54 protein-coding genes (2 of these 54 cut by a window edge) are annotated in these 57,671 nt (G+C 52.5%); 18 read left to right on the forward strand and 36 right to left on the reverse strand.

The genetic code is table 11. The features are described 5' to 3' along the window. On the reverse strand, nt 1-231 hold the 5' end (the start) of the coding sequence (locus B5G10_RS07045; RefSeq protein WP_087424024.1) for a thymidine kinase. It extends 372 nt beyond the left edge of the window; the window shows 231 of its 603 coding nt (coding positions 1-231); it begins with the start codon at nt 229-231; its stop codon lies off the left edge, out of view. A 230-nt stretch (nt 232-461) separates the two neighbouring features. Between B5G10_RS07045 and dacB the strand changes: the two genes are divergently transcribed. The 5 genes from dacB (at nt 462) to B5G10_RS07070 (ending at nt 5,425) form a co-directional block, all read left to right on the forward strand. Then, nucleotides 462-1,889 (forward strand): D-alanyl-D-alanine carboxypeptidase/D-alanyl-D-alanine-endopeptidase, encoded by a 1,428-nt coding sequence (dacB, locus tag B5G10_RS07050; protein ID WP_143241087.1) that lies wholly within the window; start codon nt 462-464, stop codon nt 1,887-1,889. Nucleotides 1,890-2,075: 186 nt separating this feature from the next. Beyond that, nucleotides 2,076-3,050 (forward strand): hypothetical protein, encoded by a 975-nt coding sequence (locus tag B5G10_RS07055; RefSeq protein WP_087424026.1) that lies wholly within the window; start codon nt 2,076-2,078, stop codon nt 3,048-3,050. A gap of 12 nt (nt 3,051-3,062) precedes the next feature. Then, nucleotides 3,063-3,788, forward strand: a complete 726-nt coding sequence (rsmI, locus tag B5G10_RS07060) for a 16S rRNA (cytidine(1402)-2'-O)-methyltransferase (protein ID WP_087424027.1) — start codon at nt 3,063-3,065, stop codon at nt 3,786-3,788. 18 nt (nt 3,789-3,806) lie between these two features. Continuing rightward, nucleotides 3,807-4,682 (forward strand): hypothetical protein, encoded by an 876-nt coding sequence (locus B5G10_RS07065; protein WP_087424028.1) that lies wholly within the window; start codon nt 3,807-3,809, stop codon nt 4,680-4,682. A gap of 95 nt (nt 4,683-4,777) precedes the next feature. Beyond that, nucleotides 4,778-5,425 (forward strand): hypothetical protein, encoded by a 648-nt coding sequence (locus tag B5G10_RS07070; RefSeq protein ID WP_087424029.1) that lies wholly within the window; start codon nt 4,778-4,780, stop codon nt 5,423-5,425. Between the two features lie 158 nt (nt 5,426-5,583). Here the strand turns inward: B5G10_RS07070 and B5G10_RS07075 are convergent, their stop codons facing one another. The 3 genes from B5G10_RS07075 to B5G10_RS07085 all read right to left on the reverse strand — a co-directional run bounded on the left by B5G10_RS07075 (nt 5,584) and on the right by B5G10_RS07085 (nt 9,250). Continuing rightward, nucleotides 5,584-6,804: a bifunctional 3,4-dihydroxy-2-butanone-4-phosphate synthase/GTP cyclohydrolase II gene (locus tag B5G10_RS07075; RefSeq protein ID WP_087424030.1), complete on the reverse strand. Its 1,221-nt coding sequence runs from the start codon at nt 6,802-6,804 to the stop codon at nt 5,584-5,586. Nucleotides 6,805-6,807: 3 nt separating this feature from the next. Then, the gene (locus tag B5G10_RS07080) at nt 6,808-8,754 is read right to left on the reverse strand and encodes an LptF/LptG family permease (protein WP_087424031.1); all 1,947 of its coding nucleotides are present in this window, start codon (nt 8,752-8,754) and stop codon (nt 6,808-6,810) included. Between the two features lie 112 nt (nt 8,755-8,866). Beyond that, nucleotides 8,867-9,250, reverse strand: a complete 384-nt coding sequence (locus B5G10_RS07085; protein WP_087424032.1) for an START-like domain-containing protein — start codon at nt 9,248-9,250, stop codon at nt 8,867-8,869. Between the two features lie 230 nt (nt 9,251-9,480). Here B5G10_RS07085 and pta point away from each other — a divergent pair, with 230 nt between their 5' ends. Both pta and B5G10_RS07095 read left to right on the forward strand, forming a co-directional pair. Continuing rightward, nucleotides 9,481-10,488 carry a phosphate acetyltransferase gene (gene pta / locus B5G10_RS07090; RefSeq protein ID WP_087424033.1) on the forward strand — a complete coding sequence of 336 codons (1,008 nt, stop codon included), beginning with the start codon at nt 9,481-9,483 and terminating at the stop codon, nt 10,486-10,488. Between the two features lie 19 nt (nt 10,489-10,507). Further along, nucleotides 10,508-11,716, forward strand: coding sequence for an acetate kinase (locus B5G10_RS07095; protein ID WP_087424034.1), 1,209 nt, complete (start codon nt 10,508-10,510; stop codon nt 11,714-11,716). Between the two features lie 149 nt (nt 11,717-11,865). Here the strand turns inward: B5G10_RS07095 and B5G10_RS07100 are convergent, their stop codons facing one another. The 3 genes from B5G10_RS07100 to B5G10_RS07110 are packed head-to-tail and all read right to left on the reverse strand — an operon-like array spanning nt 11,866 to nt 17,396. Then, nucleotides 11,866-13,182, reverse strand: coding sequence for a TolC family protein (locus tag B5G10_RS07100; RefSeq protein ID WP_087424035.1), 1,317 nt, complete (start codon nt 13,180-13,182; stop codon nt 11,866-11,868). A 12-nt stretch (nt 13,183-13,194) separates the two neighbouring features. After that, nucleotides 13,195-16,341, reverse strand: coding sequence for an efflux RND transporter permease subunit (locus B5G10_RS07105; protein ID WP_087424036.1), 3,147 nt, complete (start codon nt 16,339-16,341; stop codon nt 13,195-13,197). Next, a complete protein-coding gene (locus B5G10_RS07110; RefSeq protein ID WP_087424037.1) occupies nt 16,341-17,396 on the reverse strand; it encodes an efflux RND transporter periplasmic adaptor subunit in 1,056 nt (351 codons plus the stop codon). The genes B5G10_RS07105 and B5G10_RS07110 overlap by 1 nt, the downstream gene beginning before the upstream one ends. Nucleotides 17,397-17,575: 179 nt before the next feature. Here B5G10_RS07110 and B5G10_RS07115 point away from each other — a divergent pair, with 179 nt between their 5' ends. The 5 genes from B5G10_RS07115 (at nt 17,576) to ccsA (ending at nt 25,354) form a co-directional block, all read left to right on the forward strand. Beyond that, nucleotides 17,576-18,502: a helix-turn-helix domain-containing protein gene (locus tag B5G10_RS07115; protein ID WP_087424038.1), complete on the forward strand. Its 927-nt coding sequence runs from the start codon at nt 17,576-17,578 to the stop codon at nt 18,500-18,502. A gap of 206 nt (nt 18,503-18,708) precedes the next feature. After that, a complete protein-coding gene (locus B5G10_RS07120) occupies nt 18,709-20,163 on the forward strand; it encodes a hypothetical protein (protein WP_241147734.1) in 1,455 nt (484 codons plus the stop codon). Nucleotides 20,164-20,202: 39 nt separating this feature from the next. Further along, on the forward strand, nt 20,203-21,426 hold the full coding sequence (locus B5G10_RS07125) for an imelysin family protein (protein ID WP_087424039.1): 1,224 nt from the start codon (nt 20,203-20,205) through the stop codon (nt 21,424-21,426). 22 nt (nt 21,427-21,448) lie between these two features. After that, the gene (locus B5G10_RS07130) at nt 21,449-23,071 is read left to right on the forward strand and encodes a di-heme oxidoredictase family protein (RefSeq protein WP_087424040.1); all 1,623 of its coding nucleotides are present in this window, start codon (nt 21,449-21,451) and stop codon (nt 23,069-23,071) included. Nucleotides 23,072-23,170: 99 nt separating this feature from the next. Beyond that, on the forward strand, nt 23,171-25,354 hold the full coding sequence (ccsA, locus tag B5G10_RS12915; protein ID WP_087424041.1) for a cytochrome c biogenesis protein CcsA: 2,184 nt from the start codon (nt 23,171-23,173) through the stop codon (nt 25,352-25,354). Nucleotides 25,355-25,448: 94 nt separating this feature from the next. Here the strand turns inward: ccsA and B5G10_RS07140 are convergent, their stop codons facing one another. The 25 genes from B5G10_RS07140 to B5G10_RS07260 all read right to left on the reverse strand — a co-directional run bounded on the left by B5G10_RS07140 (nt 25,449) and on the right by B5G10_RS07260 (nt 48,617). Further along, nucleotides 25,449-26,882 carry an NADH-quinone oxidoreductase subunit N gene (locus tag B5G10_RS07140; protein ID WP_087424042.1) on the reverse strand — a complete coding sequence of 478 codons (1,434 nt, stop codon included), beginning with the start codon at nt 26,880-26,882 and terminating at the stop codon, nt 25,449-25,451. Nucleotides 26,883-26,893: 11 nt separating this feature from the next. Then, entirely contained in the window at nt 26,894-28,384 is a 1,491-nt protein-coding gene (locus B5G10_RS07145; RefSeq protein ID WP_087424043.1) for an NADH-quinone oxidoreductase subunit M, read from the reverse strand. A 34-nt stretch (nt 28,385-28,418) separates the two neighbouring features. Then, nucleotides 28,419-30,326, reverse strand: a complete 1,908-nt coding sequence (gene nuoL / locus B5G10_RS07150) for an NADH-quinone oxidoreductase subunit L (protein WP_087424089.1) — start codon at nt 30,324-30,326, stop codon at nt 28,419-28,421. Between the two features lie 5 nt (nt 30,327-30,331). After that, complete coding sequence (gene nuoK / locus B5G10_RS07155) at nt 30,332-30,643, reverse strand: NADH-quinone oxidoreductase subunit NuoK (RefSeq protein ID WP_025279057.1); 312 nt, start codon at nt 30,641-30,643, stop codon at nt 30,332-30,334. 5 nt (nt 30,644-30,648) lie between these two features. After that, nucleotides 30,649-31,167, reverse strand: a complete 519-nt coding sequence (locus B5G10_RS07160; RefSeq protein ID WP_087424044.1) for an NADH-quinone oxidoreductase subunit J — start codon at nt 31,165-31,167, stop codon at nt 30,649-30,651. 12 nt (nt 31,168-31,179) lie between these two features. Continuing rightward, nucleotides 31,180-31,644: an NADH-quinone oxidoreductase subunit I gene (locus tag B5G10_RS07165; RefSeq protein ID WP_087424045.1), complete on the reverse strand. Its 465-nt coding sequence runs from the start codon at nt 31,642-31,644 to the stop codon at nt 31,180-31,182. An 85-nt stretch (nt 31,645-31,729) separates the two neighbouring features. Further along, nucleotides 31,730-32,611 carry an ATP synthase F1 subunit gamma gene (atpG, locus tag B5G10_RS07170; RefSeq protein WP_241147735.1) on the reverse strand — a complete coding sequence of 294 codons (882 nt, stop codon included), beginning with the start codon at nt 32,609-32,611 and terminating at the stop codon, nt 31,730-31,732. Nucleotides 32,612-32,614: 3 nt separating this feature from the next. Then, nucleotides 32,615-34,192 carry a F0F1 ATP synthase subunit alpha gene (atpA, locus tag B5G10_RS07175; RefSeq protein ID WP_087424047.1) on the reverse strand — a complete coding sequence of 526 codons (1,578 nt, stop codon included), beginning with the start codon at nt 34,190-34,192 and terminating at the stop codon, nt 32,615-32,617. A gap of 1 nt (nt 34,193) precedes the next feature. Further along, nucleotides 34,194-34,736 (reverse strand): F0F1 ATP synthase subunit delta, encoded by a 543-nt coding sequence (locus B5G10_RS07180; protein WP_087424048.1) that lies wholly within the window; start codon nt 34,734-34,736, stop codon nt 34,194-34,196. A 6-nt stretch (nt 34,737-34,742) separates the two neighbouring features. After that, on the reverse strand, nt 34,743-35,240 hold the full coding sequence (gene atpF, locus B5G10_RS07185; RefSeq protein ID WP_087424049.1) for a F0F1 ATP synthase subunit B: 498 nt from the start codon (nt 35,238-35,240) through the stop codon (nt 34,743-34,745). Between the two features lie 9 nt (nt 35,241-35,249). After that, the gene (atpE, locus tag B5G10_RS07190; RefSeq protein ID WP_087408868.1) at nt 35,250-35,504 is read right to left on the reverse strand and encodes an ATP synthase F0 subunit C; all 255 of its coding nucleotides are present in this window, start codon (nt 35,502-35,504) and stop codon (nt 35,250-35,252) included. 32 nt (nt 35,505-35,536) lie between these two features. Beyond that, entirely contained in the window at nt 35,537-36,619 is a 1,083-nt protein-coding gene (atpB, locus tag B5G10_RS07195) for a F0F1 ATP synthase subunit A (protein WP_087424050.1), read from the reverse strand. A gap of 18 nt (nt 36,620-36,637) precedes the next feature. Beyond that, a complete protein-coding gene (gene atpC / locus B5G10_RS07200) occupies nt 36,638-36,871 on the reverse strand; it encodes an ATP synthase F1 subunit epsilon (protein ID WP_087424051.1) in 234 nt (77 codons plus the stop codon). Nucleotides 36,872-36,887: 16 nt separating this feature from the next. Continuing rightward, nucleotides 36,888-38,399 (reverse strand): F0F1 ATP synthase subunit beta, encoded by a 1,512-nt coding sequence (gene atpD, locus B5G10_RS07205; RefSeq protein WP_087424052.1) that lies wholly within the window; start codon nt 38,397-38,399, stop codon nt 36,888-36,890. Nucleotides 38,400-38,435: 36 nt separating this feature from the next. Beyond that, on the reverse strand, nt 38,436-39,512 hold the full coding sequence (nuoH, locus tag B5G10_RS07210) for an NADH-quinone oxidoreductase subunit NuoH (RefSeq protein WP_087424090.1): 1,077 nt from the start codon (nt 39,510-39,512) through the stop codon (nt 38,436-38,438). A gap of 35 nt (nt 39,513-39,547) precedes the next feature. Further along, nucleotides 39,548-41,170 carry an NADH-quinone oxidoreductase subunit C gene (locus B5G10_RS07215; RefSeq protein ID WP_087424053.1) on the reverse strand — a complete coding sequence of 541 codons (1,623 nt, stop codon included), beginning with the start codon at nt 41,168-41,170 and terminating at the stop codon, nt 39,548-39,550. Between the two features lie 14 nt (nt 41,171-41,184). Next, nucleotides 41,185-41,769 (reverse strand): NADH-quinone oxidoreductase subunit B, encoded by a 585-nt coding sequence (locus tag B5G10_RS07220; protein WP_206396552.1) that lies wholly within the window; start codon nt 41,767-41,769, stop codon nt 41,185-41,187. After that, nucleotides 41,760-42,110 carry an NADH-quinone oxidoreductase subunit A gene (locus B5G10_RS07225; RefSeq protein ID WP_087424054.1) on the reverse strand — a complete coding sequence of 117 codons (351 nt, stop codon included), beginning with the start codon at nt 42,108-42,110 and terminating at the stop codon, nt 41,760-41,762. Before B5G10_RS07225 ends, B5G10_RS07220 begins: the two co-directional genes overlap by 10 nt. A 479-nt stretch (nt 42,111-42,589) precedes the next feature. Beyond that, a complete protein-coding gene (locus B5G10_RS07230; RefSeq protein WP_087424055.1) occupies nt 42,590-44,260 on the reverse strand; it encodes a tetratricopeptide repeat protein in 1,671 nt (556 codons plus the stop codon). A 34-nt stretch (nt 44,261-44,294) separates the two neighbouring features. Further along, nucleotides 44,295-45,260 carry a substrate-binding domain-containing protein gene (locus B5G10_RS07235; RefSeq protein WP_087424056.1) on the reverse strand — a complete coding sequence of 322 codons (966 nt, stop codon included), beginning with the start codon at nt 45,258-45,260 and terminating at the stop codon, nt 44,295-44,297. Nucleotides 45,261-45,273: 13 nt separating this feature from the next. Further along, the gene (locus tag B5G10_RS07240; protein WP_087424057.1) at nt 45,274-45,513 is read right to left on the reverse strand and encodes a hypothetical protein; all 240 of its coding nucleotides are present in this window, start codon (nt 45,511-45,513) and stop codon (nt 45,274-45,276) included. 100 nt (nt 45,514-45,613) lie between these two features. Continuing rightward, nucleotides 45,614-46,432, reverse strand: a complete 819-nt coding sequence (locus B5G10_RS07245) for an energy transducer TonB (protein ID WP_087424058.1) — start codon at nt 46,430-46,432, stop codon at nt 45,614-45,616. 25 nt (nt 46,433-46,457) lie between these two features. Continuing rightward, nucleotides 46,458-47,141: a biopolymer transporter ExbD gene (locus B5G10_RS07250; RefSeq protein WP_087424059.1), complete on the reverse strand. Its 684-nt coding sequence runs from the start codon at nt 47,139-47,141 to the stop codon at nt 46,458-46,460. A 21-nt stretch (nt 47,142-47,162) separates the two neighbouring features. Beyond that, nucleotides 47,163-47,780 (reverse strand): biopolymer transporter ExbD, encoded by a 618-nt coding sequence (locus B5G10_RS07255; protein WP_087424060.1) that lies wholly within the window; start codon nt 47,778-47,780, stop codon nt 47,163-47,165. A 27-nt stretch (nt 47,781-47,807) separates the two neighbouring features. Beyond that, entirely contained in the window at nt 47,808-48,617 is an 810-nt protein-coding gene (locus B5G10_RS07260; protein WP_087424061.1) for a MotA/TolQ/ExbB proton channel family protein, read from the reverse strand. 610 nt (nt 48,618-49,227) lie between these two features. Here B5G10_RS07260 and B5G10_RS07265 point away from each other — a divergent pair. Genes B5G10_RS07265 through nqrF form a run of 6 tightly spaced genes read left to right on the forward strand, consistent with a single transcriptional unit; the run spans nt 49,228 to nt 55,117 of the window. Next, entirely contained in the window at nt 49,228-50,577 is a 1,350-nt protein-coding gene (locus tag B5G10_RS07265; protein ID WP_087424092.1) for a Na(+)-translocating NADH-quinone reductase subunit A, read from the forward strand. A 31-nt stretch (nt 50,578-50,608) separates the two neighbouring features. Continuing rightward, nucleotides 50,609-51,829 carry an NADH:ubiquinone reductase (Na(+)-transporting) subunit B gene (locus B5G10_RS07270; protein ID WP_087424062.1) on the forward strand — a complete coding sequence of 407 codons (1,221 nt, stop codon included), beginning with the start codon at nt 50,609-50,611 and terminating at the stop codon, nt 51,827-51,829. Nucleotides 51,830-51,839: 10 nt separating this feature from the next. Further along, on the forward strand, nt 51,840-52,550 hold the full coding sequence (gene nqrC, locus B5G10_RS07275) for an NADH:ubiquinone reductase (Na(+)-transporting) subunit C (protein ID WP_087424063.1): 711 nt from the start codon (nt 51,840-51,842) through the stop codon (nt 52,548-52,550). A gap of 3 nt (nt 52,551-52,553) precedes the next feature. Beyond that, nucleotides 52,554-53,174 (forward strand): NADH:ubiquinone reductase (Na(+)-transporting) subunit D, encoded by a 621-nt coding sequence (locus tag B5G10_RS07280; protein ID WP_087424064.1) that lies wholly within the window; start codon nt 52,554-52,556, stop codon nt 53,172-53,174. A gap of 25 nt (nt 53,175-53,199) precedes the next feature. Continuing rightward, nucleotides 53,200-53,814, forward strand: coding sequence for an NADH:ubiquinone reductase (Na(+)-transporting) subunit E (gene nqrE / locus B5G10_RS07285; protein WP_087424065.1), 615 nt, complete (start codon nt 53,200-53,202; stop codon nt 53,812-53,814). A 34-nt stretch (nt 53,815-53,848) separates the two neighbouring features. After that, nucleotides 53,849-55,117 (forward strand): NADH:ubiquinone reductase (Na(+)-transporting) subunit F, encoded by a 1,269-nt coding sequence (gene nqrF / locus B5G10_RS07290; RefSeq protein ID WP_087424066.1) that lies wholly within the window; start codon nt 53,849-53,851, stop codon nt 55,115-55,117. A gap of 155 nt (nt 55,118-55,272) precedes the next feature. Here the strand turns inward: nqrF and B5G10_RS07295 are convergent, their stop codons facing one another. The 4 genes from B5G10_RS07295 to B5G10_RS07310 all read right to left on the reverse strand — a co-directional run. Then, on the reverse strand, nt 55,273-55,782 hold the full coding sequence (locus B5G10_RS07295) for a phosphatase PAP2 family protein (RefSeq protein ID WP_087424093.1): 510 nt from the start codon (nt 55,780-55,782) through the stop codon (nt 55,273-55,275). A gap of 47 nt (nt 55,783-55,829) precedes the next feature. Then, nucleotides 55,830-56,210, reverse strand: a complete 381-nt coding sequence (locus B5G10_RS07300; protein ID WP_087424067.1) for a diacylglycerol kinase family protein — start codon at nt 56,208-56,210, stop codon at nt 55,830-55,832. A gap of 205 nt (nt 56,211-56,415) precedes the next feature. Further along, complete coding sequence (locus B5G10_RS07305; protein WP_008862566.1) at nt 56,416-56,667, reverse strand: type B 50S ribosomal protein L31; 252 nt, start codon at nt 56,665-56,667, stop codon at nt 56,416-56,418. Between the two features lie 175 nt (nt 56,668-56,842). Further along, on the reverse strand, nt 56,843-57,671 hold the 3' end of the coding sequence (locus B5G10_RS07310; protein WP_087424068.1) for a biotin/lipoyl-containing protein. 1,028 nt of this gene lie beyond the right edge of the window; only the last 829 of its 1,857 coding nucleotides appear in the window; the start codon falls outside the window, past its right edge; it ends in the stop codon at nt 56,843-56,845.

Here is a 57,671-nt window from a genome sequence, read left to right on the forward strand (position 1 = left end):
CGAGTTATCTACCGGGGTAGAGAGTATCGAAGTACTGTCGTGCGAAACGATATTCTCCTCGGAGTAGCGCACATCGATGGCCGGTTTGAAAATCTCGACCTTCTGGCGGGCAATCTTAGCCCGTTTCAGGCGGCGTATCAGCTCTTCGGTCTTACCCGAGAACATCGAGCCGCATATCACCTCGATGCTTCCACGGCGACTGGTTTCGTAATTACTTTCGGTCAAAACCATAGTTATATGTCTCTATTTCTCTTTCGGTTAATTAAATGATGCAACAAAAGTAAAAAGATAGTTCGATTTTGACAACCTTTACCCCGCCTATTTATCTCAAGAGCTGTCGGTAAAACTTGTCACGGCTCTCGCCTTTCGCCTGTCTTTGAAGAAGACAGGAAGCGGTTCAGTATAAAAAATTCAGGCAAGCTTGTTTTTTTCTGCTCTCACCTTTCTCTATCTTTGTAGGCGTGAAACCCAAACCATTCATCATGCGACAAGCCTCTGTTTTTGTACTGATTACCCTCTTTATACTCCTGCATGGCACAGCCCGGGCCCAAACACTCGAAGGCTTTCTTGCCGACCCGGCGTTCTCCCCTGCATCGATAGGCATCTGCATCACCGATGTCAACACGGGCGAGACCCTCGTCGCCCATAACGAGCGCCAGGCCATGATACCGGCATCGACCGCCAAGGTCATCACCACCGCTACGGCTCTGCGCCTGCTGGGTCCCGACTATCGCGCCACGACGTCCGTGGGATACACCGGCCGCATCGACGAGAGTGGACAACTGCATGGCAACCTGGTGATACACGGTGGAGGCGACCCCACCCTGGGGTCGGACTTCGGCAGCCGCCCTCCCCGCCACTTTACCGACCAGATTGTCGCCGCCCTCACGACTCACCACATCCGAGCCATCGAGGGGTCGATTGTCATCGACGAGTCGCTGTTCGACGGGCCCGCCGTATCGCCCAAATGGATGCTCGAAGATATCATCTGGGACTATGGCACAGGCTGTCACGCCCTCTCCTATCGCGACAACCGGGTGCAGATAGAGCTGCGGTACAGCGACCACCGGTACAACGTGACCCGCGTAACCCCAGCCAACTACTACACCATCGACACCCAACTCGTGCCCGGCGAGAAGGAGGATGTCACCGTAACCCAAACAGGCAACCATTTTACCGTTACCGGCACCATTCCCCGCAAACGGAACCGCTACCAACTCGACCTCTCGATCGAGCGCCCCGACAGTCTCTTTGCCCGGGAACTGACCGAACGGTTGCAACAGGCCGGCATCACCGTAGGTCCATCGCCCATCACAACAGCCCCAGGAGACGAAACCCTGCTGCTCGACTACCCCTCCGACTCGCTCGCTTATATTGTGCGCAGCCTCAACGTGCGCAGCGACAACCTCTATGCCGAGAGTCTGCTGCGACATATAGCCCTCACCTCGGCTCCCCGGGGTAGCGCCTCGAAAGGTATCGAGACCATACGACGCTACTGGCAACCCCTCGGTGCCGACTCGCTCGAGCTATTCCTCTACGACGGCTCGGGGCTGGCCCGCAACAACAAAGTATCGGCCCGATATCTGGCCCAAGTACTTGCCGCAACCGCCCGAGACCCACAGGTGGGCAAAACCTTCGTCCAGTCGCTGCCCCTCGCCGGGCGCGAAGGCTCGGTGGCCACTTTCATGCGCAACAGCTCTCTCCCGGGCGAGTTGAGACTGAAAAGCGGCAGCATGAGCGACGTGCACGCCTATGCCGGCTACTACACCACACCTGCCGGGAATCGCTATGCTATTGCTCTGATGTTCAACAACTACACCTGCAACCGCTCCCAGCTGAAGCAAAAAATTGCCGCTTGGCTCACCACGGCACTTTCTAAAAAAAAGTAACAGCCTCTAAAATTTTTTACTCTCCTGCTCGCATCTGTCATTTTATTACTACCTTTGGATAATTGGATAAACCGAAGATAGGATGCGGTTCGGCTAAGCCAAATGAGAAAACTTCGTTTTCCTTTGTCTTTGCGCTCACCTTTCGCTACCTTTGGATAACATAGTGAAACCTCTAAATTCGATTCCATGTCACGAGACAGTCGCATCGCATACATTATCAACCAGTTGGGCGAACTGCGTGAGCTCCTGCTCGTCATCGAGCAGGCCGGCCAAGATGCCCCCGGTATTCTACTGAAGTTGGCCCGTGAAAAAGCCGAATCTATCGACCGCTCTACCCGAGAGTTGCGGTCGTCACAGTTCTGGGCCGAATTGCAAAAGCACGATCCTTTTGACAGCGTTGCGCCCCAAAAGAGCGAAGCGCCCAATGACGACACCGACACGCCTGCCGATTATATTACTGCCGAGACCGAGGAGCACCACGAATCGCATCCCGCCGAAGAGGTGAATGATAGCTCCTTCGAAGACTCTTTCGACGAACCGTGGAATATGCCCGTAACCCCGACTCAAGAGGTAGAAATCGAAGAGCCCGTCCTGGCCACCACAATCGAAGAGGAGGCCGAACCTACACCCGAACCTGCACCTCATGCCAAGGAGCACGAAGTTCAACCTGCGCCCTCGGTTCACGAAGAGACTCCGCTCGATACACCGGCAGCCCCCTCGGCCGAAACTCCTGTCGAGAAAGAGGAGCCCCTCTACCCCTGGGAACAGATGAGCGACGAAGAGCTGTCGGCCGCCCAAGACGACCACAACGACTACGACGACGATACCGATGACACCGACTACGACGAGGCCGACTACGAGGATACTCCCACAGCCGACCTGCCGGCCGACGACACCTCGGCACCGGTCACCCTCGAAGAGGCCCTGCAACGCCAACAGGCCAAAGAGTTGCGCAAGGCATTGAGTCTGAACGACCGATTCCGGTTCCGTCGCGAACTTTTCGGTAACAGCGATATCCGCATGAACGAAACCCTGGCTCTCATCGACGCCATGAACTCCTACGAAGAGGCCGAGGACTACATCCTCAACGACCTCAACTGGGACATGGACAATCCCGAAGTCGCCGAGTTTATGAAAATCGTACAGAAACACTTTCTATAACCGCGCAGCACCATGTCGAAGCTCTATGTAGTCCCTACACCGGTAGGCAATCTCGAAGATATGACCTTCAGGGCCATTGCCGTGCTGCGGGAGGTCGATTGCATCCTGGCCGAAGATACCCGCACCAGCAGCGTCCTGCTCAAGCACTACGACATACACACCCGCATGCAGTCGCACCACAAGTTCAACGAGCACCAAACGGTCGAAGGCATCGTCGCCCGCATCGAGGGTGGTGAAACGATAGCCCTCATCTCCGACGCCGGTACACCGGCCATCTCCGACCCGGGATTCCTCCTGGTGCGGGAGTGCCGCCGCAGAGGCATCCCCGTCGAGTGTCTGCCCGGAGCCACCGCTTTCGTGCCGGCGCTGGTCGCCTCGGGACTGCCCAACGAGAAGTTCTGTTTCGAAGGATTCCTCCCCCAGAAGAAAGGACGTGCCACCCGGCTGGCCCAACTGGCCGACGAACCCCGCACGATCATCTTCTACGAGTCGCCCTTCCGCCTGCTCAAAACCCTGGTACAGTTCAAAGAGACCTTTGGCGGCGAGCGCGAAGCCTCGGTGAGCCGCGAGATCTCCAAGATTCACGAAGAGACGGTGCGAGGCACCCTCGACGAACTCATCGCCCACTTTACCGAGCACGAGCCCAAAGGCGAAATCGTCATTGTCGTGGCCGGTGCCCCCGAAAAACCCAAAGAGAAAAAAAGAGACAAATACGCCAAAAGCGATACACAACTATAAATTTAATTTTTAACCATTATGAAAAAGGCTATTACCGCTGCCATCGCAGCATCTGTTCTGATGATTGGCTGTACCAATCAATCGACCGAAGTGAAGAGACTGCAAGCCGAGAACGACTCGTTGCTCCAAGTCAATGCACAGACGACTGCCGACTTCAACGAAATGATTCAACTCATCAACGACGTAGAAGAGGGATTCCGTCAAATGAAAGAGGCCGAGAATTATCTGGTCACCCAAAAAGATGCCAACGGAGAAGTTTCGCTTACCACCCGGGAACAAATCAAAAACGATATGACACTGGTCGCCGAGACTCTGCAGAAAAACAAAGAGCGACTGGACAAACTGCAACAACAACTCAAGCAGAGCAAGAACCAGTCGGCATCTCTGCAAAAGACCATCGAGCGCCTGCAAGCAGAAATTACCGAAAAGACCGAACTGATTACCTCGCTGCAAGAGTCGCTCGCCAAACGCGATGTGCGCATTGCCGAGCTCGATGATGCCGTGAACAACCTCATCGGTCAAGTAGAGAACCTGGCTACCGAGAACCAGCAGCAAAAAGAGGTACTCCAAAGCCAGGACGAAGCGCTCAATACCGTTTATTATGCCTTGGGCACCAACAAAGAATTGAAGGAACAGAAGATTGTCGAGGGTGGCGGTCTCTTCTCGTCGAAAAAGGTGATGGAAAGCGACTTCAACAAAGACTACTTCACCACGGCCGACATGCGCAAACTGCACGAAATCCCCTTCGACAGCAAAAAGGCCAAGTTCCTCACCAAGCATCCCGAAGGCTCTTATGAACTGCAAAAAGACAACGAGGGGTACCTCACACTGGTAATCACCAACCCCGAGAACTTCTGGAGCTTGAGCCGCTACCTGGTGGTAGAGCTTAAATAACCGACCATTCACCCCATTTGGAGCGAGGCTGGAGACGGCATCTCCAGCCTCGTCTGTTTCTCTCTCTGCTACACACCTAAACCCTGCTTGAGTGTATGAACCGCTATACTGCCATTTTAGTGATACTCCTGCTGCTCGTCTCGTCGTGCGACAGTTTCTTCGAGAAAGAGTCGCCCCTGCCTCACAACCCCGAGCGGCCCGTGCTGCCCCCGGCTCGCGACCGACGCTTTGTCGTTGACAGTATCCGATACTACTTCGACTATTGGAGCAGCAAAAACACCCAACTGGCCGACGAGACCTGTGTCGTCATCATCTCAAACTCACTCGACAAAGAATGGCACGATACCCCCTCGCCCCCACAAGACCCGCTCTACAACTACTCCTATTTCTCCAGCGAAGACCCCTTGCTGGCCCAAATCTACACCGACACCCTGCGGGTGAGAACCCCTTGTTATGTCGATGACGACAACCGCATCGTATTGGGCGATTCGCTATATAGTTTTCAATCCTTCTCGGCAGAACTGACCCTGGCCGAAATCGACCGGACTATCGACGAGATATGCGTTCCCCCTCATACCGAAACTTACGTCTATGGCCAGTACAGCATCAGCTACTACCACATAGCCTACACCGCCTGGCTCACCGAAACAACCAGCAACACCCCCATCACCATCGAGGGCATGTGGGAGGGCAACATCATCAACGACGACTTTACGACACGCACTGAGTCGAAACCGTTATAACCCTGTCGGCCGGTATAGCCGCAATCCGGGGTATGCAACACGCCATAAACAATAATCCCCGCAAAAACTCTTTTACCAAGTTTTTGCGGGGATTATTTTATCGATTCTCATGTCGTCGGTTCCCGGTTTTCATTCGTGGACCCGGACGCCACTCGGTTCTACTCTTCATCGACATGCAGCGTATGCCCCATGCGTTTCTCTTTGGTGAGCAGATAGCGACGATTATAGGGATTGGGAGTCACCTCGATGGGTACATTCTCGACAATCTCCAGACCGTAAGCCTCGAGGCCGATACGCTTCACCGGATTGTTGGTCATCAGGCGCAGCTTGTGCACACCTATATCGCGCAGGATGCTGGCTCCCACACCATAGTCGCGCTCGTCGGCCTGGTGTCCCAGACACAGATTGGCATCGACCGTATCCATACCCTCCTCCTGAAGTTTATAGGCCTTCATCTTTTCCATCAGTCCTATTCCACGGCCTTCCTGATTCAGGTAGATAACAGCACCTTTCCCCTCTTTCTCGATCAGTTGCATGGCTTTGTGCAGTTGCTCCCCGCAATCGCAACGCATGGACCCGAATATGTCGCCCGTGGCACAGGACGAATGTACCCGCACCAATACCGGCTCATCCTTTTCAAACGAACCTTTGATCAAGGCAATATGCTCCAGCCCGTTGCTTTTCTGGCGGAAGGGAATCAGCCGGAAGTGGCCATACTCGGTAGGCATATCCACCTCGACCCCTCTCTCAATCAGCGACTCCTGTTTCAAGCGATAGGCAATCAGGTCGCGTATGGCGATAATCTTGATGCCAAACTTCTGAGCCACCTGGGTCAACTGCGGCAACCGGGCCATCGTACCGTCTTCGTTGAGAATCTCGATGAGCGCGGCAGCCGGATACAACCCGGCCAGACGTGCCAAATCGACAGCGGCTTCGGTGTGACCGGCACGTTTCAACACCCCTTTGTCCTGGGCATAGAGGGGATTGATGTGACCGGGGCGACCAAAGGTCTCGGGGGTCGAAGCCGGATCGGCCAAAGCCCGTATCGTGGCAGCCCGGTCGTGACTCGACACGCCGGTGGTACAGCCCTCCAGCTTGTCGATGGTTACGGTAAAGGGAGTCCCCAACATCGACGTGTTGTGATTCACCTGTCGATAGAGCTTGAGCTCTTCGCAACGCTGCTGCGTGATAGGGGCACACAAAACGCCCCGTCCGTTGGTGAGCATGAAGTTCACCTTCTCGGGGGTGATAGCCTCGGCGGCAATGATAAAATCGCCCTCGTTCTCGCGATCCTCATCGTCCACGACAATCAAAAACTTGCCTTGTCGAAAATCCTCGACGGCCTCGTCTATCGAACTCAAAATCGTCTCTTTATTCATAGCTTATATGGTTTTATCTTCTTCATACATTCGCTCTTTCTCTTCCTTCTCCAACAGGATGCGCAAATCGCCGTTGGTTCGAATCACGCCCTCTACCTCGTTTCGCAACAACCGTTGCTGGTACGAGCCTACCCAGTAGAGCAACAGCCCCACAGGGAAAAGAACGGCCAGCACATAGCCCCATTTCACCGTGGGAGCCGGGCGATATACCCACAGATTGCGCAACACGGGATAGTCCATCAGTTTACCAATTACCAATTGACTGCGGCTGTTCGATGTATAGTTTACCAAATCGTCAATCTGCTCCTCCAGTTCCATAATATCGGCCTTGGCATATCCATACAGGCAATATTTCCAATAGGACTGCCGCTTGCGCCCCACCTTGTCGAGATACCGGTTGCAGGCGACCGACAACTGCTCGGCCTTTTCGATAGCCACCTGGGGAATCATATCGTCCATCACCACCTCTTTCAAGACCACCTTACGCAACTCCTGACGCCCGATGAGTTTCCTGAAGAAGTTGATATAGACATCGGGGTTGAACACAGCCGAGTCTTTCACCGCCTTGTAGGTGAGGAAGATGCCCAGAGGCAGAAGCACCGCCGAACTGAGCCACATGCCTTCCCATACCTCCCAACGACCATCGCGGGCCAACTTGTACCCGGTATTGTCGATGATGTAGTAAAAGATGAACATGAACACCGACACCACGACCGGCATGCCCAGTCCGCCCTTGCGGATAATGGCACCCAGCGGTGCCCCTATGAAGAAAAAGATGATACAGGCAAACGAGAGGGTAAACTTCTTGTACATCTCGATTTGGTGGCGCCTGATAACCTTGTTCTCCTCTTTCATCGTGTAGCTGCGGAACTCGTAGTCCGAGTAATACCGTTCGGCGCGAGCCACTGCCCGGTCGAGGTACAGCTGCTTGCGCTGGAGACTGCCACCGCCAAATACACTGTCGAGATTGAGCGTGGCAGCCTCGGCTATTGCCTTCTGCTCCCTCACCGAGTCGTTGGGCGAGACCCGAACTCCCGGCCGATTGTAGAGCGAAAAATAGCCCGACGTCTTGAGGCTGCGGGCATAGTTGTTGCCGATACTGTCCACCCGGGTAGTCATCGAATCGATCGAAGTCTGCAACGCCTTGAGGTCTTTACCGATATACTGGTTCTGCATGATGCCGTCGTCCATACGGTTGAAGTTGGCATCGAAGGCAATCATAATCTCTTTGAGCGAAAAGGTCTCCCGGCGGTAGGGAATGTTGGAAGCACTGGTGCGCTGGTCGCGCAGGTTCTCAAACGACTCACCGTTGTAGAGCGTGAGAAACAGGTGCTGCTTGTCATCGGTCATCTTCAGCTTGCCCGAGTCGGCCAGGATAATCATGGCATTGTCAAAACCGGCCGACATGTCATAAATCATCACATCGTAGAGCATACCGGTCTTGTGGTTCTTCTGCTTTACATACAGGTTATAACCGCTTATCTGGTCATAGAATACCCCCTCGGGAATATCGAGCTCGGGCGACTTTTGCCGCATGGAATAGAGCAGGGTCCACATCTTTACCTGCGACTTGGGCAATACATTGTTCTGGAAAAAGAATGCGCCAATGGCCACAAATATCAAGAAAATGACCAATGGCCGCATGATTTGCAACAGCGAGATACCGGCAGCCTTGATAGCCAACAGCTCCAGCCGCTCGCCCAAATTGCCAAAAGTCATGAGCGAAGCCAGCAAGATAGCCAGCGGCAACGCCATGGGCACCATGGTCACGGCGGCATAGAAAAACAGTTCGGCCAAAACCGACATTTCGAGACCCTTCCCCACCATCTCATCGACATACCGCCACAGGAATTGCATGAGTACGATGAACAGGCAGATGAAGAATGTCATCAGAAACAGGGGTAAGAAGCTCTTTAAGATAAACCTGTATAGACGTTTGATATAGAACATTCTTTTGCCGATTATCAGGATGCAAAAGTAACGCAAAAAAATGAATTTCCGAAGAGGCTATAACGTTTATTGGGAAGATTCGCCAAAAACGGTGCCACCGTCAAATACCGAGCTACACCCCCAATTTGCGGCGGAGGGTCTCAACCTGATGATCCCACAAGTCGCGGCTGTCGTCCAACTCGTCGGGGTAGGCAAAATCGGTAACCGCCAGCATGGTGGCACCCGTCAACTCCGAAGTCGTGATGCGAAGCTCGAAATAGCTCCGGCTCTCCTCGTCGTCCAACCAGTGGAAACGAATATAGAGGCCGGTGCGCATGACAACCTGGTGTGCCTGTTGTGATGTCTTGTTCCAAAAGAAGGTAAACAACTTTCCGTCGCTCTGCACCTCATCGGCAAACCAATCCGACAACCCGTTTTTGGTTCCTATATAGGGCCAAAGCAAAGCAGGAGAAACACTTTTTAGCTCATACTCTATCACAAACTTCTCTTTATTCATAAACCTCTCAATATTATAGCATTTCCCCCTTCAGGCAGATGGAAGGGTTCCTATTTCCGACGGCGAATATAGAGATATTATTCCTATCTTTTGCAGTAAAATTTGAAAAAATGGAACGAAAAAGAAATTTCACTCTATTTTATATAATATTTACCTCGAATTGCAAACTGGATATTACATTTTATTGCTACATTTGCAGGTAGTAAAAACCACATAAAACCAATCCGACTATGAATTTAATGGAACGAATGGTAGAACAAGCCCGAGCAAACAAACAACGTATTGTTTTACCGGAAGGAACAGAAGATCGTACTCTGCAGGCTGCCGACCGAATCCTGGCCGACAACATAGCCGACGTAGTCCTCATCGGCAACCCCGACGAAATAAGGGCGCTTGCCAATCAATATCACTTGACCCACATCGACAAGGCCACGCTGGTAAACCCGGCCAACCACGACAAGAAAGAGACCTATACCCAACTGCTCTATGAGTTGAGAAAAGCCAAGGGAATGACCCTCGAAAAGGCTCAACAACTGGTCGAAGACCCCTTGTATCTGGGCTGCCTCATGATCAAGAACGGCGATGCCGACGGCGAAGTGGCCGGAGCCCGCAACACGACAGGCAACGTATTGCGTTCGGCCTTCCAGATTATCAAAACCGTTCCCGGCGTGAAGGTCGTATCGGGGGCCTTCCTGATGTTCATCCCCGACACGTCGTATGGCGAAAACGGCCTCATGGTCTTTGCCGACTGTGCCGTGCTGCCCGACCCCACGGCCGAAGAGCTCGCTCAAATTGCCGTATCGACTGCCAAAACCGCCCGCGACATTGCCGGCATAGATCCCCGCATCGCCATGCTCAGCTTCTCGTCGAAAGGCAGTGCCAGCCACGAGATGGTCGATAAGGTAGTAGAAGCCACCCGCCTGGCCCGCGAAATGGAGCCCACCTTGAAAATCGACGGCGAGTTGCAGGCCGATGCCGCCATCGTTCCCGCCGTTGGGGCCAGCAAAGCTCCCGGCAGCGAAATCGCCGGTCATGCCAACGTGCTGGTATTCCCCTCGCTCGAAGTGGGCAACATCACCTATAAACTGGTACAACGCCTGGCTCACGCCGAAGCCGTAGGTCCTATCCTGCAAGGTATTGCCGCACCGGTCAACGACCTCTCCCGCGGCTGCTCGGTCGATGATATCTATAAGATGATTACTATCACCTGCAACCAGGCCATCAGCTTGAAAAAATAACCTTAATACCACATACTTTATGAAGATCTTAGTATTAAATTGCGGTAGTTCGTCGGTTAAATACAAACTGTTCGACATCGACTCCAAAACCGTATTGGCCCAAGGCGGTGCCGAAAAAATAGGTCTGGAAGACTCGTTCCTGAAACTCACCTTGCCCAGCGGCGAGAAGGTGATACTCAAGAGCCCCATGCCCGAGCACCACGCTGCCATACAAAACATACTCAACGTGCTCACCAGCAAAGAGTATGGATGTATCAAATCGTTCGACGAAATCGACGCCGTAGGCCACCGTGTCGTTCACGGCGGTGAAAAGTTCAACACCAGTGTACTCATCACCGACGAGGTAATCGAAAAGATAAAAGAGTGCTACGACATAGCTCCGTTGCACAACCCCGTAAACATGGCCGGCATCGATGCCATCTCGAAACTGATGCCTTCGGTTCCCCAGGTAGGCGTATTCGACACCGCCTTCCACCAGACCATGCCGGCACATGCCTACATGTATGCCCTGCCCTACGACCTGTACACCAAGTATGGCATACGCCGCTACGGATTCCACGGCACCAGCCACCGCTATGTATCGCGCCGGGCCTGCGAATTCCTGGGCGTACCCTATGAACAACAACGCATCATCACCTGCCACATTGGCAACGGCGGTTCCATCACGGCCATCAAGGATGGCAAATCGATCGACACCTCCATGGGTATGACCCCTGTCGAGGGATTGATGATGGGTACCCGCTCGGGCGATGTCGATGCCGGTGTGCTCACCTACCTCATGGACAAAGAGCACCTCGACTCGGCCGGTATTGCCAACCTGGTGAACAAGAAGAGCGGTGTGGCCGGTATCTCGGGCCTTTCGTCCGACATGCGCGACATCGAAGCTGGTGTAGCTGCCGGTAACGAACGCGCCATCCTGGCCCTGCAAATGTATGAATACCGCATCACCAAATACATAGGTGCCTATGCCGCCATCTTGGGAGGTGTCGATATCATTGTGTTCACGGGTGGTGTGGGTGAGAACCAGACCCAAACCCGCGAAGCCGTGTGCAAACCGCTGGCCTTCATGGGCGTAGAAATCGATGCCGAGCTGAACAAGACGATTCGTGGTACCGAAAGCCTCATCAGCACCCCGGCTTCGAAAGTGAAGGTGGTTGTAATCCCCACCGACGAGGAGTACATGATTGCCTCCGACACGAAAGCCGTGCTCGACAACCTGAAGAAATAAATTCTGTCACCGACACACAGGCCGGTAGAACGATTCCCGCTCAACCGCCTGCCGTTCGAGCCATAAACAAGAGCCCTGCCGCTCGCCCGTTACGGGCTGCGGCAGGGCTCTTTTCCTATGAAAGAAGAAAAAAAGGAAATGATTCCGGATTACTCAAGTTGACCCGTAGCCCGCAAGTATTGGGTCTCGTAAATCTTGTATTGCGTGTGCGCCTCGATGAGATTGCTCTCGGCCTGTTGCCACTGCGACTGAGCATCGAGCAAATCGGTGAGCGTAGCCATCGACGACTCGTAACGGTTGCGCATGACCCGCAGATTTTCGAGAGCCTGCTCCACCCCTGTCTCGGCCGTACCGACAAGACGGTAACCATCCTGTACATTGCGGATGGCCTGCTGCACCTCGAGGTTGAGCAACCGGGTATTCTTTTGCAATTCAAGTTCGGCACTACGCAACTCATAACGAGCCTTGCGCACCTTCTTATGCACCTCGCCCCAGTGAAACAGCGGCACCTTCACCGCCAGCATCACCATGCCTATGCCATCGCGAAACTCTTGCGAATAGGGCATCATGGTGCCGTTGCCCACATCGACCAGACTATTGAGCTTGATATTGCCATAATAAGTATATCCGGCCGACAGTCCCACCGTAGGGAGCATCTCGGCCCGTGTACTCTTTATTTGCTGCCTGCCCACCTCGACCTGCTGCTTGAGCAGCGTGAGTTCGGGACGATTGTCGATCGAGGCGGTGAGCAGACCGGGGTCGGCAACTACCCAAGTCGTGTCGGTAGGCACGATTGCCGTGGTATCGTCCACCCCAATCAACCGGCACAACGACAAGCGGCACAAGTCGGCACCGTTGCGAGCCTTTTGCAATTGATAGTGTATCTCGCTCTGCTTGGCCTTGATACGCAACAAGTCGTTCTCGATAATCATGCCGGCCGAGAGCGAACCGCTCATCTGGTCATACAGGGTATCCATCTGGGCACAATAGCTTTCGAGCATACGCACCTTGCGATCGACGGCGATACAGGTCCAATAGGCATTGTCGGCATCGACCAGGACATCCATGCGGGTCATGCGCAACTGCTCCCCGGCGGCAGCCTCGCCAATGCGAGCCATGCGTTTGCCGGCCATAATTTTCCCGCCCGTATAGATAGGCTGGGTGAGGGTAATACCGGCCATATACATACCCCGCATGCGCAGATCCATCCCCATCATGTCGATATCGGGGAATACATAGGCTCCGGTGGCCGACCCCTCGAATTTGGGCAGATAGGCCGTTGTGGCGATGCGGTTGTCGAGTTCGGCTTGGCGCAGCCGTATATCGGCCTGTTCGAGCTCCTCGCTGTGCGACAGCGCCATCTCGCGGCACTGAGCGTGCGAAAGCAACAACGGCTGGGCTGTAGCCAGGTTCGACCCGGCCACGCAAAGGGCCAAGCCCATCGCATATATTCTGTTGAATTTCATTGTCTCTCTATTTTATACGTTAACAGGTTTCTTGATTCGGAACATCGCCGCGTAGAAGAGCGGCAAAAGCACGAGCGTAATGATTGTACCCACGGTGAGACCACCCATGATGGTGATAGCCATCGAGCTGTACATGGGGTCGGTCACGAGCGGAATCATGCCCACGATGGTGGTCAACGAAGCCATCAGCACAGGGCGCACACGCGATACCGTAGCCTCGATTACCGCCGTATAGGGCGACTGCTTCTCCTCAGTCTGCAACCGGTTAATCTCATCGACCAGCACAATGGCATTCTTGACCATCATGCCTATCAAACCCATCATACCAATGATGGCCATGAAAGTGAAGGGCTGACCACTTACCAGCAGCACCGGTGTAATACCACAGAAGACAAAGGGGATGCAGAGGAGAATCAGTATCACCTTGCGCCAGCTGTTGAAGAGGAGCAGCAGAATGGCCAGAATAATAAATATCGTGAGCGGTACAAACTTCATCAGGTTGCCTATGGCCTCGCCCTGCAGCTCACCCTCGCCTACCCAACGCATGCGATACCCCTCGGGCAGGTCTATGGCCTCGATTTCGTCTTTAATTGACTCCACCACTTTGGCCGGAGTAGCCTCGTCGCAATAGGGGTTGGGATCGCACTCGGCCTCAATAACCCGCCGGCCGTTCATGCGCAACACTACATCCTCGTCCCAGTCGAGTCGTATGTGGTGGGCCACATTGCTCAAGGGTGTGGCCCTGAAGAGTTGGTCCTGCAAATCACTCATGCTCTGTCCGCCAGCCAAGGCACTCTGCAACGCCTCGTTCGACAAGTGGAAGTTAAGCATGCTCCACACCGGTATATCTTCGAGATTGCGAATATGCGAACCATCGTCGTTGCGTACCTCAAGATTGAGCAGTATCTGACGATTCTGATCATTGAGCACACCCACCGGCATACCGTCGGTAGCGGCCAACAAGGCATTGGCCACATCGCTGCGCCCGATACCCGAGCGCAAGGCATCCTGCTGGTCAAACTCGGCCACGAGAGCTTTTCCCCGGGGTTTCCAGTTATTCTGCACCGAGTAGGCATCGACATAGGGCGAGCGGCGCATAATCTCCTCGGCCTGGGCGCTCAACCGGCGCAACACGGCCGGGTCGGGTCCCGAGAACTCCACCTCGACCGTGTGCGAGGTAGAAATCGAGAAGTTGTATTTGCGCGTGCGGATATAGGCGTCGGGGTACTCCCGACGCAACTGCTCCCGCACTACCGGTATCTGCTCGACCACCGTGCGATAATCCTTGCAATCGACAATCAACTCGCCATAGCAATCGCCGCCCGAGGTCATGGGCCGCACCAGACAGTAGTGTGCCGGAGCGCTGCCCTGACTCACTGCCACCCGCTCGATATTGGGGTTCTGCGATACCTTGTCGCTCATCTCGAGCAACCGGGCACATACCGTGTCGGCATTGGCGGCCGAGGGGAAGAAGCACTCGACCACAAACTGCTTGTAGTCAAAGTCGGGGAAGAAGAGATTCTTCACCTGCTTTGCCCCCAGCAGACACAGCACCAGCAACACCACCGCACCGATGATGGTAACCCGCTTGTAGCCGATAAGAACCGATATGACTTTGCGCACGAAACGATGCACTGGCGAGTTCATCACTGCACCCGAAGCCTCGGTACCGCTCTTCTCACGACGAGGCAACCACGAGTGGGCACAAACGGGCACCTGGATAAGAGCCAGCACCCAACTGGCCAACAGACTCACACACAACACCAGAAAGAGGTCGCCGGCATATTCGCCGGCCGAGTCGGGCGAGAGATAGACACACAGGAACGTTGAGGCGGCAATAATCGTCGCACCCAACAGAGGCATGGCCGTGTTGCGCCCGATGCGGTAGAGATAGGTATCGGGGGGCAATCCTCGCTTTTTGTCAATCAAGATACCGTCCATAATCACCACGGCATTATCGACCAGCATACCCATCGCCACGATAAAAGCTCCCAGCGAGATGCGCTGCAACGTGGTGCCGCACATGAGCAGGATGGGGAACGAGACGCACACTGTGAGTACCAGTCCGAATCCGATAATGAGTCCACTGCGCCAACCCATCGTAAAGATGAGTACCAGGATAACAATGACCACCGACTCGACCAGATTCCACATGAACGACGAGATGGCCTCATCGACCTTGTCGGGCTGGAAAAATATCTTCTCGGTAGAGAAGCCGGCCGGCATGTTCTTCATGGCCTCGGCCAGCCGGGCATCAACGGCACGCCCCACATCGGGCACAATGGCCGACGACTCCATGGCAATGCAGATGGCCAGGGCCGGTTTTCCATCGACAAAGAAGCCGTTGCGTTGCGGGGTTGCATAGCCCCGCTCTACCCGAGCAATATCGCCAATGCGCAGCGTATTGCCATCGAGAGTCTGTATCTGGAGGTTGCGTATATCCTCCTCGTTCTTGACCGCCCCATCGACATAGAGAGCAATGCGTTCGCCGTCGCTGCCATAGCGGCCGGCATTGACCGTCTTTCCGGCACTTTGCAGGGTACTCATGATTTGGGTAGGAATAATACCGTTACGGGCTATCTGCTCTTTCGAGAGGATAATATTGATTACCTCGTCGCGGTTACCCACGATATTGATACGCTTCACTCCCTTAACATCGAGCAACTCGCGTTGCAGATAGCGGGCATAGCGATACATCTCGGGGTAGTCGTATCCGTCGGCCGTGAGCGCATAAAAAATACCATAGACATCCATCATGTCGTCGATAACGATAGGCTCGTAACAGCCCTGCGGCAAGCGGGCAGCCGCATCGTTGACCTTGCGCCGCAACAGGTCGAAGTGCTGTTCGAGGTCGCGGTTCAATACCGTCATCTGAAACTCGACGGTAAACATGGCCACACTGTTCTGGCACTCGCTCTTTACCTTCTTGACATTGGGGAGTGCCCGCAACTCATCCTCCATGAGTTGGGCCACCTTCAGCTCCATCTCGTGGGCACTGGCCCCCGGCCACGATACCACAACCATGGCCTGCTTGGCCGATACGGCCGGGTCTTCGAGTTTGGGCATCTGCACAAACGACAACACCCCGGCAATGAGAATCGCCACCATCAACGACCAGAAGAGGATGGGGCATTGCATGAAAAACCGAGTTATCTTCATCACAGCAATCCTCCTACATTCGTGTTACTGGGTGCCTCGATTACACGCACCTTATCTCCCTCTTGCAACAGGCGCACACCGGCCCGCACCAATTGTTCATTGCCGGTGAGCCCGTCAATCACAACGGCACGACCGTCGGCATCGACTCCGTCGAGTACCACCCGGCGACGGGTCACCGTAGAGTCGGGGCCGAATACCCACACGCACGAGGAGTCGCCCTCCTCAAAAAGACTCTGCAACGGCACGGCAAATCCACGGGCCGAAGCCGAATCGCCCAGAACGATTCCCACCTCGACATTCCTACCAGCCGTCAGGTTACGGTCGGGACGCCCTTCAAAAGCCAGTTGCAACCGATACAACTGATTGCCGTCGGCCTTGGGGGTGAGGCTCATGAGCGTAAGAGGCATATCCCCGTCAATGCCCGAGGCCCGACAAAAGAAGCGTTCGAACTCTTCCCGCTGCCGGTACACACTGCCCGGGATATCGGCCGAGACTTCCATTTGCGACACATCCAGCAGGGTAAACAGAGCGGTACCGGCATCGACCATCTCGGCCGGCGAGAAATTGACCGCCTGTATATAGCCATCGGTCGGGGCATAGAGTTTCGTATAACTCAATTTATTCTTGTTGGCCTGCAACTGCACCTCGAGCTGCTTCAATCCGGCCGAAGCCTTTTCGTAGTCGTTGGCCGATACACTTTTCTGTGCCAACAGCCGCTCAGTACGCTTCACTTCGTCTCGCACCTGGTCATACTGCACCTGCAATGCCTCGACCGCCAGCCGGTAGTCGGCATCGTCAAGCTCGGCCAACAACTGGCCGCGATGCACCCGGTCGCCCTCGCTCACATGAATACGGGCAATCTGCCCCGCGGTTTTGAACCCAAGGCTTATCTCGTGAGCCTCTTTCACGATACCCGAATAGTATTTCACCGTCTCCTCGCTCAAAGCTACGGGACGAGTAAGATAGACACTCCGCTCGCGAGAGCCCTCCCGGTCTCCGCCAGTACAGGCACACAGCAACAGAACGGCTGCCACAATAGACACATTTTTCTTCATCGTATCTTGTTTTTTAGTTGATTTCACAGCTGCAAATTTCCACCTTTTCGATGACAGCAGTTTGTTGCGGTCGTCCTGCATATTGTTCAAAAAGTCGATACAGAACTCTATTTAACAAGAAATTTGAGCTATTTCTTATTCAAATAGGTATATTCGCCCCTGTAAATCGACAATGAATCATGGAGCAAAATCCGACACTCAGCACCCTGAATTTGCACATGCTGCCCTTCAACGAGCGGGCATGTGTATATCACAACGAACTTTTCTTGTCCGACAACTTCGACGATTCAAACATCACCTCAAACCTGCTGGATAACCCCGAGGTGCTCACATTCATCACATCGCCCTACCCGTTCAAGATACAGTTTGCCATGATGATTCTCTGCCTCAACGGCCACATGCGGGTCAATCTGAACCTGAATGAATATGAATTGCAACGCAATTGCATCCAGATAGTCACTCCCGGGGCCATTGCACAATGTGTAGAGATCACTCCCGACAGCCGCATGGCCATTATTGCATTTGACACGGTCAACAACATTCCCGAAAACAATACCCAAAGCGCACTCATCATGCGTAAGTTCCTCATCAACAACGCCATGTTGCAACTCTCCGACCGAGAGATGGACGAGATGATGGAGCTTTATCACCACATGCGCCAGAAGATACTTCGACCCGAGGAGCTTTTCACCCATGAAATTCTCAACAATTACACACAAATATTCTATTACAACATCTGCCAGTTGATGAGCCCCTACGTCGAACAGCAAGACACCCAGTATGTCTCGCGCAAAAAACAGATTTTCGACCAGTTCATCGAGCTGCTCAGGCAACATTACACCCAGGAGCGAAGCATCGGTTTCTATGCCAACCAGTTGTGCATCACCCCCAAATATCTTTCGCAGGTGATTTTCGACATCAGCAATCGCCACGCCGGTGACTGGATTCGCGACTATGTCATACTCGAGGCCAAGGCGCTGTTGAAAAGCGGGAAATACAACGTGCAACAGGTGAGCGACCTGCTCAACTTCGCCAACCAGTCGTTCTTCGGCAGCTACTTCAAAAAGGCGGTAGGCTGCTCCCCGTCGGCCTATCAAGATTCGTAACAAGTTCTAAAACCGTCATAATCATTTGGCTATCAATACATATTTATTCTCATCCATCCTTCTTAAAACGGTCTGTCCCATTCGACCGCAACGCTATCGTTTTACCTAAAATATACCAAACCTAACCTTTTTTTACTAAATTATAGGTATTGACCCCCCGAAAGCCCCCCTATACCTTTGCATCGGAAATCCAAAAAAGAGAACCTATGCAACGAAAATTCCTATGGCTTGCGCTGGGCCTGTCACTTGCCCTGCCGGCAGCAGCGCAAGGCGATGAAACAACAGTCGATGCCGTATCGGGGGCCACCTCGCTCCCGGCCACGAAAAGAGAACAGTTAAAAGCAGAACTGAAAGCCGAGATTCTGGAAGAACTCCGCCAGGAGCCTCCCGTCGAAGCTGCGGTGGCCGAACCGCGCAAACCCCGCCTCACCATCGGCGGATATGGCGAAGCCGTTGCCTCTCGCAATTTTTTCAGCGACGATTATAAAAAATACCAGGATGCCCATCTGCATAAGGGCGAGAGCCACGGCCGTTTCGACCTGCCCCATGTGGTCATCTTCCTCGGCTATGACTTTGGCCGCGGTTGGAGCATGGGTACCGAAATCGAGTTTGAACACGGCGGCACCGAAAGTGCCGTCGAAATCGAAGAGGAGGAAGCCGGAGAATATGAATCGGAAATCGAACGAGGCGGAGAAGTCGCACTCGAACAATTTTGGATTCAAAAGAGCTTCTCCCGAGCCCTCAATCTGCGCTTGGGCCACATCATCGTGCCGGTAGGCGCCACCAACATGCACCACACCCCCACCGAGTTCTTCGGTGTATACCGTCCCGAAGGGGAGAACACGATACTGCCCTGTACGTGGCACGAAACGGGCATCAGTCTGTGGGGCATGCTGGGCAACCAATGGCGCTATGAGGTGATGTTTCTGCCGGGACTCGACTCCGACCGCTTCAACAGCAAAGGCTGGATACACGACGGTGCCGGTAGCCCCTACGAGTTCAAGATAGGAAACACCTATGCCGGGGCCTTTCGGGTCGACAATTTCTCGGTTCCCGGCCTGCGCCTGAGTGTGAGCGGATACGGTGGCAACAGTTTCAAGAATACGCTCTATCCGCAAACCAACAGCCGCTACCGAGGTGTAAAGGGTACCGTGCTCATCGGAGCTTTCGACTTTGCCTACGACGCCCATAACTGGATTGTACGGGGACATTTCGATTACGGCCACCTCTCCGACGCCGATATGATTACCGCCTTCAATGGAAGCATGTCGGCCTCGTCGGTATCGTCGAAGCAAGCCGTTGCATCTGATGCCATCGCCACCGGCATCGAGGCCGGATATGATTTCTTCTCATTCTCGCCCAAACTGCACGACCGCAACCAACGCCTCTACCTCTTCGGCCGATACGACTACTACGACTCGATGTTCAAGACGCCCGCCCGCGTGCAGCACTACAAATGGTGCGGACGCCAACGCATCGCCGCCGGTATCAACTACTACCCCATGAAATCGATTGTCATCAAGGCCGAATACAGCATCGGGTTGCTCAATGCCAACTCCTACACCTATACCGACTCCAGCGGAGCCACCTGCACAGGCCACTACAACAACGAGCCCGCCATATCGATAGGCATCGCCTACTCGGGGCTGTTCACGAGATAATCAAACCGTATTGTTTCAATCATAAAACCATTTATTACAATGAAAAGAGTTTTCAGAAATTCGTTACAACTATTTGCTTTGTCGGCCCTGCTGCTCGGCGGTGTGTCCTGCACGGAAGAAGAGAAAGATTTCTCTTGGGAAGAACAGCGCGAAACGGCATTGCAATCGGCAGCAACCGCATTCGTCGAAAAAACGGTCATACCTACCTACACTTCGCTGGCCGATGCCTGCCTCGAACTGGCCGACCTCTGTTCCCAAATCGAAACCTCGGCCCAAGCCAATGCCTCGACCGACATCGCTGCCTCGGGCTCATTAAGCACCGAGACAAAAACGATAGTCGAACAGGCTTGTGCCAAATGGTATGAAGCCCGCAAGCAGTGGGAGCTGAGCGAAGCATTCCTCTACGGAGCCGCCGGCGACTACAACATCGACCCCCATATCGACTCGTGGCCGCTCAACGCTACCGACCTGCAAGCCCTGCTCGACGACCCGGTGCGCATGGGCATGATGGACGCCGAGTATGCCGCCGGTCTGGGCTACGGCCTGCTGGGATTCCACGCCATCGAATACATGCTGTTCGACCACCAGATCGATGCCTCTTCGACCACAGGCAAGGCACGCTCCGGAGCTTTCAGCCGCAAGGAAGAACTGGTCTACCTCACAGCCGTGGCAGGCGACCTGGCCAACCAATGCGTGCGGCTCGAAGCTTCATGGAAAGGACTGGCCAACGTATCGAGCCAAAAACAAACCTTGCTGACCGAAGCCGAACTCGAACCGACCTTCAACTACGGCGAAAGCATGAAAAACGCCGGTAAAGGCGGCAGCAAATACAAAAGCTACCTCGAAGCTGCCCAGGAAATTATCCAAGGCTGCTCGGACATAGCCGACGAAGTGGGCAACCAGAAGATAGGCCGCCCCAACGAGGCCGCGGCCGGAGCTTCGGAAGACCTCAGCTACATCGAATCGCCCTATGCCAAAAACTCCAAAGTCGATTTCTACGACAACATCGTCAGCATCAAGAACGCCTATCTGGGCATGAACGTGGGCGACCCGTCGGTGAGCAACTACCTGGCCAGCATCAACCCCACGGCCGACACAGCCGTACGCAATGCCATCGAGGCGGCATTGAACGCCATCGATGCAGCTCCAGCCCCCTTTGTCAACTACGCCGGCTCGCACAACGAGCTGTGGAAAAAGGCCACGACGGCTTGCAACGACTTGAAAAAGGCTCTCGACGAAGCACAATCGGCCATAGGACAATAAACAACACATAATTTCAAAAGCTATGAAATCTTATCCCTTTTTACTGGCTTTTGCAACGGCGGCGCTGTGCGTCGCCGGTTGCACAGATGACAACCCCGACGACACACCCCGTCCCGTTACACCGCAGTTGTCGGAAGAGTATTACACGGGCGGCCAGCTGGGTACCGCCTTCAACACCACCTCATCGGCCTTCGAACAACCGTCGGCCGCCGTCGAGAATGCCGGCATGAGCACCTCGTTCAAGAACGGTGAAGCCCTGTTCGAAAAGATTTTCACCCCGGCCTCCGACGGTTCGGTTCGCGGCGGACTGGGACCGCTCTATATCCGCACCTCCTGCATGCACTGCCACCCGGGTTACGGCCACGGCAAACGTCAGGAAGGGACCTTCAATGCCACCGAGATAGGCAACGGATACCTGCTGGTCATCTATGACGACAACGACAACTACATCGCCTCGCTCACAGGCATGCCGCAACTCTTTGCCGTCGAGCCTTTCAAGGCTCCGATAGACCCTGCGAAAATCAAGATTTCCTGGAAACCGTATACCGACAGCTGGGGAAATACCTTTGCCGACGGTACCACCTATGAATTGGTCTACCCCGAAGTGACGATTCCCGCCGACGCCTACTATGTCGATCTCATCACCACCGACGGCCGCACCCTTTCGCCCGACCAGGTAAATATCCGGCTCGAATCGACCATCGGCATCTACGGCACGGGACTGCTTGATGCCATCGACGACGAGGACTTGAAAGCCGAATATGCCAAACAGGAGAAAGACAACTATTTCGCATTGAACCCCAAAATCTTCCAAAACGGCGAGTGGGTAAGCCAGTACAGCAACAACCGCCCCGGCGACGGAGGTACGGGCGAGAAGCACCCCTATCGGTTCACCTATGCCCTCAGCCGCGGCCCCTTGCAGGATGCCGCCGGCTCCAACGCCATCTGGAACATCACCAACGTGACCCGTTCGAACCGCCGCTATCATTACATGACTCAGGCCTATGCCGAGAAGGCGTCGAAAGACCCCGAGGTTCAGGCTCGCTTCTACGACTATTTCCCCGAACGGAAAACCGAGGCCGGAGTCGAACAAGACATCTACAACTATCTGATGGCGACCGACCTGCCGGTCGAGATGAGCGACGAATACTACACCGACCTGATGGTATGGCACCGGGGACTGGCTGTACCGGCAGCACGCAATCTCGACGACCCCACGATACAACGGGGCAAGCAACTGTTTACCGAGATGGGGTGCAGCTATTGCCATCGCCCCACCTGGACAACCGGTGAAGACCGCTATACCGATCCCAGCGGATTCTTCACCCGCGGCACCGAACTGCCCCGCTATCCTCACCAAAAAATATGGCCTTACACCGACCTGGTACAACACCGCCTGCACATGCAGAACGATATTCGCACCGGCTGGTGCCGCACCACTCCTCTGTGGGGCAGAGGGCTGCATCAGAAATGTACCGGCTCGTTCGAAAGCGACCGGCTGCATGACTGCCGTGCCCGCAACGTGATTGAAGCCATCATGTGGCACGGAGCCCCCGAGAGCGATGCCCGGCAGTCGGTCGAAAAATTCCGTGCCCTAAGCCGGGAAGACCGCGAGGCGGTAGTAAAATTCATCGATGCGATTTAATCGTCGCCCTACGTAAACTTACTTTACAAAGACTTATGAAATGCCGGCGCCTCACGCGTCGGCATTTTGAGGTATCAAGAAACCCCTACTCCTCTAACAATGAAACTACTCAAACGAACTACATTCGCCCTGCTGGCCGCCGTGCTGTGTGTATTGACCGCAGCGACCATCGTCGAGAAGGAACTGGGCACACCGTTTGTCGCCCGTCACATCTACCAGTCGCCTGCTTTCGTGGCTCTCTGGTTTGTCCTGGCCCTGCTGGCCGCCGCCTATCTGCTGCGCCACCGCGCACTGCGTCCGGCCACCTGGTTGCTGCATCTGGCCCTGCTGGTTATTCTGGGCGGAGCATTCGTCACCTGGCTCACCGGCCGACAGGGCACCCTGCATCTGCGTCTGGGCGAAGCCCCCGCCGCCGTCTACCTCGACAGCGACGGGCAGGAACAGCCCCTCCCCTTCACGGTCGCGCTCGAACGGTTCTACATCGAATACTACCCCGGCACCCGGGCTCCCCTCGACTTTGTGAGTTGTGTCACCCTCGCCGACGAGGAGCAGAGCCGCAGCGAGACCATCGCCATGAACCGCATTGCCCGCTACCGAGGCTACCGCTTCTACCAGTCGTCCTACGACAGCGACGGGGCGGGCACGCGCCTCTCGGTGGCTCACGACCCCTGGGGCATCGCCATCACCTACACCGGCTACCTGTTGCTGCTCGTGGCCATGGCGGCCCAACTCATCGACCGGCAAGGCACCTTCCGCCGCCTGCTGCACAGCCGGGCCCTGCGGGGCATCGGTCTCGGCATCGTCGCGGGACTGGCAACCGTACTCCCGGCACAAGCGGCCGAACCGGCTCCACCCACCCTGCCCCGGGAACATGCCTCCCGACTGGGAGAGCTCTGCATCTACTACAACCAGCGCATCTGCCCTCTCTCCACGCTGGCCCGCGACTTCACGGTGAAACTCTGCGGCAAAAGCAGTTACCGAGGGCTCACCCCCGAACAGGTGCTCTCCGGGTGGCTCTTCTACTACGACGAATGGAAACAGGAGCCCATGATCAAGATAAAAAGCCGCGAGGCACGGCGGCTGCTCGGCATAGAGGGGCGATATGCCCGGCTCACCGACTTCAACCGGGCTCTGCGGGACTATCGACCCGGACAGACCGACGACCGGGGCGTGAACGAGGCCAACGAAAAGTTCAACCTCGTGGCCATGCTCTGCACCGGCTCCCTGTTGCAAATCTACCCCTACCGTCTCAACGACACGCTGCACTGGGTCTCGCAGGTCGACGTGCTGCCCCGCGAGCTGCCTTATGAACAGGCTCTGTTCATCGGGCAATCGATGAACTATGTGAACGAACTGGTGGCCCAGCGCGACTACACAACATTGTCGCAGGTACTCGCAAAGATAGGGCAATACCAGCAGAAGTGCTGCGGCGAGGCTTACCCCTCGGCCACCCGGCTGCAGGCCGAGCTGCTCTACAACCGGCTGGGCCACTCACTGGTAGTGGCTATTCTGCTCATCGTGGCAGGAGCGGCCGCCTTTGTCTACGCCTGCCGGTGCATCACCCGCGGGCGTGCAGGGTCGACCTCGATTCGGCGGATGTTGTGGGTCGGGATACTCCTCGGCTTTGTCTACCTGTCGGCCACGCTGTCGCTGCGCGGCTATATCGCCGGCCACTGGCCCCTCGCCAACGGCTTCGAGACCATGCAGTTCATGGCCTGGTGTGCCCTGGGTGTGACGCTGCTGAGCCACCGGCAATTCATCCTGATTATGCCGTTCGGCTACCTGGTGAGCGGGTTGGCCATGCTGGTAGCGATGATGGGCGAATCGAATCCCCAGATTACCCCGCTCATGCCGGTACTCACCTCGCCCCTGCTCTCGGTGCATGTGGTACTGGTCATGCTGGCCTACACGCTGCTGGCCTTTGTCATGTTCAACGGCTTGGCCGGACTCGTACTCTACCGGAACCACCGCCGGTCAAGCGAGCAACTGCAGACCGTCGGGCGCATTCTGCTCTACCCCGCCGTCTTCGTCCTGGCAGCCGGAATCTTCGTGGGGGCCGTCTGGGCCAATATCTCGTGGGGCCGCTACTGGGGTTGGGACCCCAAAGAGGTATGGGCCCTCATTACCTGGCTCGTCTATGCCCTGGCCCTGCACCCCGATTCGCTCCCCCGCTTCAGGCGCCCCCTCTTCTTTCACACCTTCTGCGTGGCAGCCTTCTTCTGCGTACTCATCACCTACTTCGGGGTCAACTTCCTGCTGGGCGGCATGCACAGCTATGCCTGACACTCCCCAACCATACCCCCGCAAAAAAAGCAACGGCCGAAGAGCAATCTGCTCCTCGGCCGTTGGCCTATTATGGAATAAGATTTTCGTCCGATCAGATACCCAGCACGCTGAGGTCGGCAAAGTAGCCATATACACAGCTGGCGATACCCAGCAACAGGATACCGGCTACGCAAACCACCAGGCTCACGCGCGAACCGTTGTCGCTACGGAAGGGGGCAATCACACACTCGTTTTCGGTGTTGATAAACATGGCCTTTACTACCAGCAGATAGTAGTAGAGCGAGATAATCGTGTTCAACAAGGCAATGAGCACCAAGATATAGAAGCCCGAGTGAATGGCCGAAGCAAAGATGAAGAACTTGCTGAAGAACCCGGCGAACGGCGGGATACCGGCCAACGAGAACATGGCCAGCATCATGATCACACTCAGCTTGGGATTGGTCTTGTACAAGCCGTTGTAGTCGTCCATGCTCACCTTGCCGGTGTTGTGCTCGATCGACGAGATAACCCCGAAGGCAGCCAGGTTGGAGAAGATGTAAACCAATACATAGTAAACCAAAGCCGTTGTTCCTTGAATGGAATCGGCAACGATACCCAACATGATGTAACCGGCTTGCGAGATTGACGAGAAGGCCAGAAAGCGTTTCAGGTTCTTCTGACGGATGGCAAACAAGTTACCCACGGTAATGGTGAGTACAATCAATGCCCACATGATGCCTTGCCATACAGCCGGCTCAAAGGCAAATACCTTGTAAAGAACGAGCATGAGTGCAAAGGCTGCCGAACCTTTCGAGATAACCGACAGGTAAGAGGTTACCTGCGTGGGGGCTCCTTCATATACGTCGGCCGTCCACAAGTGGAAGGGAACCAACGACAACTTGAATCCCATGCCGGCCAGTACAAAGACGAGCGTGGCAATAAACAGCGGCGTGCTGTTGGCAGCAACAGAAGTGGCAATGTCGTCGAAATAGAGCGAACCTGCAACACCATACAGAAACGAGAGGCCCAACAGGAAGAGGGCCGACGAGAAGACTGCCGTAAAGAGGTATTTGGCACCGGCCTCATACGACTCGGAGTCTTTCTTGGTGATGGCGATAAGTGCAGCCATAGGCAGCGAAGCCGTCTCGAGCCCGATGAAGAAGAGCAGGAAGTGTCCCGACGAAACCATCAGGTACATACCGAAGAGGGTCACCAGCAACAATTCGTAGAATTCGCCCCGACGCAGTTTCACATCGGGAGTGGCGCTCCACGAGATAGATTGCAGCAACACAATAAAGGTACCTATATTAAGCACGGTCTTTACCATCGAGGCCATAGGCGATGTGTGATACATGCCGCCGAATGCCGAAGCCGACTCGACCGGTATAATGTTCCAGACCGTATGCAAGGCAAACAAGACACACGCTGTAATCGATAATCCTTTGAGGCTCTTTTGCCCTCCAAAGGTGTCTATCAGAAATATCAGCAAGAATACAACCAGCAGCGATATTTCCGAGCGCATAACTAAAAACTGTGAATAATCCATATACTGTATTATTAAAGAGCTTGAGACAACAAATTAGTAATAGGTTCTACACCTTCACGAATGAGATCGGAAATCCAGTGCGGGAAGCTACCGATGGCAACCACACACACGATGAGGGTAATAACCGAGAGGCGCTCCCACCATTCGGCATCCTTCAACTCGCGATGGTGCTCGTTCTGAACGGCACCGTAGAGCAGTTTTCCGACCACTCGCAAAATATAAACCGCAGTAATCACAATCGAAGTACAAGCTACAATAGTAAGTACTCGGTGGAAGGTATCGGTATGTTCAAACGAACCGACGAAGATGGTCATCTCGGCTACGAATCCGCTCAAGCCCGGCAGACCCAGCGAGGCCAAACCGGCAATCACATATCCTACCGAGAGGAACGGCATAATCTGCATCAAGCCACCCATCTCGCGAATGTCGCGGGTGTGGGTACGACCGTAAATCATACCGATGAGGGCAAAGAAGAGGGCCGTCATCAAACCGTGCGAGAGCATCTGCATCACAGCACCGGTCATGGCCGTGGTGTTGAGCATGAGGATGGCAAACAATACCAAGCCGCAGTGGCTTACCGAAGAGTAAGCGTTGATGTATTTCAAGTCGGTTTGAACGCAAGCGCTGAAGGCTCCGTAAACGACACTGATACCTGTCAGGATCAAGAATATCCAAGCCAGCTCGTTAGCGGCCTGAGGCATGAGGTAGATGGCTACACGGAAGCAACCATAACCTCCCAGCTTCATCAGCACACCGGCGTGCAACATCGACACGGCCGTAGGCGCCGAAGCGTGACCATCGGGCGACCATGTGTGGAACGGGAACATGGCTCCCAGCACGCCAAATCCCACAAAGGTCATGGGGAAGAGGAAGTATTGCCAGTTCATGGGAATGTTGCCGTGCTCGGCAATCTCGACTACGTTCATCGAGTGCAGACCCGATTGATAGTAGATACCCAGGATACCGATCATCAGCAGGGCCGAACCACCCATCAACATCAGCGTTAGCTTCATGGCCGAGTAGTTCTTGCGGCCGCTACCCCAAACGCCAATCAGCAGGTACATGGGGATAAGAGCCACCTCGTAGAACATGAACATCGTGAAGAGATCGACCGAGATAAAGAAGCCGAATACACCGGTCGAGAGCAGCATGAACCACAAGAAGAACTCCTTGGGCAGCGGGTTGATTTTCCACGAAGCGAAAACTCCGGCAAATACAATAATAGACGAGAGCAGCAACATAGCTACCGACACACCGTCCACGCCCACGGCGTAGTGGATATTCAGCGGAGCATACCACATGCGGCTGTCGGTAAACAACATCGTCGCTGTATTTCCAGCAGCGCGTTCGGCCAGAAACTCAACGAGAGTGTAAACGGACAGAGCCAACAATAAGGTTGAACCAATAACCGCTACCGTTCGTATCTGTTTCATATCTCTTGCGATCCAGAGACCCAGCATCATCAAGAGAGGGATAAGCACAAATAATGATAGAAAATTCATATGTTTCTTTAATTTTTTATCGTTCAACCATCAGTTAAAAGCACATGGCCAGTACGGCGATTAACAAAGCGCCCATAATGAATACCCATACATACCATTGGATGTAGCCCGACTGCAACTTGCGGATGCCGTAGGAAACTCCGTTGGTCACGGTTGCCAACATATTCATCGTACCATCGACGATATGACGGTCGAACCAGGCAATGGGGCGGCAGATATGCTGGAAGATTACTTTGTGGGTAACCCACATATAGAGCTCGTCCATGTAGAAGCGGTGGTAAGCTGCCGTGTGCAGTGCGCGGAACTTGTCGGCCAAGGCTTTGGGCTTGGTGTTCTCCGAGAGATACATCCAAGTAGCCAGGGCGATAGCGGCTACGGCTACAATGATACTTGTCGTGGCTACCGACCAGTCGAGGTGGATGTGATACTCCTGCCCGTTAACCGATACGAATTCGCCGAAGGGAATGAAACCGGCTACGCAGGTAACCAATGCCAGGAATACCAGCGGCAGATACATGGTCTTGGGAGCCTCGTGCGGCGTGTGGTGTCCATAGTCGGGTTTGCTCCACCAGAAGATGCGGTAGTACAACCGGAACATATAGAAGGCGGTGAGACCGGCAACGGCTGTCATCCAGATGCCCCAGAAGGCACTCTTCTCAAAGGCAGCCGTGAGAATCTCGTCCTTACTGAAGAAGCCCGAGAAGGGAGGAATACCGGCGATAGCCAAGCAGGCTATCAGGAAGGTGATGTGAGTCACCGGCATATACTTGCGCAGGTTACCCATGGCCGACATCTCGTTGGAGTGAACGGCGTGGATAATACAACCGGCACCGAGGAAGAGCAGAGCCTTGAACATGGCGTGCGTGAAGAGGTGGAACATAGAGGCCATGTAGCCGAGACCGGCATGCAGGTCGCTATTGAACGCTACACCCAAAGCTACCATCATGAAGGCAATCTGCGAGATGGTCGAGAAGGCGAGCACCCGTTTGATATCGGTTTGCACACAAGCTACGACAGCGGCATAGAGCGCCGTGATGGCACCCACCCAGGTAATGAGGTCGAGCACCTCTGGCACGGCACAGTACATGGGGAAGAGCCGGGCTACCAGGTAAACACCGGCAACCACCATGGTGGCGGCGTGGATCAGGGCCGATACCGGAGTAGGACCCTCCATGGCATCGGGCAACCAAATGTGCAACGGGAACATGGCCGACTTACCGGCACCACCCATAAAGATAAGGGCCATGGCCCAGGCGGCTACCGAGCAACCCATGAAGGTCATGCCGGCCGTCTCGCTCACCAGCGACGTGGGGTTCGACATCAACGTTTGGAAGTCGAACGTCTCGGTAAAGAACGAGAGGATGAGGATACCGATGAGGAAGCCCAAGTCGGCAAAACGCGTTACGATAAAGGCCTTTTTCGAAGCCGATACCGCAGCCGGTTTGGTATAGTAGAATCCGATAAGCAGGTAGGACGAAACACCCACCAGCTCCCAGAAGATATACATCTGGAAAATATTAGTAGCCACAACCAGGCCCAGCATCGAGAAGCTGAAGAGCGACAGGAACGCATAGTAGCGTTGGAAGCCCTTCTCGCCGTGCATATAGCCCATACTGTAAATATGAACCATGAGCGAGACTGTCGTGATTACAACCAGCATCATCACCGAAATGGGGTCGAGCAAAATACCCAGATCGATATGCAGATGCTCGGTAAAACGCAACCATTCGAAATTGACCGGCTGCAAAGTTTTAAATACGCCTTCGGCATTGCGCGGCATAGTAAAATAGTTGAACGCTACCATATAGGCCAGCACGGCAGTTACGGTCAGCCCGAGGGTTCCCAAGATACCGGCTACACGCTCGCTCAACTTATGCCCCACAAGTCCCAGAAAGAGGAACATGCAAAGCGGGAGTAAAAGTATTATAGCTGAATATTCCATATCGATCAATATTTCATTTTATCAAGGTTATGCACGTCAACATTCCGTATGTGGCGGAAGATGTTGATAATGATCGCAATGGCAAGCGCTGTCTCGGCAGCGGCAATACCTATTGCAAAGAGGGTGAAGAAGAAACCCTCCAAAGCCTCGGGATACAGATAACGGTTGAACACCACAAAGTTGATGTCGGCCGCATTGAGCATCAATTCGAGCGAAATGAGCATCGCCAGCATATTCTTACGTGTGACGAACCCGTAAACCCCGGCAAAAAACATGATGGTACTTACCACCAAATAGGCAATCATTGGTATTTCCATAGTTCTTATCTTTTACGGGCAATCATAATGCCACCGATGATACAAGCCAATAACAACACACTGATAGCTTCGAAGGGCAACAGGTACTGGAACTTCTCCATACCCATGAGTGCATGGCCTATCTCCTTCATGTCGATCTCGCCGGTGATGACGCTGGTGAGCGGTTTGGTGAAGAACGGATAGGTGAGCAGCGTATAGCCGCACACGATAGCACCAAAAATCGAAGCGATGAGCCCGACCACTCGTTTCTTCGGGGTGAGCAACTGAGCCTTGTCGCCGGGATGACTCGTCAACAAGATCGAGAAGACAAACAGCACTACAATACCGCCGGCATAGACGGCCAATTGTACTGCCCCCAAGAAGGTAAAGTCAAGCTGGAAATAGATACCGGCTGTCGCAAACAGAACGAACAGGAGGTATGTAGCTGCCCGCAAAATGCGCCGTGTGGTGACCGTCAGAATCGAACATACCACGATGACCAGTGCAAGCAAGCCGAAGATAACTTGATTTGCTATTTGTTCCATAATGTTAATCTATTATTTTTCGGTTGGGTTATCGGTATGATTGAGAATCTTCACCAGTTTCTCGCGCCGGAAAACAGCGTGCTCAAATTCGTTGGTGAACTTGATGGCATGGTGAGGACACGTAGTCACACACATTTGGCAAAAGGTGCAACTGCCCAAGTCATACACATATTTATCTAACACACGTTTGGTCTTACCATCTTCGGTGGTAATCTTCGAAGCCTCGATTTTGATGGTGTCGTTGGGACAATTCATCTGACAGATACCGCAAGCTACACACTTGTGCTGTCCGTTTTCATCGTAAATCAAGGTCAACGTACCTCTGAAACGCTCGGGGATTTTCAAGGTCGCCCGGTTTTCGGGGTACTGCTCGGTAACTTTCCGGCTGAGAAAATACTTACCGGTAACTCCCATTCCTTGAAGGAGACTCAGCAGTCCTTTCCAGAAAGATGTAATGTAATTTTTTAAACTTCCCATAAATCTCTTTATAGAACTCTTATTTTATTTGTTAACACTATGGTTTATTTCGTGCCTCAAGAGAGCCAGGCTCTCTGTCGATATATCAATCTACTTGTCCTCCTGCAATATCCAACAACTCGGACGTGATGCTTTGCTGGCGCAACTTGTTGTACTCCAGCTGCAAGTCGTCCAACAACTCTTTGGCATTATCGTTTGCCGACTGCATGGCCATCACCCGGGCCGCCTGTTCAGAGACGCGGTTGGAACTGATGGCTTCCTGCATATTGGCCAAGACATAAAGCGGCAATACCTCATTATAGATGGTATTCACATCGGGCTCAAACAAGTAGGGCTTGTTGCGCTCGGCTTTCTCGCCGGTAGCCAAATCGTCGGCCGAGATAGGCAACAGCTTGCGCGTAGCCAACGACTGTTTACTGGCACTCTTATAATGGGTATATACAACCTCTATTTCGTCAATCTTGCCGGCCAGGAAATCGCGGGTAAGTTCGCTCGTGAAACGGGCTATCTCTTCTCCCGAGCTCTTGGCCGTCATATAATCGGTTACGGCAATCTCCACGTCCTTGCCTGCCAGTTTATGGGCAAAGTGAGAGGCTTTCTTTCCTACCGGATAAACAACAAACATCACGGAATTACCGGCCTCTTCACGCCCCCGGTTGATAAGCTCGAGCGTGTGTTTAAACAGATTCATGTTGAATGCGCCACACAATCCCTCGTCCGAGCTGAGCACGACTACGGCCCGCCGCTTCACAGGGCGTGCCTCGGTGAGCGGAGAACTGTATTCTGCATCGGCAGAAATAAGATGATTGATGGTACGTTGAATCTGATCTCTGAACGGCCGCACACGACGCAAAGCCAAATCGGCCTTGTGCATCTTGGCCGACGAAATCATCTTCATCGCACCGGTTATTTTTTCGGAAGAAGCGACCGAGCCGATTCTTCCTTTCAAGTCGCGCATTGATGCCATAGTTTATGCCTTAAATCGGTTAGCCACCTCGGTAGCGACTTCGGTCATGAGGGCGGCAATCTTGTCGTCGAGATGTCCTACACGCAGTTCGTCCAAAACCTCGTGGCTATATTTTGATTTCAATATCTGCAAATACAATTTCTCAAATTCGGCTACTTTGTCGAGAGGTACATTGTGCAACAGGCCTTGTGTACCGCAATAGATGATGGCAATCTCCTCCTCGACGGGTACCGGCGAGTACTGGGGCTGAATGAGGATTCGCTCGTTCTTGCGGCCCTTGTCGATGGTCATGGCCGTTACGGGATCGACATCGCCACCGAATTTGGTGAACGACTCGAGCTCACGGAACTGGGCCTGGTCGATCTTCAGCGTACCGGCAATCTTCTTCATGGCCTTTACCTGGGCGTTACCACCCACACGCGATACCGAAATACCCACGTTGATAGCAGGGCGCACACCTTGGTTGAAGAGGGCCGTCTCCAGGAATATCTGACCGTCGGTAATCGAAATTACGTTGGTAGGGATATAGGCCGAAACGTCACCAGCCTGTGTCTCGATAATAGGCAGGGCCGTCAACGAACCTCCACCTTTTACCATCGGTTTCAATACCTCGGGCAGGTCGTTCATCGACGAGGCTACCTCGTCGTTGTCGATAATCTTGGCGGCACGCTCGAGCAGACGAGAGTGCAGGTAGAAGATATCGCCCGGGTAGGCTTCACGACCCGAGGGACGACGCAGAATCAACGAAATCTCACGATAGGCCACAGCCTGTTTCGAAAGGTCGTCGTAGATAACCAGTGCGTGGCAACCCCGGTCTCTGAAGTATTCGCCAATGGCGGCACCGGCAAACGGTGCATAGTAACGCATGGCAGCCGAGTCGGAGGCATTGGCGGCCAACACCACCGTATAGTCGAGGGCGCCGTGCTCCCGCAGGGTATTGACCAATGCGGCTACCGACGAGGCCTTTTGGCCGATAGCGACATAGATACAATAGAGGGGATTCCCGTTTTTGTAATTCTCTCGCTGGTTGATGATCGTATCGATGGCAATTGCCGTCTTACCGATCTGACGGTCGCCGATAATCAGCTCACGCTGTCCGCGACCTATGGGCACCATCGAGTCGATGGCCTTGATACCAGTCTGCAAAGGCTGGTTCACAGGCTGACGGAAGATTACACCCGGAGCCTTACGCTCGAGGGGTAACCGGATGAGATCGCCCTGGATGGGACCTGCACCGTCGATAGGTTCACCCAACGTGTTGATAACCCGGCCGAGCAGGCCTTCGCCTACGGGCAGAGAAGCAATTTCGCCGGTACGGCGAGCGGTCATGTTCTCGGTAACCTTATCGACATTATCGAGCAAAATGACACCCACATTACTCTCCTCCAGGTTCATGGCCACACCGTGCACACCATTCTCAAACTCGATCAGTTCGCTGGAGCGCACATTGTCGAGCCCGTACACGTGGGCCACTCCATCACCTACTTCGAGAACTGTACCTATTTCTTCGAAATTGACTTTGGAATCGACCTCGTCGAGTTGTTTCTTTAATATATCTGATATTTCACTGGGTTTTATCATATCACTTGCTGTTTAGCAATTTCAAACGCAATTTTTTTAATTCACTATTGACCGAAGCATCTAATTGCATCGAATCTACGCGCAAAATAAATCCGCCGATGAGGGTGGGATCTATTTCATAAACAAATTCCAGCGTCTTGTCCGTTTGCTTTTTCATAAGGTCGCCGATGCGATCCAGCACCTCTTTGGGTAAAGCGGCTGCCGTGGTTATCGTTACCCGGGCAATGCGATTGGCCTTGCGGTAGATATCCTGGTAGGCCAACCCGATGGACCTTACAAACGTTTCGCGACGGTTCTTGATAACTAACTGAGCAAAACGGAGCAGATGGTCGTCGGGCTTTTCACCGAAAGCCGATGACAATACCCGTACCTTGTCCGATGGAGAAAGAGCCGGGTTACCCAATACCTTGGAAATCTCTGGATGGGCCTTAAAGGCATCATCAAAGCGTTTCATCTCTTCATAAATCGGCTCAGCCACACCATGTTCCTGGGCATATTTATAAAGCGCTTTCGCATATCGATTCGGTATTAACCCCTCGTTCATGTTCTATTAGTTTTGATTCTCAATTTCATTCAACAGTTTGTCGATCATTTCGACCTGAGTCTTGTCGTCGGAGAGTTGCTTGCGCATCATCTTCTCGGCTATTTGCAGGGCAAACTGGCTCACTTCGCGGCGGAACTGGAGTTCCGACTCTTTGCGGGCCTGCTCGATCGACACGGCCGCAGCGTCCATTACTTTCTTAGCTTCTACCGAGGCTGCCTGACGAGCTTCTTCGATGATTTGAGTCTTCATCTGGGCAGCTTCGTGCAGAATCTCCATTTGTTGTTTCTGCGCTTCGACCAAAAGAGCTTTGGCTTCGGCTTGTGCGTTGTCCAGGTGCGATTTGGCCTCTTGGGCATACTCGACCCCTTTGTCAATAAACTCGGCTCGTTCGTCGAGGCTGCGCAAAATGTAGGGCCAGCCAAACTTGGCGAGTATGACAAACAGGATGACGAAGACAACGAACATCCAAAATACCAAGCCTATTTCGGGCGTGAACAGTTCCATATCCTATGATTAGATGAACAACGACAGCACGCAAACGATTACAGCAAACAGGGCAACACCTTCGACAAGGGCTGCAATCACAATCATGTTGCTTCGAATATCACCACTGGCTTCGGGCTGACGAGCAATGGCATCCATTGCCGACGAACCAATCTTACCGATACCTACACCGGCTCCGATAGCTGCGATACCAGCACCAATACATGCACCCAATTTAGCCAGACTTGCACCGGCTGCTGCTTGTAATAAAATCATTCCTAACATAATGTTTGTTGTTTAGAGATTATACATTTATTCTATTTTTTTACTTTTTCTACTTTTCCTTCATGATGCCCCTCGGCTTGTGCCAACGAAATGAACAGCGTCGAAAGCATCGTAAATACATAGGCCTGGATAAACGATACCAGCGTGTCGATCATCAGCATGAACAGCGAGAAGAGCACCGATATGACGGTTATGCCTCCCACTACCACGGCTCCAAAGGCGCCGAAGATGAAGATGAGCGAAATGAGCGACAGGATAATCATGTGACCTCCCATCATGTTGGCAAAGAGACGGACCATAAGGGCCGCCGGTTTGGTGAAGATGCCAAAGACCTCAATGAGGGGCATGATGGGCAGAGGAAACTTCAGCCACATGGGTACATCGGGCCAGAAGGTCTCTTTCCAGTACTCTTTGGTACCTTTCACGTTCACCACGATAAAGGTACACAGGGCCAGTACCATGGTGACGGCAATATTGCCTGTCAAGTTGGCTCCACCGGGGAAGATGACAATCAGGCCCAGCAGGTTCATCAACAGAATGAAGAAGAATATCGTGAGCAGGTAGGGGGCAAAACGGGGTGCCTTGTCGCCCAGCGTACTCTTGATAACTCCCGTATAGATAAATTCGATGAGGAATTCGATGGCTCCCACTCCTTTGCGTGGTGCCTTGTAATGCTTTTTCTTGTACCAGCGGGCCACAGAGAGCACACACCAGAGGCACAACAGGGCGGCGATAATCAAAGCCAGCACGTTTTTCGTAATCGACAAATCGAGCGGCCGATAACGATTGCCCTGGTCGTCGATACTCTCGACCTTGCCTTTGTTGGGGCCGTCTTGTGCGATGTAGAAGCCCTCGTACTGCTGCCCGTGGTCGATACGATGCGACCAGAACACATGCCAGTCGCCCGTGTAGTCTCTCACAATAACCGGGAGCGAAATCTTGTGTTCGTGCGAGAAAGGCAACTCCCAACTATATTCATCGAGCAGATGCTTAAATATCGTCTCCTTCGGGTTAAAGGCTTGTTCCTCCTCCGTGCCGCTCATCTCTTGAGCCGACAGGTTGAACGAAAAGGCCATCAACAAAAAAGCGACTATGTATGCGATTTGTTTTCTCATCTCTTTTTACTCCACCAATTACCGTATGCACACTGCCACACGATTGTTATCCACATCGACAAACCCACCACTCACGGGTACCGAATGGCGTTCGCCTGCCGTCACATATTCAATGGTACCGGCATCGAGCGTCGAGACCAGCGATGCATGATTTTCAAGAACGGTAAACGAACCTTGGGCACCCGGCAAGGTGACCGATTCGACCTCTCCCTGGAAAAGGATTTGTTCTGAAGATATAATTTCAAGTACCATAACTTATTTCTCTTTTTTAGTGAGCCGCTTTGGCCTGCTCCAACAACTTCTTACCCTTGGCAATAGCCTCGTCAATCGTACCTACGTTCAAGAAGGCTTGCTCGGGATATTCGTCCATCTCGCCGTTGAGAATCATCTTGAAACCGCGAATCGTCTCTTCGAGCGGAACCATCACACCGGGCAGACCGGTAAACTGCTCGGCCACGTGGAAGGGCTGCGAGAGGAACCGCTGTGCACGACGGGCCCGGCTTACGACCAGTTTATCCTCGTCAGACAACTCATCGACACCCAAGATGGCGATGATATCCTGCAACTCGTTATAGTGTTGCAACAGCTGTTTTACGGCCTGGGCTACCTGATAGTGCTCCTCGCCCACAATATTGGGGTCGAGAATACGCGAGGTCGATTCCAGCGGGTCCACAGCGGGATAGATACCCAACTCCGATATTTTACGGCTCAACACCGTGGTAGCATCCAAGAAACTGAAGGTGGTTGCCGGAGCGGGGTCGGTCAAGTCGTCGGCCGGCACATAGATGGCCTGTACCGAGGTGATAGATCCCTGCTTGGTCGATGTAATACGCTCTTGCAGTTTACCCATCTCAGAGGCCAGTGTCGGTTGATAACCTACGGCCGAGGGCATACGACCCAGAAGTGCCGACACCTCTGATCCGGCTTGGGTGAAACGGAAGATATTGTCGATGAAGAGCAGAATCTCTTTACCACCACCGTCGGAGTCGCGGAATTGCTCGGCAACCGTCAGTCCCGACAGGGCTACCCGCAGACGGGCTCCCGGCGGCTCATTCATCTGGCCAAACACCAGCGTGGCTTGCGACTGGTTCACCTTTCCCATATCGACATCCTGGATATTCCATTCGCCGCGTTCCATACCCTCTTCGAACTTCTTGCCATACGACATAACGCCCGACTCGAGCATCTCGCGCAACAGGTCGTTACCTTCACGGGTGCGCTCACCTACACCGGTAAATACCGAGAATCCGTTGTGGCCTTTGGCAATGTTGTTGATAAGCTCCATGATCAGCACGGTCTTACCTACACCGGCACCACCGAAGAGACCAATCTTACCACCCTTGGAATAGGGCTCGAGCAAATCGATTACCTTGATTCCCGTGTAAAGCATCTCGGTACTGATAGAGAGGTCGTCAAAAGCCGGAGCCTCTTGATGTATCGATTTCAATTCGGTATAATCCAGAGCAGGAAGGTGGTCGATGGTCTCGCCCAACACATTCATCAAACGCCCTTTTACCTGTGCGCCCGTAGGCATCGACAAGGTTCGTTGCAAGTCGATTGCTTTCATACCGCGCGTGAGACCGTCGGTAGAATCCATTGCCACGCAACGTACCGTGTTCTCACCGATATGTTGCTCTACTTCGACAATCAGGTCGGAGCCGTTTTCACGCTCGATTTTCAATGCGGCATAAATGGGCGGTACGTCATTGCCTTCGCCTTCGAAGGTGACATCGACAACCGGCCCGATGACCTGCGTGATATATCCAAATTTATCTGCCATAGCTTTACCTCTATTATCAGTATTATGTTTTATCTATTAAAAGTGCAGCCCGTAAATAACGATGAGCACCATTACAAAGAGATTGATCAAGTTCAGCGGTAACAAGTATTTCCACTCCAGACGCAACAGCTGGTCGATTCTCAATCGGGGGAATGACCACTTGAACCAGATGATTATAAACGAAATCACAATGGCCTTGCCAAAGAACCAGAGAACCGACGGGATGCAATCCATCACATAGTTGAAGCCTTCCCAACCGGGAATATGCAACGGCATCCAACCGCCCAGGAAGAGCAGCGAGGCTACGCCCGAAACGATAAACAGGTTCAGATACTCGGCCAGGTAGAAGAAACCAAAGTGGATACCCGAGTACTCGGTGTGGTATCCGGCGGTCAACTCACTCTCGGCCTCGGGCAAGTCGAACGGGCCACGGTTGGTCTCGGCCGTACCGGCTACCAGATAGATGAGGAAGGCCACAATGGCGGGAATGTGTCCCGTGAAGATGAACCAGCCGTTGTTTTGGGCCTCGACGATACCGGTAATCGACATCGTGCCGGCAAAAACAACCATTGTCAATACCGACAACCCGATGGAGAGTTCGTAACTTACCATTTGGGCACCGCTTCGGATGGCTCCGATGAGGGTGAATTTATTGTGGCTTGACCAACCGGCCAGCAGGATACCCAACACGCCTATCGACGACACGGCAATGAGGAAGAATACACCGATATTGAAATCGATTACCTGCAATCCTTTACCGAAGGGCAAGCAGCCAAAGGCCAACATCGAAGCCACGATAACCAGATAAGGAGCCAGATTGAACAGGAACTTATCGATGTGGTTCAACGAGATCAGCTCTTTGATCAAAATCTTGAACATATCGGCCACGCTCTGGAATATACCGTAGGGGCCTACTCGATTGGGGCCCAGACGGCATTGGAAGAAGGCGCACACCTTACGTTCGAAATATATGTAGAACAGGGCCAATACGGCATACAGCAGCAGCAGCGCCACGCCTACCAGTACAAATTCAACAAGCAAAGCTCCCCAGCCGGGCATTACACTCCTCAACAAATTGTCTATCCAGTGGGTAACTATCGAAAAGTCGAACAACATAACTTATTCTTTAATTTATTTTTGATTACTAATTATCTGTCCATATCGGGGATTACATAGTCGAGCGAACCGCCGATGGCAATGAGGTCGGCAATTTTTCCGCCGCGGCACATCGGGTCGAGGCCGCCAACCAACGGCAAGCAAGCCGAGTTGATTTTCAATCGATAAGGATACTTGTCCCCATGACTCTCGATAAAGATTCCCAACGGGCCACGACTGGCTTCGACTTGACGGAAGTAGCGGCCTTCGGGCAACTTGATGATGGGTTTCATCTTCAGTGCATAATCGCCCTCGGGGATATTGTCGATGAGTTGCTCGATGATGTGGATCGACTCCAGGATTTCATCCATACGCACCATGTACCGGGCAAATACATCGCCCTCGGTGCGAACAATCTCTTTGAATTCTACCTGGTCATACAGGGCATACGGGTGATTCTTGCGCACGTCGCAGGCCCAACCTGAAGCACGACCCGACGGGCCGGCAATGCCATACGAAATGGCATCCTCGCGCGAGAGCAGACCCACGCCTTTCATACGTTGCTGAGCTATCACGTTGCCCGTGAAGAGGGTGTGATAGTCTTTCAACATACCGGGCAGATAGGCACAGAACTCTTTCACCTTGCGTTGGAAGTCGGGGTGAATGTCGGCCATAAGACCGCCAATCGTATAGTAGTTGAAGGTCATGCGGGCACCGCAAGTCTCTTCAAAGATATCAAGTATTTTTTCACGGTCACGGAATCCGTAGAAGAAAGCCGTCGTTGCACCCAAGTCCATGCAGAAGGTGGCATAGAACAACAAGTGCGACGAGATACGCATCAACTCGTCCATGATGGTACGCACATACTGTGCACGAGCCGGAATCTCGAGTCGCAGGGCATCCTCGATACAGAGGCACACGGCGTGACGGTTTTGCTGGGCCGACATGTAGTCGAGACGGTCGGCGAAGTGAAGGGTTTGCGGATAGGTGAGCGACTCGCACAGCTTCTCGATGCCCCGGTGTACATAACCGCAATAGACATCGATTTTCTTTACAATCTCGCCATCGAGCGAGGTGCGCAAACGCAATACACCGTGAGTGGCCGGGTGTTGAGGGCCTATGTTTACGACAAACTCTTCGGGAGCGAATATTGTGTTGGTGCGTTCTTCGAGTTTACCGTCGGGAGTCTCGACAATGGCATGCGTGGTGTCATCGACAGCCTCGTGTTCGAGACGAATGGGGTTTACCTCGGGATCGGCATTATAGTCCTTGCGCAGGGGATATCCTACCCAGTCGTTGCGCAGGAACAACCGACGCATGTCGGGGTGGTTGATGAAGCGGATGCCATAGAAATCATAGACCTCACGCTCATACAGATAGGCCGATTTCCAAAGGTCGGTAACCGAGTGGAGCAACGGGTTTTCGCGGTCGGCCGTTTCGACTTTTACCGAAACTTGCGAATTGTCGGCCGTACATGTGAAATAATAGACACAGCCCATGGTCTCGCCCCAGTCCATGCCTACAATAGAAACCAAATAGTCGAAGTGCAGTTTGTCGTGCAAATAAAGAGCCAAATCGTGCCACTTGGCATCGGGAACCGACACTTCCAGAATGGTTCCTTCTACAAAGGTAGCCTCAGGCAGAAAACTGCTTATTTCTTGCTGTATGTTTGCCATATAGGTAACTTATATTATTTTCCTAATACTTTCTCTCGTTTTTCCTGACGATTTACACCACCGAAGAATTTCTCTACTTTCACCTTGCGTTGCAATTGCATCAAGCCGTAGAACATGGCTTCGGGACGCGGAGGACACCCCGGGATATAGACATCGACCGGGAGGATTTCGTCAACCCCTTTCAATACATGATACGATTTCTTGAACGGCCCTCCCGATACGGCGCAACCACCCACGGCTACTACATACTTGGGCTCGGCCAGCTGGTCGTACAACCGGCGCAATACCGGTGCCATGCGGTGTACAATCGTACCGGCTACCATCACAAAGTCGGCCTGACGCGGACTGGCACGCGCTACTTCAAACCCAAAACGGGCCATATCGTACCGCGCTGCGCCGAGCGACATAAACTCGATACCGCAGCAACTTGTCGCAAAGGTAAGAGGCCACAGCGAATTGGAGCGGCCCCAGTTGATAACCTCGTCAAGGCAACCCACCACCACATTGGTGTGCGATGCTTTGAGCTCATTGATAAGCTGTTCAATATATTCATTGTCTTTGAAGTCTTCATACTTCATCGATTTGATTTTCACTTCCATTCGAGTGCTCCTTTCTTCCAGGCATATACCAATCCCAGGATAAGTACTACCATGAAAAATAAAATATTAAATAATCCGGCTACACCTAAATCTTTCAATATAACCGCCCAGGGGAACAAGAATACCGTTTCGACGTCGAACATCAGATACAGGATGGCAAACAGATAATAGCCTACCTTGAACTGCATCCACGATTCTCCTCGCGAGGGGATACCACACTCATAGGCCTCTCCCTTTTGCGGATTGAACGAGCGTGGCGAAATAAGGCCGGCTATCAACAGAGCCGCTCCTACCAGCGCCAATCCGGTAATCAATACAACTACAAATAGTGCAGAATTCATACGTTAAATTAGTTTGTATTTATTTTTTATTTTTCCTTTCCAAACAACAACAAAGCCCCGTATTGACTCGCTCGCAATACAAGGCCACGTTTATCAACTATACATAGACTCCTGAAATAGAAATACGGCATCGTTCTGCCATACAAACGATTGTGCAATCCAATACCTTATTCCACTTAGCGTCGAACATACAGTTTCAATTTACTTTTAATCAGGATGTTAAGACTTCGGTTAACCTCTGCCTTCTCGTCGTATTATCCTCCAAGAAGGTCGTCGTTTCAGAGCCTATTATCCCTCGAAAATTTTCGTCGCACAAATATACAAATTTTATTTCCAACAAACGGCCAAGGGTTTGTTCTTTTTTATTTTTATCTGTATTTAGCGCCAAATTATCCGGGATTTGGAACAAGCCAGCAAAAAAAACCGAGCGGCAGCACAAGCTGTCGCTCGGTAATATATATCGTAAAAAACGATTTAACTTAGAGAGTTTCGAGAGCTTTAAGAGCTTCGATAATTTCGGTGTTCTGCGGATCCAACTCAAGCATCTTGTTCCAATAGTCTTTGGTGGCGGCAAGAGCCTGGTTTTTCTTAGCAGGATTTGTCGTTTGCAGATAGTTGTAATAACCCAGATATTTATAAGCCTCGATGTAGGCGCGTTTCGTACCCGTTTTCTCTTTGTTGGCGGGATCTTGGTCGAGGACAGTCAGGGTCTCTTCATAGAGGGGTTCTGCCAAACCTTCCTTCAACTCGGGGTCACGCACGGCTGCCGTACGGGCACGCCACAAATAACCGCGGTAGTCCGTCGGAGAACGCTCCACAACCACCTGGAACATCGAGTCGGCCTTGATCAGATACTGATCGCGCAACGCTACACTGTCGGCAGCAGACTGTCCGGCGCTGTAGCAAATCTGGCCCAGCATATAAAAGTCCATTACCCGTTGATTCTCTGCGCTATCGGCGGCCATGTATTTTTCATATACATCGATAGCCTTTGCATAATCTTTGTTACGCTCGTAGGCGTCGCTCAAAAGTTTGAGAATATCGGTGCGAGTGTTGTCCAGGTCATAGGCTTTCTCGTATTGAACAATAGCCTCGGCATATTTTTTCTCTTTCAACAAGATATCGCCATAGGTCATGTAGTCACGCACGTTGAATACATTGTCGCCGGGATCCATACCCAGGAACTCAACGGCAGCTTGTTCGGCAGCTTCCATATTGCCCAACTCGAAGTTGTTGTACATCACGATACGACGGATTACAAAGTTGTTGGGGTCACGGGTCAAGATGTCTTGAGCCTCGGCCAACGACTCTTCATAGCGTTTGCCATAGAACAACAGGGTGGCCAACCGGGGACGGTCTGTCTGGAAGTGGTTGGGGTTCTGCATATACTTCTCATAAGCGGCTGCAGCCTTGGAATACTGCGAGTTCTTGTAGTAAGCCTCGGCAATCTCGCGCTGTGCGATGGCCGAGTTGGGTGCTATATTCTGCAACTCCTCGAGTTTCTGGATGGCCAGCGTGGGGTTGATATCGAAGTAGATGTGCGAGTATTTTACATAAGCCTCGATGCAGTTGGGATCGAAGTAGATGGCGTTCTCATAGCGACCGCAAGCATCGCCATATTTTTGTTGGTTCACCAGGATATCACCTTCGAACATGAAGTAGTCGGGGTATTTCTTGTCGGCTTTGTACGATTTTTTCATGTACTCTTCGTAGCCGGGCGTACCGGTTTCGTAGTAAGCCTTGGCAATAGCCAGATTGAGGCCGGCATCTTTTTTGTTTTTACCTTTGAGGGCCTCTTTGAAATATTTCTCGGCCTCTTTCTCGGCAGCCTCTTTGTCGGTACCGGTCAAAGCGAGCTTACCTTGGCCCACGATGTTGTAGGCATAGAGGGGATCGGCGGCTAAACCTTTTTTGTAATATTCGGCGGCAGCGGTATAGTCCTTGTTTCCAAAAGCGATTTCGCCCAGGTAGTAATACGACTCTGCCTTATTGGTTCCTGCGTCATCGAGTGTACGCTCCAACAGGATTTTTGCCCGATCGGGCTGGCCTGCTTTGAAATACTCTATTCCATCGGTGTAGCTGGCAGCAAAAGCAGTCAACGTGCCGGCAGCAAGGAACAGTGAAAATACGAATTTAAGACTTGATTTCATTGATATTTATTTAAGTGGATAATTTTCTTCTTACTTAAAAAGTATCGGTGATACTTACATCTCTTTTTAACGCGATATTGGCATTCCATGGTACAATACCGGTCTTAAAAATTATTAATTGTCCTCTCTGTGAGGAGACAAATTTGGTGAATCCCGTGGGTAGCCCATTGCGGGGATCGGTCGTAATCATATAAATGGGTCGGGTGAGCGGATAATCGCCCGTAGCTATGTAGTACTGGTAAGGCTTGTAGGGATCGAAGCCCGGTGCCTTGCGCACAGCCATCACCTTGACTACGTCGGTAAACGAGGTATTGGTCGAGTCAGCCTCATTGCCAATCCAGCTGGCACCTATCACGCCTATCGCATTGGGGGTTTGTGCCACATAGTCGATAACGGCTTGATTGGATTTTTGGGCAAACAGTCCCGTATAAAGAGGTTTGCCCTGGCAGAGTGAGTCTATGGCAAAGCGCATGGAGCTGGACCCTTGGTTGTCGAACACGAAGTTGATCTTGCCCAACGACGAACCGGGATAGAGTTGATTCCAGTCGGTGACCTCGCCCGTCACAATCTTGTGCAATTGATCGACCGAGATAACGCTGTTTTTGTTCGACTTGTTCACGATGAAGGCTATAGCATCGAGAGCTATCTGCACCGTGCGCACCCGCAACTGGCGCGACTTGAACGAAGCCTCCTCCTGAGGGGTGAGTTTACGGGTAGCTATGGCCAGGCGCACACTGTCTTTCAACAACATGTTCAAGGCTTCGGCCTCACTCACATAATAGGGTATAATCGAGGCTTTGGGATAAGCCGCCTCAAAGACCATGATCTCTTGCTCCATGATGGGCTCGAAACTCTCATCACAGCTGATGTCGATCACACCCGATGTGATGGTCTCTTTCACCTTGCGTTCGCCGGTTTCATTCTGATTTTGGCATGACGAGCACGACGAAACAAGCGCAACAATGAAAACAATAAATGAAAATGACAGCAACTTATTCATAATCCCAACCTTTCTATTTCATTCCCATGAACAATCTGTAACCTCTGAAAACTCCATATACGGCAAACACGACACCCATAATATAGCGCACAATGTCGTGCAGATTGGAAAAGAAGGTGGTAAAAAGCAGCAAATAAGACATGCCCAGATAGATAGCTATCATAATCATGCCCAGCACTACATTCATACCCAGTGGGCGGCGTTTTGTCCCGGCATCCTCTTCTTCGTCGTAACGGCCGTATTTCTCTTTCATAAACTTGATATTTTTATAAAATACCCGCAACCTAAAATCGTGGAGATAATAGGCTGCGAGTATTAATATTCACGAATCTCTTGGTTAAACAATCGAGAGATTACAAAAGTTTAAATACAACGGGCAATGTGAAGTAAACCGGCACGTTGTTACCGTTTTGTTTACCGGGAATCCACTTGGGCATGCTCTTCACAACGCGAATAGCCTCTTTGTCGCAAGTGGGGTCCAAGCTACGCAACACGGTTACGTTGTCGATGGCACCGGTTTTCGATACTACGAATCGCAAGATTACACGACCCTGAATACCATTCTCCTGAGCAATAACCGGGTATTTGAGGTTATCGCGAATGAACTTCATCAGCTCGGCTTCACCACCGGGGAAGGTAGGCATCTGCTCTACTGCTTCGTAGGGTTTCTCTTCCTCTACGACGGGCTCGGCGATTACTTCCTGGAATTCGGCGATATCGATACCGTGTTCTTCGTCATTACCTTTTACGTCGGCGATAGAGATGTTTACCTTCGACTGAGTCAACTCGTCTTGCGACTTCAACTCTTCTTCGTCAGACACCTCTTCGTCTTTCTTAATTACAGGTGCGGTGAATTTGATAGAACTCTTCAAGGGAGGGGGAGGAGGCGTTTCTACCAGGGGTTGAACCTCTTGTTTCTCGACCTCGGCCTCGGGCAGTTGCGACATTTCTACTACGGTAGAGATCTCTTCTTCAGCTTCTCCCATCTTGAAAGAATCCACAATACGGGGAAGAGCAAAGGCAAAAGCTACTACACAGATTACACCCACGGTGGACCATGTGTAACGTTTGGGCGAGTTTACCCGTAAACGGTAAGCGCCGAATGCTTTGTTTTTCCCGACAAAAACTAAGTCGCACCATTCTTTCGAAGTTAAATCTACATTCTTTGACATTTTTCTTCTCCTTTAATGTGTACTATTAGTTCTTCAATGCGGTGTCTATCTGATCGGAAAGAGCACCTTTCTTCTCGTAATTCTCCATCAGGAACAGGTCACCCTCGGTCATATCGACGATAGCATAACGGCCAATATCGCAAATAATCATTTCGTCGAGGGCATCGATAAGGTTGCGGTACGAAGCGCCGTTTTTACCGTTCTCGTCGGCCAGTTTAGCCTTGATCATGACCACAGGCGAACCTTTGGTTTTCTTGGCTTCGGATACCAGCGAGTCGTAGGCTACTTCGTCGATTTCTTTTCTCTTTTTACGTTCCTTCAAGTCTTTCACCTTGTTGACAACTGTTTTGTTGCGCTCAAGGAGGAGGGCTCTCAAACCATCTGCTCCATAAGACGATTCAACCAGCGAGGTATAATCTTCGTACTTGGGTTGTCCCAGGTAGTAGAATACCCGGTCGTTGTCGCCCAGCAGGATGGTTATAGCCTCTGATTCCTTCACCTTATTTTGCTCTTCTTCAGGCACCTTGTCGTTGGTAGGCATACTGATCTCCATTGTCTGGGGTTTGCTCAACGTCGTACAGAACATGAAGAAGGTGATCAAAAGCATGTTCATATCAACCATGGGAGTAAAGTCCACATGGATTTTCATTTTTTTCTGTTGTCCTTTCTTCCCGCCTTTACCCGAGTCTTTTACTTCTACTTCTGCCATAATTCAATTCCTTTCATGACTTTAGTTATTTTCTTCTTCTGCGGGTAAACTCTTCAATGAAGTAAGCAGATTGTAACGGTTTTCCTTGATGTCCTGCAGCGAACTCATCACGTTTTTAATCTTGTCATAGGGGGTCGATTGGTCGGCCTTGATGGCAATCTTCAAATCGGGATTTGTTTTGCGTGCAGCGCGCACCCATTCCTTAAACTCGTTGTTGGTACTGTCGCAGGGGATACCGTAGTTTTTGAGGGTTTGATCCTGGATATCGGATTTCAAATCGAGGAAACCCGGCATCTGTTTGATAGGTACACCAAACGAGTTTGCCAATCTGAACTTATTTATTTGCTCGGGAGTAAACTTGACTCCGTACATACTACTCATTGCATTCAATACATTCACCCTATCCTCTTGTTTGTCGAGACTGATAAAGATTTTCCCGGACGGTTCAACCAAAACCTGCAAAACGTTGATTTCGGGGATTTTGATTTCGGATACCGAAGAGGGGGTACTCACTTGTACAGGCTCTTTCTGAACGAAGGTCGATGTCAGCATGAAGAAAGTAAGCAGAAGCACGGTAACGTCACTCATCGCGGTCATATCGATGAGCGTACTCTTCTTTTTTACTTTTACTTTAGCCATATAATGGTCCTTTCGATTTTATGCCGATTACTTGTGAGTAGCAGCGAATGTGTTAACAATGCAGAAACCTACCTCGTCAATAGCGTAGGTAATGTTATCGATTCTGTTAGAGAAATAGTTATACGAAATTACAGCGAGTGCACCAGTTGCGATACCGAAGGCCGTGTTTACAAGGGCCTCAGAAATACCAGTTGACAGGGCAACCGAGTCAGGAGCACCGGCAGTAGCCAGAGCCTGGAACGATTTGATCATACCCAACACAGTACCGAGAAGTCCGACCAGAGTACCCAGCGTCGTCATGGTTGCTACGATAGGCAAGTTCTGTTGCATGGCAGGCATTTCGAGAGCAGCAGCCTCTTCGAGTTGTTTTTGGATAGCTTCGATTTTTTGTTCTTTCGACATGGTCTCGTCGTTTTCAACTTCGCCGTAGCGGATGAGAGCCGAAGCAACTACGCTGGCTACCGTACCACGTTGTTTTTCGCAGAGAGCTTGAGCACCGGCGATATCGCCTTTTTCCAAAGCAGCTTTTACAGCGGCAACGAATTTGTTGACACTACCTTTACCTTTCACACTCAACATAGCGATGAAACGCTCTACCGACAGAACGATTACCGTCAACAGCAAAGTTTGCAGAATAGGTACGATGAAACCACCTTTATAGATTGTACCCAGCAGATTCAGAGGGTGTCCCCCCTCGGGATCGTTACCCTCAAAGTTTGCAGGAGAACCAAGTACTTGGGTGAATACCACCAAAGCGATGATAAAACAGATAATGATTACAATAAATGCGTTTTTTATACCGCGCACTTTGTTCTTTTTAGCTTTTTTAGCTTCCATAATTAAATAAAATCTAAGTGTTTGTATTAGTGTTTTTTAATTCAGTTCTATCCTTTCTATTTCACCCTCCATACTTGATGCAATCAAGACTTTCGCCTTGTTGCAACCGGGTCTCATTCTTATAAAACGTATTTACTCCCAAATTTATTATATGGCAGAATTGTCGCAAACCGGCGAAACCTCCTACCTACGCTCACTTTGCTCCCTTCTCCACATTCGTGCGTCAAATGTAGCACATTATTTTCAGACAAAAAAATAATTCCTTTTTTTTTTCTGTATCATATATTTCTCTCCAGCTCATACTGCAAAGCCGAATCGACGTTTTTTTTCACGTTTTTTCCTTGCTCTTTTCAACCCGGGCACAGCAATCGAACGATTGGCGGTTTTCTAAAAAAACTCGTCCCATTTTATCCGGGAGAAAGGCAGGTCGATCTTCTCTAAAAACAGTTTTTCCAGGAAAGAGACAGGTCCTCATCGGGCTCTCTTTTATGATTCACCCCCATCAGAAGGCAAAAAACCGGCGTCACCTCTTTAAAAAATGGGGGTAACATTCTATCGAATACCGAAAAAGAATTGTAATTTTGCGGCAAAATTCATTTTCTACATCAATATGGATCATGTAGTCAAAATCAAGAAAGGGCTCGACATTCAGCTGGAAGGCGCTCCTGCCCTTGAAATATCCAACGCGACAGAGAGTCAACTATACGCCATCATCCCCGATGATTTTACGGACCTCACGCCCAAAGTCGATGTAAAACCGGGCGACAAGGTCCTGGCCGGATCGCCCGTCATGCACGACAAGACTCTCACCGACGTTGTAGTGACCTCGCCGGTAAGCGGCGAAGTCGTCGCCGTAGAACGCGGCGAACGGCGCAAGGTAATGAAGATAACCATCCGTCCCGATGCCAAGCAAGAGTTTGTTGAGTTTGGAAAAGCCGAGCCCGATACGATGCAGGCCAGCGACTTGAAAGCGCTGCTGCTGAAGTCGGGCACGTTTGCATTTATCAAGCAACGTCCCTACGACATCATTGCCAACCCCGACACGACTCCGCGCGACATCTTCGTCACGGCATTCGACTCGGCTCCCTTGGCTCCCGACTATGCATTTGTGCTCAAAGACGAGATGACCTATCTCGAGACCGGATTGAAAGCTTTGTCCAAACTCACCCCGGGCAAAGTCTATGTAGGGGTATCGAAACGGTCGCCAGTGCCGGTCAAGCATGGCGAAGTCGTCGTCTTCGACGGGCCTCACCCGGCCGGCAACGTGGGGGTACAGATCAACCACATCGCACCCATTAACAAAGGAGAGATCGTGTGGACCATCAATGCCCTCGACCTCGTGTTCATCGGGCGGTTGCTCGAGAAGGGACATGTCGATTTCTCACGGCTGGTGGCTGTCACCGGCTCGGAGGTAACCAAACCCCATTATGTGCGCACTTGTGCCGGAGCCTCCATTGCCTCGATTACCCAGGGGCTGATCAAACCGGCCGACTATGAGCGCCGATACATCAGCGGCAACGTGCTTACGGGTGTGAACGCGGGTGCCGACGGATATCTGGGAGCCAAGCAGGCCCAAGTGACGGTAATCCCCGAAGGCAACAACTGCAACGAGTTCATGGGCTGGGCATCGCTCAATCCCCACAAATACAGCATGAGCCACTCCTACTTCTCGTGGCTGCTGGGCAAGAAACGGCGCTATGCCATCGATGCCCGGGTGAGAGGCGGCGAACGGGCCATCATCATGTCCGACGAGTATGACCGGGTATTCCCCATGGACATCTATCCCGAATATCTCATCAAGGCCATCCTGGCATTCGACATCGACAAGATGGAGAATCTGGGCATCTACGAGGTAGCCCCCGAGGATTTTGCCCTCTGCGAGTTTGTCGATACCTCGAAACTCGAGCTGCAAAAGATCGTGCGCAACGGCCTCGACCGGCTTATGAAAGAGATGAACTAAGAAACAATAACCAACTTAATACAAAACGACTTTGAAAGCTTTAAAGAATTATATAGACAAAATCAAACCCCACTTCGAACCGGGCGGGAAATTGTCTATGTTCCAATCGGTATTCGAAGGGTTTGAATCATTCCTCTTTGTACCTAACACCACATCGCGTTCGGGAGTACACATTCACGACAGCATAGACTCCAAGCGCACGATGACGGTCGTTATCGTCGCCCTGCTGCCGGCCCTGCTCTTCGGCATGTACAATGTGGGCTACCAGCACTACCTGGCCATTGGCGAGCTGGCACAGACCTCGTTCTGGTCGGTCTTCCTCTTCGGCTTCCTGGCCGTGCTGCCCAAAATCGTGGTATCGTATGTGGTAGGTTTGGGCATCGAGTTCACCGCAGCTCAACTCCGCCATCACGAAATCCAGGAGGGATTCCTCGTATCGGGTATGCTCATCCCCATGATTGTGCCGGTCGATACCCCCTTGTGGATGATTGCCGTGGCTACGGCATTTGCCGTCATCTTTGCCAAAGAGGTATTTGGCGGTACGGGTATGAACATCTTCAACATTGCCCTGGTAACACGGGCCTTCCTCTTCTTTGCCTACCCCTCCAAGATGTCGGGCGACGAGGTATTCGTTCGCACGGGCGACACCTTCGGGCTGGGCGCCGGGCAGCTTGTCGAAGGCTTCTCGGGTGCTACCCCGCTGGGACAGGCTGCCACCCATGCCGGCGGCGGAGCCTTGCAACTCACCGATATCCTGGGCAACCCGCTCTCGCTGCACGACATGTTCTTCGGGTTCATCCCCGGCTCCATTGGCGAGACCTCGACATTGGCCATCCTCATCGGCGCCGTCATTCTGCTGGCAACAGGCATTGCCAGTTGGCGGGTCATGCTCTCGGTATTCGCCGGAGGCATTGTCATGAGTCTCATCTGCAACTGGTTTGCCAACCCCGGCATCTATCCGGCCGCACAACTCTCGCCCATCACTCAGATATGCCTGGGCGGATTTGCCTTCGCTGCCGTATTCATGGCTACCGACCCGGTAACCGGTGCACGCACCAATACGGGTAAATACATATTCGGTTTTCTGGTAGGTGTACTGGCCATCCTCATCCGGGTGTTCAACAGCGGATACCCCGAAGGTGCCATGCTGGCCGTGCTGCTCATGAACGCTTTTGCTCCGCTCATCGACTACTTCGTGGTCGAGGCCAATATACGCCACCGTCTCAAACGAGCCAAAAACTTGACAAAATAGAATTACAGCTATGAACAAACAAGGTAATACATACACACTCATCTACACCGCGGTGATGGTTATCGTCGTAGCCTTCATCCTGGCCTTTGCCGCCATCGGCCTCAAACCGGCCCAGGAGAAGAACATCGCTATCGACAAGATGAGCCAGATACTCAACTCGGTAAATATCACATCGACTCCCGAGGATGCTCAGGAGCTGTACAACAAATACATCGACGACTCGTTTGTGGTCGATGCCAACGGCCAGCTGGTCAAGGGCGAATCGTTCTCGATGAACATCGCCGACCAACTGAAACTGCCCGAGAACCAACGCACGCTGCCCATATTCATCTGCACCGACGACTCGGGTTCGCCCAAGTACATCATCCCCCTGTCGGGAAGCGGTCTGTGGGGCCCCATCTGGGGATACATCTCGATCGAGAACGACGGCAACACGGTTTATGGCGCCTTCTTTGCCCACCAGGGTGAGACTCCGGGTCTGGGTGCCGAAATCGAGAAGCCTCAGTTCCAGAAACAGTTCCAAGGCAAGCACTTCTTCATCGACGGTGCCTTCACCTCGATTGCCGTACAGAAGGCTGGCCAGAAACCGCAAAACGGAGCCGACTATGTCGATGCCGTATCGGGAGGTACCATCACGAGCAAAGGGGTACAAAACATGTTGCAGAACTGCGTGAAACCCTATGCACAATTTTTAGAATCGCTCAATTCAAAGAATATATAAGCCATGTTGTCAAAAAAGAATAAAGAGATACTTCTGGGGCCGCTCTCCAAGAACAACCCGGTAATCGTGCAGATACTGGGTATCTGCTCGGCTCTGGCCGTAACGGCCAAACTCGAACCGGCACTCGTCATGGCCGTATCGGTGACTGCCGTCGTCGCTTTCGCCAATGTCATTATCTCGCTGCTGCGCAACACGATACCCAACAGCATACGCATCATTGTGCAACTGGTAGTGGTAGCGGCACTGGTAATCATTGTCGATCAAGTGCTCAAAGCCTATATGTACCAGGTAAGCAAGCAGCTCTCGGTATTCGTGGGGCTCATCATCACCAACTGTATCCTCATGGGACGCCTCGAGGCCTTTGCCTTGAGCCACAAGCCCTGGGAGTCGTTTCTCGACGGTGTGGGCAACGGCGTAGGCTACGGTATCATCCTGGTCATCGTCGCCTTCTTCAGAGAGCTGTTGGGCTCGGGTACCCTGTTTGGATACCAAGTTATTCCCCAGCAGATGTATGACTGGGGTTACCAGAACAACGGGTTGATGATACTCCCGCCCATGGCCCTCATCACCGTGGCCTGCATCATTTGGGTACACCGTTCCCGCAACAAAGATTTGCAACAATAAGAAACCGAGATAAGCTACTTGATATATGGAAAATCTAAATTTGTTCGTCAAGTCTATATTCATAGACAACATGATATTTGCCTACTTCCTCGGTATGTGCTCCTACCTGGCCGTATCGAAGAACGTAAAAACGGCATTCGGTCTGGGTATCGCCGTCACCTTCGTGCTGGCCATCACCCTGCCGGTCAACTACCTGCTGGAGACCTACGTGCTGAAGGCCGGCGCTCTCAAATGGCTGGGCCCCGAATATGCCCAACTCGACTTGAGTTTCCTGAGCCTCATCATGTTTATCGCCATCATCGCCTCGATGGTGCAACTGGTCGAGATGTTCGTCGAGAAATACTCCCCCTCGCTCTACGCTTCGCTGGGTATATTCCTGCCGCTCATCGCCGTGAACTGTGCCATATTGGGCGGCTCGCTCTTCATGCAGCAACGCAACTTCCCCTCGGTCACCAGTGCCACCGTATATGGCATAGGCTCGGGACTGGGCTGGTTGCTTGCCATCGTGTGTCTGGCAGCCATTCGCGAGAAGCTCAGCTACTCCAACATACCGGCACCGCTGCGGGGCATAGGCATCACGTTTATCATCACCGGCCTGATGGGTATCGCCTTCATGAGCTTTTTAGGAATCAAACTTTAAAAGGAGAGTCACGATGTTATTAGCAATAAGTTCCATGTCAACGACAATCATATCGAGCATTGTTTTATTCCTGGGCGTATCGCTCCTACTGGTAGTGATTCTGCTCATCGCCAAGAAATACTTGGTACCGTCGGGCAAAGCGGTTATCACCATCAACGACGACAAAAAGGTCGAGGTCGATACCGGCGGCAGTCTGCTGAGTACCTTGGCCAACGAGAAAATATTCCTCCCCTCGGCTTGCGGTGGAGGCGGTTCGTGCGGTCAGTGCCGCTGCCAGGTTCTGGAAGGCGGCGGTGAGATTCTGCCCACCGAACAGGTGCACTTCTCGCGCAAGCAACAGATGAACCACTGGCGGCTGGGCTGCCAGGTGAAGGTGAAGAACGACATGAAAATCGTTGTTCCCGAATCGGTTCTGGGTGTGAAAGAGTGGGAATGTGAGGTTATCTCGAACAAGAACGTGGCCACCTTCATCAAAGAGTTTATCGTGGCTCTGCCTCCCGGCGAACACATGAACTTTATCCCCGGCTCCTATGCCCAGATAAAGATTCCGCCCTACGAGATGGATTACGACAAAGATATCGACAAGAGCCTCATCGGCGACGAATACCTGCCTTCGTGGGAGAAGTTCGGACTCTTCAGCCTCAAGTGCAAGAATACCGAACCTACCATCCGGGCCTACTCCATGGCCAACTATCCGGCCGAGGGCGATCGCTTCATGCTCACGGTGCGTATTGCCACCCCGCCCTTCAAACCGAAACCTCAAGTGGGATTCCAGGATGTGATGCCGGGTATCGCCTCGTCGTATATCTTCACCCTGAAACCGGGCGACAAGGTAATCATGAGCGGCCCTTACGGTGACTTCCACCCCATATTCAACTCGAAACGCGAGATGATGTGGATTGGCGGTGGTGCCGGTATGGCGCCCCTGCGTTCGCAAATCATGCACATGACCAAAACCCTTCACACGACCGACCGCAAGATGTCCTACTTCTACGGCGCACGTGCCCTCAACGAGGTATTCTATCTGAACGACTTCCTCGAGCTGGAAAAGGAGTTCCCCAACTTCTCGTTCCACCTGGCCCTCGACCGCCCCGACCCGGCTGCCGATGCTGCCGGTGTGAAATATACCCCGGGATTTGTTCACCAGGTTATCTACAACACCTACCTGAAGGATCACGAGGCTCCCGAGGATATCGAGTACTACATGTGCGGTCCCGGTCCCATGTCGAAAGCCGTGGAGAAGATGCTGTGGAATTTGGGCGTTCCCGAAGAGAACCTCATGTACGACAACTTCGGAGGCTAATCCATAGCCCCCTCAAACAAAATCATCACCCGCCGGGATACTCGTCAAGAGTGCCTCGGCGGGCTTTTTTTGCCCACTTGGCAAGAGTCAAAGGAGTCCGCAAGGGTCAGTATCAGGCAAACATAAAAACGGCAGGAGAGGCCTCCAAAAAAGGTTCAGAAAACAAGCGAGGCATATACCCAGAAGGAGGTTCCGTCGGAGACGGGCGAAATGACCAGCTTATTGTCACGGGCAAAGGGGCGGGTATAGATATAGGCACTGCCGGCTCCGATGAGCGCACCGGCGGCCACATCCCACCAATCGTGACGCCGGGCATAGGTTCGGGCCCAACCCACATAAGTGGCCAAGGCATAGGCCGGAGCGCCCCATGCCCATCCATAGCGCCGCTGCACAAAGGCGGCGTTGGCAAAGGTTATCGAGGTGTGTCCCGAAGGGAACGACAAGTTGTTGCTATGGTCGGGACGTTCCTTGCGGACAGCAAACTTGAGCAGATAGGTTGTCCCCAGCGTAGTGAGCCCGGTAAAGGCCGCCTGTTTGAAGCCCGTCCAGTCTTTCATCACCAGCATGGTTGTAGCCGTAGCCACCGGCATGGCTACCAGCAGCACGTCGCTCGATATCTTCACAGCCTCACGAGACTTGCTCAACCCTTCGGCCCGCAGAGGCATCCAGGCGACAAGCAACGAAAGCACCGCACACACGATTCTATCTTTCGTCACACCCACAGCGCTACAATCTTAGGAATAAATATCAACAAGCCCACGGCTACCGACATGACGGCCAGGATGAGCACGGCTCCGGCAGCCAGATCTTTGGCATGCTTGATGGCCTCGTCATACTCCGTAGAGACCCGATCGCACAAGGCCTCGATGGCCGAATTGATGCCCTCGGCGGCCAACACGGCACCAATGCAGAGAATCACAGCTACCCACTCGAGCGACGAGAGCCCCAACAGAGCCCCGGCCACCACCACACACACCGCCACAAAACAGTGTATCCAAGCGTTGTGTTCGCGGCTTATCAAGCGGGCTATTCCCCGCCCCGCATATTTGAAACTGCGGGCCCGATCGGCAAAACTGAATCTTTTCTTTTCCATGGGCTTTTTCTCTTTGGGAGCAAAGATACATCTTTTGGCAACGAATAGCAAGATACCCCAACGTCGAAAGGATACACGCCGACCCCGCATGCTATACCGGCCGACAGCTCTCCGCAAAAAAGCGAGAGTCCCTGCTCTCGCCTAAAAACAATGTGCCCCGGTTTTACAACCGGGGCACAGCACAACAATATAATTGAAACGTCAATTATTTCTTGCGATTGCCATAACGGCTCATGAACTTGTCCACACGACCTGCGGTATCCACGAGTTTCTGTTTACCGGTGAAGAAGGGGTGTGAAGAACTGGTGATTTCCAGCTTTACCAAAGGATAGGTAACGCCATCAATTTCGATTGTCTCTTTGGCAGCTACAGTTGAACGGGTGATAAAGATTTCTTCGTTCGACATGTCTTTGAAAACTACGGGACGGTAGTTATCAGGATGGATTCCTTTTTTCATTGTTATATCGTCTTTTTAATATTATCAAATGTTCACGTTGGTAGCGTGATTTTTTCGTAATGGCTTGCAAATGTAGGGATAAGTTTCGACTTAGAAAAATATTTGCTCTACTTTTTCTCAAAAAAAGTCCGGCCGGAGCGAAATGCACCGGCCGGACCCTGTCTCATTTATCAATTTATTCAAACTCGATCAGCGGATCATTGGTACCTACCACGTCGTTCTCTTTGACAAGAACCCGTTTCACGGTACCGTTCATGGTCGAGAGGATATCGTTTTCCATCTTCATGGCCTCATACACGAGCAATACATCGTCCTTCTTCACCTGGTCACCGGCTTTTACCTTGATTTCTACAACCTTGCCACCCATGGGAGCATCGATTGTAGGACCGGTAATGGGTTCTACTGGAGCAGCCTCCTGAGCCTCTTCCTTCTTCTCCTCAACAGCCGGTTTCTTGGCCTCATACTCAGCGGCACGCACACCCTTCAGGTAGGTCGTAGCCACGTTGGGGAAGAGCTCGAGCAACAGGTATTCCTGCTCGTTCTCGGCCAGTTTCACGCCACCGAACTCGGGCAGAACGGGATTCTCGGGAGCCTTGTAGGAGTTGGTATCGTAGGGAGTCTCGATCGGGCTGCCTGTGATCTTTTCGCGGAACTTGGGATCTACGGGAACCGGAGTCTTTCCGTACTCACCTTTTACCAAGGCCTTGAACTGATTCGATACGGTCGTGTATTCGGGATTGCCTTTCAAGCGGTCGAGGGCGCAGCTCACAGCTTGGCTACCCACAATTTGGCTGGTAGGCGTAACCAGAGGCACCAGACCGGCATCGGAACGAACCTTCGGAATCAGCTTCATGGCATCATCGAGCACATGCTCGGCTTTGAGCTGCTTGAGCTGAGCCACCATGTTGGAGTACATACCGCCGGGGACCTCGGCCTCTTTCACCAGTTCGTTGGGTTTGGGGAATCCGAAGTAGTCTTCGATGGCGTGGCAAGCGTCGAGCAGA

The organism is Barnesiella sp. An55, assembly GCF_002161555.1.
GTDB classification, from domain to species: domain Bacteria; phylum Bacteroidota; class Bacteroidia; order Bacteroidales; family Barnesiellaceae; genus Barnesiella; species Barnesiella merdipullorum.

What these genes read in the sequence shown, in the direction of transcription:
- nqrC (WP_087424063.1), top strand. Translation starts at nt 51,840, where the DNA reads ATGAACAAACAAGGTAATACATACACACTCATCTACACCGCGGTGATG.
- B5G10_RS07265 (WP_087424092.1), top strand. Translation starts at nt 49,228, where the DNA reads ATGGATCATGTAGTCAAAATCAAGAAAGGGCTCGACATTCAGCTGGAA.
- B5G10_RS07130 (WP_087424040.1), top strand. Translation starts at nt 21,449, where the DNA reads ATGAAATCTTATCCCTTTTTACTGGCTTTTGCAACGGCGGCGCTGTGC.
- B5G10_RS07145 (WP_087424043.1), bottom strand. Translation starts at nt 28,384, where the DNA reads ATGAATTTTCTATCATTATTTGTGCTTATCCCTCTCTTGATGATGCTG.
- B5G10_RS07235 (WP_087424056.1), bottom strand. Translation starts at nt 45,260, where the DNA reads ATGAATAAGTTGCTGTCATTTTCATTTATTGTTTTCATTGTTGCGCTT.
- B5G10_RS07065 (WP_087424028.1), top strand. Translation starts at nt 3,807, where the DNA reads ATGAAAAAGGCTATTACCGCTGCCATCGCAGCATCTGTTCTGATGATT.
- B5G10_RS07095 (WP_087424034.1), top strand. Translation starts at nt 10,508, where the DNA reads ATGAAGATCTTAGTATTAAATTGCGGTAGTTCGTCGGTTAAATACAAA.
- atpD (WP_087424052.1), bottom strand. Translation starts at nt 38,399, where the DNA reads ATGGCAGATAAATTTGGATATATCACGCAGGTCATCGGGCCGGTTGTC.
- atpE (WP_087408868.1), bottom strand. Translation starts at nt 35,504, where the DNA reads ATGTTAGGAATGATTTTATTACAAGCAGCAGCCGGTGCAAGTCTGGCT.
- pta (WP_087424033.1), top strand. Translation starts at nt 9,481, where the DNA reads ATGAATTTAATGGAACGAATGGTAGAACAAGCCCGAGCAAACAAACAA.
- B5G10_RS07110 (WP_087424037.1), bottom strand. Translation starts at nt 17,396, where the DNA reads ATGAAGAAAAATGTGTCTATTGTGGCAGCCGTTCTGTTGCTGTGTGCC.
- B5G10_RS07280 (WP_087424064.1), top strand. Translation starts at nt 52,554, where the DNA reads ATGTTGTCAAAAAAGAATAAAGAGATACTTCTGGGGCCGCTCTCCAAG.
- atpC (WP_087424051.1), bottom strand. Translation starts at nt 36,871, where the DNA reads ATGGTACTTGAAATTATATCTTCAGAACAAATCCTTTTCCAGGGAGAG.
- nqrE (WP_087424065.1), top strand. Translation starts at nt 53,200, where the DNA reads ATGGAAAATCTAAATTTGTTCGTCAAGTCTATATTCATAGACAACATG.
- atpG (WP_241147735.1), bottom strand. Translation starts at nt 32,611, where the DNA reads ATGGCATCAATGCGCGACTTGAAAGGAAGAATCGGCTCGGTCGCTTCT.
- B5G10_RS07100 (WP_087424035.1), bottom strand. Translation starts at nt 13,182, where the DNA reads ATGAAATTCAACAGAATATATGCGATGGGCTTGGCCCTTTGCGTGGCC.
- B5G10_RS07165 (WP_087424045.1), bottom strand. Translation starts at nt 31,644, where the DNA reads ATGGGAAGTTTAAAAAATTACATTACATCTTTCTGGAAAGGACTGCTG.
- B5G10_RS07250 (WP_087424059.1), bottom strand. Translation starts at nt 47,141, where the DNA reads ATGGCAGAAGTAGAAGTAAAAGACTCGGGTAAAGGCGGGAAGAAAGGA.
- B5G10_RS07120 (WP_241147734.1), top strand. Translation starts at nt 18,709, where the DNA reads ATGCAACGAAAATTCCTATGGCTTGCGCTGGGCCTGTCACTTGCCCTG.
- B5G10_RS07180 (WP_087424048.1), bottom strand. Translation starts at nt 34,736, where the DNA reads ATGAACGAGGGGTTAATACCGAATCGATATGCGAAAGCGCTTTATAAA.
- B5G10_RS07215 (WP_087424053.1), bottom strand. Translation starts at nt 41,170, where the DNA reads ATGGCAAACATACAGCAAGAAATAAGCAGTTTTCTGCCTGAGGCTACC.
- B5G10_RS07085 (WP_087424032.1), bottom strand. Translation starts at nt 9,250, where the DNA reads ATGAATAAAGAGAAGTTTGTGATAGAGTATGAGCTAAAAAGTGTTTCT.
- nuoL (WP_087424089.1), bottom strand. Translation starts at nt 30,326, where the DNA reads ATGGAATATTCAGCTATAATACTTTTACTCCCGCTTTGCATGTTCCTC.
- B5G10_RS07160 (WP_087424044.1), bottom strand. Translation starts at nt 31,167, where the DNA reads ATGGAACAAATAGCAAATCAAGTTATCTTCGGCTTGCTTGCACTGGTC.
- B5G10_RS07300 (WP_087424067.1), bottom strand. Translation starts at nt 56,210, where the DNA reads ATGGAAAAGAAAAGATTCAGTTTTGCCGATCGGGCCCGCAGTTTCAAA.
- nqrF (WP_087424066.1), top strand. Translation starts at nt 53,849, where the DNA reads ATGTCAACGACAATCATATCGAGCATTGTTTTATTCCTGGGCGTATCG.
- atpB (WP_087424050.1), bottom strand. Translation starts at nt 36,619, where the DNA reads ATGAGAAAACAAATCGCATACATAGTCGCTTTTTTGTTGATGGCCTTT.
- B5G10_RS07240 (WP_087424057.1), bottom strand. Translation starts at nt 45,513, where the DNA reads ATGAAAGAGAAATACGGCCGTTACGACGAAGAAGAGGATGCCGGGACA.
- B5G10_RS07295 (WP_087424093.1), bottom strand. Translation starts at nt 55,782, where the DNA reads ATGCCTCTGCGGGCCGAAGGGTTGAGCAAGTCTCGTGAGGCTGTGAAG.
- B5G10_RS07220 (WP_206396552.1), bottom strand. Translation starts at nt 41,769, where the DNA reads ATGGAAGTGAAAATCAAATCGATGAAGTATGAAGACTTCAAAGACAAT.
- B5G10_RS07140 (WP_087424042.1), bottom strand. Translation starts at nt 26,882, where the DNA reads ATGGATTATTCACAGTTTTTAGTTATGCGCTCGGAAATATCGCTGCTG.
- B5G10_RS07080 (WP_087424031.1), bottom strand. Translation starts at nt 8,754, where the DNA reads ATGTTCTATATCAAACGTCTATACAGGTTTATCTTAAAGAGCTTCTTA.
- rsmI (WP_087424027.1), top strand. Translation starts at nt 3,063, where the DNA reads ATGTCGAAGCTCTATGTAGTCCCTACACCGGTAGGCAATCTCGAAGAT.
- B5G10_RS07125 (WP_087424039.1), top strand. Translation starts at nt 20,203, where the DNA reads ATGAAAAGAGTTTTCAGAAATTCGTTACAACTATTTGCTTTGTCGGCC.
- B5G10_RS07055 (WP_087424026.1), top strand. Translation starts at nt 2,076, where the DNA reads ATGTCACGAGACAGTCGCATCGCATACATTATCAACCAGTTGGGCGAA.
- B5G10_RS07260 (WP_087424061.1), bottom strand. Translation starts at nt 48,617, where the DNA reads ATGGAAGCTAAAAAAGCTAAAAAGAACAAAGTGCGCGGTATAAAAAAC.
- nuoK (WP_025279057.1), bottom strand. Translation starts at nt 30,643, where the DNA reads ATGGAAATACCAATGATTGCCTATTTGGTGGTAAGTACCATCATGTTT.
- B5G10_RS07105 (WP_087424036.1), bottom strand. Translation starts at nt 16,341, where the DNA reads ATGAAGATAACTCGGTTTTTCATGCAATGCCCCATCCTCTTCTGGTCG.
- ccsA (WP_087424041.1), top strand. Translation starts at nt 23,171, where the DNA reads ATGAAACTACTCAAACGAACTACATTCGCCCTGCTGGCCGCCGTGCTG.
- atpF (WP_087424049.1), bottom strand. Translation starts at nt 35,240, where the DNA reads ATGGAACTGTTCACGCCCGAAATAGGCTTGGTATTTTGGATGTTCGTT.
- B5G10_RS07070 (WP_087424029.1), top strand. Translation starts at nt 4,778, where the DNA reads ATGAACCGCTATACTGCCATTTTAGTGATACTCCTGCTGCTCGTCTCG.
- B5G10_RS07115 (WP_087424038.1), top strand. Translation starts at nt 17,576, where the DNA reads ATGGAGCAAAATCCGACACTCAGCACCCTGAATTTGCACATGCTGCCC.
- atpA (WP_087424047.1), bottom strand. Translation starts at nt 34,192, where the DNA reads ATGATAAAACCCAGTGAAATATCAGATATATTAAAGAAACAACTCGAC.
- B5G10_RS07255 (WP_087424060.1), bottom strand. Translation starts at nt 47,780, where the DNA reads ATGGCTAAAGTAAAAGTAAAAAAGAAGAGTACGCTCATCGATATGACC.
- B5G10_RS07245 (WP_087424058.1), bottom strand. Translation starts at nt 46,432, where the DNA reads ATGTCAAAGAATGTAGATTTAACTTCGAAAGAATGGTGCGACTTAGTT.
- B5G10_RS07305 (WP_008862566.1), bottom strand. Translation starts at nt 56,667, where the DNA reads ATGAAAAAAGGAATCCATCCTGATAACTACCGTCCCGTAGTTTTCAAA.
- B5G10_RS07225 (WP_087424054.1), bottom strand. Translation starts at nt 42,110, where the DNA reads ATGAATTCTGCACTATTTGTAGTTGTATTGATTACCGGATTGGCGCTG.
- B5G10_RS07230 (WP_087424055.1), bottom strand. Translation starts at nt 44,260, where the DNA reads ATGAAATCAAGTCTTAAATTCGTATTTTCACTGTTCCTTGCTGCCGGC.
- B5G10_RS07075 (WP_087424030.1), bottom strand. Translation starts at nt 6,804, where the DNA reads ATGAATAAAGAGACGATTTTGAGTTCGATAGACGAGGCCGTCGAGGAT.